Source organism: Rhizobium bangladeshense (assembly GCF_017357245.1).
In the GTDB taxonomy this organism is placed as follows: domain Bacteria; phylum Pseudomonadota; class Alphaproteobacteria; order Rhizobiales; family Rhizobiaceae; genus Rhizobium; species Rhizobium bangladeshense.
The window spans coordinates 65001-122050 of sequence record NZ_CP071612.1 but is presented as its reverse complement, the minus strand read 5'-3'; the positions used below and the strand labels follow the sequence as shown (position 1 = coordinate 122050).

At 60.7% G+C, this 57050-nt stretch carries 48 protein-coding genes, 2 tRNA genes, 2 rRNA genes and 2 pseudogenes (2 of these 54 cut by a window edge); 22 read left to right on the top strand and 32 right to left on the bottom strand.

Annotated features, from left to right (window positions below; genetic code table 11):
- The 5 genes from truB to J2J98_RS00560 form a co-directional block, all read left to right on the top strand.
- Nucleotides 1–231, top strand: partial view of a tRNA pseudouridine(55) synthase TruB gene (gene truB / locus J2J98_RS00580; protein WP_207602064.1) — the final stretch only. 702 nt of this gene lie to the left of the window's left edge; 231 of the gene's 933 nt are visible here — the last part of the coding sequence; its start codon lies beyond the left edge, outside the window; it ends in the stop codon at nucleotides 229–231.
- Nucleotides 232–321: 90 nt separating this feature from the next.
- Nucleotides 322–1170 (top strand): alpha/beta fold hydrolase, encoded by an 849-nt coding sequence (locus J2J98_RS00575; protein WP_064707540.1) that lies wholly within the window; start codon nucleotides 322–324, stop codon nucleotides 1168–1170.
- 151 nt (nucleotides 1171–1321) lie between these two features.
- On the top strand, nucleotides 1322–1591 hold the full coding sequence (gene rpsO, locus J2J98_RS00570; RefSeq protein WP_009997779.1) for a 30S ribosomal protein S15: 270 nt from the start codon (nucleotides 1322–1324) through the stop codon (nucleotides 1589–1591).
- Nucleotides 1592–1939: 348 nt separating this feature from the next.
- Nucleotides 1940–4078: a polyribonucleotide nucleotidyltransferase gene (gene pnp / locus J2J98_RS00565; protein WP_064707539.1), complete on the top strand. Its 2139-nt coding sequence runs from the start codon at nucleotides 1940–1942 to the stop codon at nucleotides 4076–4078.
- Nucleotides 4079–4158: 80 nt separating this feature from the next.
- Nucleotides 4159–5175 (top strand): class I SAM-dependent methyltransferase, encoded by a 1017-nt coding sequence (locus J2J98_RS00560; RefSeq protein WP_138394454.1) that lies wholly within the window; start codon nucleotides 4159–4161, stop codon nucleotides 5173–5175.
- 88 nt (nucleotides 5176–5263) lie between these two features.
- On the opposite strand, the gene fabI is transcribed toward J2J98_RS00560, so the two are convergent.
- The 3 genes from fabI to fabA are packed head-to-tail and all read right to left on the bottom strand — an operon-like array spanning nucleotide 5264 to nucleotide 7868.
- A complete protein-coding gene (fabI, locus tag J2J98_RS00555; RefSeq protein ID WP_064711869.1) occupies nucleotides 5264–6070 on the bottom strand; it encodes an enoyl-ACP reductase FabI in 807 nt (268 codons plus the stop codon).
- A 4-nt stretch (nucleotides 6071–6074) separates the two neighbouring features.
- Nucleotides 6075–7307 (bottom strand): beta-ketoacyl-ACP synthase I, encoded by a 1233-nt coding sequence (fabB, locus tag J2J98_RS00550; protein WP_207602063.1) that lies wholly within the window; start codon nucleotides 7305–7307, stop codon nucleotides 6075–6077.
- 45 nt (nucleotides 7308–7352) lie between these two features.
- Complete coding sequence (gene fabA, locus J2J98_RS00545) at nucleotides 7353–7868, bottom strand: 3-hydroxyacyl-[acyl-carrier-protein] dehydratase FabA (RefSeq protein WP_064711871.1); 516 nt, start codon at nucleotides 7866–7868, stop codon at nucleotides 7353–7355.
- A gap of 302 nt (nucleotides 7869–8170) precedes the next feature.
- On the opposite strand from fabA, the gene irrA reads away from it, so the two are divergent.
- Nucleotides 8171–8590, top strand: coding sequence for an iron response transcriptional regulator IrrA (gene irrA, locus J2J98_RS00540; RefSeq protein ID WP_064707862.1), 420 nt, complete (start codon nucleotides 8171–8173; stop codon nucleotides 8588–8590).
- 12 nt (nucleotides 8591–8602) lie between these two features.
- On the opposite strand, the gene J2J98_RS00535 is transcribed toward irrA, so the two are convergent.
- On the bottom strand, nucleotides 8603–9238 hold the full coding sequence (locus J2J98_RS00535) for a trimeric intracellular cation channel family protein (protein ID WP_064707861.1): 636 nt from the start codon (nucleotides 9236–9238) through the stop codon (nucleotides 8603–8605).
- Nucleotides 9239–9531: 293 nt separating this feature from the next.
- Between J2J98_RS00535 and J2J98_RS00530 the strand changes: the two genes are divergently transcribed.
- Nucleotides 9532–10005: a hypothetical protein gene (locus J2J98_RS00530; protein ID WP_207602062.1), complete on the top strand. Its 474-nt coding sequence runs from the start codon at nucleotides 9532–9534 to the stop codon at nucleotides 10003–10005.
- A 1-nt stretch (nucleotide 10006) separates the two neighbouring features.
- On the opposite strand, the gene J2J98_RS00525 is transcribed toward J2J98_RS00530, so the two are convergent.
- Together J2J98_RS00525 and J2J98_RS00520 are read right to left on the bottom strand one after the other, a co-directional pair.
- Entirely contained in the window at nucleotides 10007–10795 is a 789-nt protein-coding gene (locus J2J98_RS00525; protein ID WP_207602061.1) for a YdcF family protein, read from the bottom strand.
- A gap of 168 nt (nucleotides 10796–10963) precedes the next feature.
- Nucleotides 10964–11686: a YoaK family protein gene (locus J2J98_RS00520; protein ID WP_207602060.1), complete on the bottom strand. Its 723-nt coding sequence runs from the start codon at nucleotides 11684–11686 to the stop codon at nucleotides 10964–10966.
- 232 nt (nucleotides 11687–11918) lie between these two features.
- Here J2J98_RS00520 and J2J98_RS00515 point away from each other — a divergent pair, with 232 nt between their 5' ends.
- Nucleotides 11919–12155 carry a DUF2798 domain-containing protein gene (locus J2J98_RS00515; RefSeq protein ID WP_207602059.1) on the top strand — a complete coding sequence of 79 codons (237 nt, stop codon included), beginning with the start codon at nucleotides 11919–11921 and terminating at the stop codon, nucleotides 12153–12155.
- A gap of 125 nt (nucleotides 12156–12280) precedes the next feature.
- On the opposite strand, the pseudogene J2J98_RS00510 reads toward J2J98_RS00515, so the two are convergent.
- The 3 genes and pseudogenes from J2J98_RS00510 to J2J98_RS00500 all read right to left on the bottom strand — a co-directional run.
- Nucleotides 12281–12532, bottom strand: a pseudogene (locus tag J2J98_RS00510) (GIY-YIG nuclease family protein); the annotation flags it as partial.
- Between the two features lie 127 nt (nucleotides 12533–12659).
- Nucleotides 12660–12735: transfer RNA gene (locus J2J98_RS00505), tRNA-Ala, on the bottom strand.
- A gap of 148 nt (nucleotides 12736–12883) precedes the next feature.
- Entirely contained in the window at nucleotides 12884–13267 is a 384-nt protein-coding gene (locus tag J2J98_RS00500; protein WP_064707529.1) for a TIGR02300 family protein, read from the bottom strand.
- Between the two features lie 385 nt (nucleotides 13268–13652).
- Between J2J98_RS00500 and cmk the strand changes: the two genes are divergently transcribed.
- A complete protein-coding gene (gene cmk / locus J2J98_RS00495) occupies nucleotides 13653–14300 on the top strand; it encodes a (d)CMP kinase (RefSeq protein WP_138394474.1) in 648 nt (215 codons plus the stop codon).
- Nucleotides 14301–14474: 174 nt separating this feature from the next.
- A complete protein-coding gene (rpsA, locus tag J2J98_RS00490) occupies nucleotides 14475–16178 on the top strand; it encodes a 30S ribosomal protein S1 (protein ID WP_064707527.1) in 1704 nt (567 codons plus the stop codon).
- Nucleotides 16179–16254: 76 nt separating this feature from the next.
- Here the strand turns inward: rpsA and J2J98_RS00485 are convergent, their stop codons facing one another.
- The 3 genes from J2J98_RS00485 to J2J98_RS00475 all read right to left on the bottom strand — a co-directional run bounded on the left by J2J98_RS00485 (nucleotide 16255) and on the right by J2J98_RS00475 (nucleotide 19528).
- On the bottom strand, nucleotides 16255–17787 hold the full coding sequence (locus J2J98_RS00485; RefSeq protein ID WP_207602058.1) for a hypothetical protein: 1533 nt from the start codon (nucleotides 17785–17787) through the stop codon (nucleotides 16255–16257).
- Nucleotides 17788–18013: 226 nt separating this feature from the next.
- Nucleotides 18014–18640, bottom strand: a complete 627-nt coding sequence (locus J2J98_RS00480) for a ribonuclease D (RefSeq protein WP_064707525.1) — start codon at nucleotides 18638–18640, stop codon at nucleotides 18014–18016.
- 81 nt (nucleotides 18641–18721) lie between these two features.
- Nucleotides 18722–19528 carry a MerR family transcriptional regulator gene (locus J2J98_RS00475; RefSeq protein ID WP_064707524.1) on the bottom strand — a complete coding sequence of 269 codons (807 nt, stop codon included), beginning with the start codon at nucleotides 19526–19528 and terminating at the stop codon, nucleotides 18722–18724.
- 165 nt (nucleotides 19529–19693) lie between these two features.
- On the opposite strand from J2J98_RS00475, the gene J2J98_RS00470 reads away from it, so the two are divergent.
- Together J2J98_RS00470 and J2J98_RS00465 are read left to right on the top strand one after the other, a co-directional pair.
- Nucleotides 19694–20974, top strand: coding sequence for a 4-aminobutyrate--2-oxoglutarate transaminase (locus tag J2J98_RS00470; RefSeq protein WP_207602057.1), 1281 nt, complete (start codon nucleotides 19694–19696; stop codon nucleotides 20972–20974).
- A 49-nt stretch (nucleotides 20975–21023) separates the two neighbouring features.
- On the top strand, nucleotides 21024–22505 hold the full coding sequence (locus J2J98_RS00465; protein ID WP_064711879.1) for an NAD-dependent succinate-semialdehyde dehydrogenase: 1482 nt from the start codon (nucleotides 21024–21026) through the stop codon (nucleotides 22503–22505).
- A gap of 37 nt (nucleotides 22506–22542) precedes the next feature.
- Here J2J98_RS00465 and J2J98_RS00460 read toward each other — a convergent pair whose 3' ends face one another.
- The gene (locus J2J98_RS00460) at nucleotides 22543–22752 is read right to left on the bottom strand and encodes a SlyX family protein (protein WP_064707860.1); all 210 of its coding nucleotides are present in this window, start codon (nucleotides 22750–22752) and stop codon (nucleotides 22543–22545) included.
- A gap of 179 nt (nucleotides 22753–22931) precedes the next feature.
- On the opposite strand from J2J98_RS00460, the gene uxaC reads away from it, so the two are divergent.
- Together uxaC and J2J98_RS00450 are read left to right on the top strand one after the other, a co-directional pair.
- Nucleotides 22932–24347, top strand: coding sequence for a glucuronate isomerase (uxaC, locus tag J2J98_RS00455; protein ID WP_207602056.1), 1416 nt, complete (start codon nucleotides 22932–22934; stop codon nucleotides 24345–24347).
- Nucleotides 24344–25801, top strand: a complete 1458-nt coding sequence (locus tag J2J98_RS00450; protein ID WP_207602055.1) for a mannitol dehydrogenase family protein — start codon at nucleotides 24344–24346, stop codon at nucleotides 25799–25801. The genes uxaC and J2J98_RS00450 overlap by 4 nt, the downstream gene beginning before the upstream one ends.
- A gap of 618 nt (nucleotides 25802–26419) precedes the next feature.
- Here the strand turns inward: J2J98_RS00450 and J2J98_RS00445 are convergent.
- The 7 genes from J2J98_RS00445 to J2J98_RS00415 all read right to left on the bottom strand — a co-directional run bounded on the left by J2J98_RS00445 (nucleotide 26420) and on the right by J2J98_RS00415 (nucleotide 35203).
- A complete protein-coding gene (locus J2J98_RS00445) occupies nucleotides 26420–28870 on the bottom strand; it encodes a GcvT family protein (RefSeq protein ID WP_207602054.1) in 2451 nt (816 codons plus the stop codon).
- Nucleotides 28871–29746, bottom strand: coding sequence for a phosphotransferase (locus tag J2J98_RS00440; protein ID WP_138394482.1), 876 nt, complete (start codon nucleotides 29744–29746; stop codon nucleotides 28871–28873).
- Nucleotides 29747–29860: 114 nt separating this feature from the next.
- Nucleotides 29861–30937: an ABC transporter ATP-binding protein gene (locus tag J2J98_RS00435; RefSeq protein ID WP_207602053.1), complete on the bottom strand. Its 1077-nt coding sequence runs from the start codon at nucleotides 30935–30937 to the stop codon at nucleotides 29861–29863.
- 36 nt (nucleotides 30938–30973) lie between these two features.
- Nucleotides 30974–32071, bottom strand: a complete 1098-nt coding sequence (locus J2J98_RS00430; protein ID WP_375337096.1) for a Gfo/Idh/MocA family protein — start codon at nucleotides 32069–32071, stop codon at nucleotides 30974–30976.
- Complete coding sequence (locus J2J98_RS00425) at nucleotides 32071–32958, bottom strand: carbohydrate ABC transporter permease (protein WP_064707515.1); 888 nt, start codon at nucleotides 32956–32958, stop codon at nucleotides 32071–32073. The genes J2J98_RS00430 and J2J98_RS00425 overlap by 1 nt, the downstream gene beginning before the upstream one ends.
- Nucleotides 32951–33910, bottom strand: coding sequence for a carbohydrate ABC transporter permease (locus J2J98_RS00420; RefSeq protein ID WP_171049220.1), 960 nt, complete (start codon nucleotides 33908–33910; stop codon nucleotides 32951–32953). The genes J2J98_RS00425 and J2J98_RS00420 overlap by 8 nt, the downstream gene beginning before the upstream one ends.
- A gap of 6 nt (nucleotides 33911–33916) precedes the next feature.
- The gene (locus J2J98_RS00415) at nucleotides 33917–35203 is read right to left on the bottom strand and encodes an ABC transporter substrate-binding protein (RefSeq protein WP_207602052.1); all 1287 of its coding nucleotides are present in this window, start codon (nucleotides 35201–35203) and stop codon (nucleotides 33917–33919) included.
- A 262-nt stretch (nucleotides 35204–35465) separates the two neighbouring features.
- On the opposite strand from J2J98_RS00415, the gene J2J98_RS00410 reads away from it, so the two are divergent.
- The 5 genes from J2J98_RS00410 (at nucleotide 35466) to J2J98_RS00390 (ending at nucleotide 40771) form a co-directional block, all read left to right on the top strand.
- Nucleotides 35466–36143, top strand: a complete 678-nt coding sequence (locus J2J98_RS00410; protein ID WP_207603058.1) for a TetR/AcrR family transcriptional regulator — start codon at nucleotides 35466–35468, stop codon at nucleotides 36141–36143.
- Nucleotides 36144–36273: 130 nt separating this feature from the next.
- Entirely contained in the window at nucleotides 36274–37422 is a 1149-nt protein-coding gene (locus J2J98_RS00405; protein ID WP_207602051.1) for a Gfo/Idh/MocA family protein, read from the top strand.
- Between the two features lie 3 nt (nucleotides 37423–37425).
- Nucleotides 37426–38589 (top strand): dihydrodipicolinate synthase family protein, encoded by a 1164-nt coding sequence (locus J2J98_RS00400; protein ID WP_207602050.1) that lies wholly within the window; start codon nucleotides 37426–37428, stop codon nucleotides 38587–38589.
- 27 nt (nucleotides 38590–38616) lie between these two features.
- The gene (locus tag J2J98_RS00395) at nucleotides 38617–39447 is read left to right on the top strand and encodes a sugar phosphate isomerase/epimerase family protein (RefSeq protein WP_207602049.1); all 831 of its coding nucleotides are present in this window, start codon (nucleotides 38617–38619) and stop codon (nucleotides 39445–39447) included.
- 46 nt (nucleotides 39448–39493) lie between these two features.
- Nucleotides 39494–40771, top strand: coding sequence for a Gfo/Idh/MocA family protein (locus J2J98_RS00390; protein WP_207602048.1), 1278 nt, complete (start codon nucleotides 39494–39496; stop codon nucleotides 40769–40771).
- A gap of 24 nt (nucleotides 40772–40795) precedes the next feature.
- On the opposite strand, the gene J2J98_RS00385 is transcribed toward J2J98_RS00390, so the two are convergent.
- From J2J98_RS00385 to J2J98_RS00375, 3 genes are read right to left on the bottom strand one after another with little or no spacing between them, the layout of a single operon-like run.
- Nucleotides 40796–41809 (bottom strand): hydroxyacid dehydrogenase, encoded by a 1014-nt coding sequence (locus tag J2J98_RS00385; protein ID WP_207602047.1) that lies wholly within the window; start codon nucleotides 41807–41809, stop codon nucleotides 40796–40798.
- Nucleotides 41806–43662, bottom strand: coding sequence for a DUF2264 domain-containing protein (locus J2J98_RS00380; protein ID WP_207602046.1), 1857 nt, complete (start codon nucleotides 43660–43662; stop codon nucleotides 41806–41808). Before J2J98_RS00380 ends, J2J98_RS00385 begins: the two co-directional genes overlap by 4 nt.
- Nucleotides 43663–43671: 9 nt before the next feature.
- Complete coding sequence (locus tag J2J98_RS00375) at nucleotides 43672–44700, bottom strand: LacI family DNA-binding transcriptional regulator (protein WP_138394492.1); 1029 nt, start codon at nucleotides 44698–44700, stop codon at nucleotides 43672–43674.
- A gap of 142 nt (nucleotides 44701–44842) precedes the next feature.
- Between J2J98_RS00375 and J2J98_RS00370 the strand changes: the two genes are divergently transcribed.
- Entirely contained in the window at nucleotides 44843–46129 is a 1287-nt protein-coding gene (locus J2J98_RS00370) for an ABC transporter substrate-binding protein (protein WP_138394493.1), read from the top strand.
- A gap of 65 nt (nucleotides 46130–46194) precedes the next feature.
- Here the strand turns inward: J2J98_RS00370 and J2J98_RS00365 are convergent, their stop codons facing one another.
- From J2J98_RS00365 to J2J98_RS00345, 5 genes are read right to left on the bottom strand one after another with little or no spacing between them, the layout of a single operon-like run.
- Entirely contained in the window at nucleotides 46195–47166 is a 972-nt protein-coding gene (locus J2J98_RS00365) for a glycoside hydrolase family 26 protein (RefSeq protein ID WP_207602045.1), read from the bottom strand.
- Between the two features lie 3 nt (nucleotides 47167–47169).
- A complete protein-coding gene (locus J2J98_RS00360) occupies nucleotides 47170–47691 on the bottom strand; it encodes a DUF995 domain-containing protein (RefSeq protein WP_207602044.1) in 522 nt (173 codons plus the stop codon).
- 35 nt (nucleotides 47692–47726) lie between these two features.
- Nucleotides 47727–49595 (bottom strand): glycosyltransferase family 2 protein, encoded by a 1869-nt coding sequence (locus tag J2J98_RS00355; protein WP_207602043.1) that lies wholly within the window; start codon nucleotides 49593–49595, stop codon nucleotides 47727–47729.
- Nucleotides 49592–50575: a UDP-glucose 4-epimerase GalE gene (gene galE / locus J2J98_RS00350; protein ID WP_207602042.1), complete on the bottom strand. Its 984-nt coding sequence runs from the start codon at nucleotides 50573–50575 to the stop codon at nucleotides 49592–49594. The genes J2J98_RS00355 and galE overlap by 4 nt, the downstream gene beginning before the upstream one ends.
- 1 nt (nucleotide 50576) lies before the next feature.
- A complete protein-coding gene (locus J2J98_RS00345) occupies nucleotides 50577–51599 on the bottom strand; it encodes a UDP-glucuronic acid decarboxylase family protein (protein WP_207602041.1) in 1023 nt (340 codons plus the stop codon).
- A 384-nt stretch (nucleotides 51600–51983) separates the two neighbouring features.
- On the opposite strand from J2J98_RS00345, the gene J2J98_RS00340 reads away from it, so the two are divergent.
- The gene (locus J2J98_RS00340) at nucleotides 51984–52307 is read left to right on the top strand and encodes a hypothetical protein (protein WP_064707499.1); all 324 of its coding nucleotides are present in this window, start codon (nucleotides 51984–51986) and stop codon (nucleotides 52305–52307) included.
- Between the two features lie 71 nt (nucleotides 52308–52378).
- Here J2J98_RS00340 and J2J98_RS00335 read toward each other — a convergent pair whose 3' ends face one another.
- Nucleotides 52379–53161, bottom strand: coding sequence for a helix-turn-helix transcriptional regulator (locus J2J98_RS00335; RefSeq protein WP_207602040.1), 783 nt, complete (start codon nucleotides 53159–53161; stop codon nucleotides 52379–52381).
- 699 nt (nucleotides 53162–53860) lie between these two features.
- On the opposite strand from J2J98_RS00335, the pseudogene J2J98_RS30210 reads away from it, so the two are divergent.
- Nucleotides 53861–54189: pseudogene (locus J2J98_RS30210) on the top strand (AAA domain-containing protein); the annotation flags it as partial.
- A 47-nt stretch (nucleotides 54190–54236) separates the two neighbouring features.
- Here the strand turns inward: J2J98_RS30210 and J2J98_RS00330 are convergent.
- The 3 genes from J2J98_RS00330 to J2J98_RS00320 all read right to left on the bottom strand — a co-directional run.
- Nucleotides 54237–54313 (bottom strand) — tRNA-Met (locus tag J2J98_RS00330).
- Nucleotides 54314–54528: 215 nt separating this feature from the next.
- A 5S ribosomal RNA gene (gene rrf / locus J2J98_RS00325) occupies nucleotides 54529–54643 on the bottom strand.
- Between the two features lie 232 nt (nucleotides 54644–54875).
- A 23S ribosomal RNA gene (locus tag J2J98_RS00320) occupies nucleotides 54876–57050 on the bottom strand; it runs 626 nt beyond the window's last position.

The following is a 57050-nucleotide window of genomic DNA, read 5'->3' as shown; positions in this document are numbered from 1 at the left end:
GCCGCCCTCGACGCGCTGCTGATCGACACCTGCGAGGCGCTTTCGGCGCTGCCCCATCTCGTCATCAACGACGACCAGGCGCACAGGCTGAAGATGGGTAATCCGATCCTGGTACGCGGCCGGGATGCGCCGATTGCCGAGAGCGAAGCCTATGCGACGGCGCGCGGCAAGCTGATCGCGATCGGCGAGATCGGCCAGGGCGAATTTCGTCCCAAGCGCGTTTTTGCCTGAGCCCGTCCGATTTGTGACTGCTCTGGCAATTGCCAGCCGTTGACGATGCAATATGTTTCCCCCGGGGCCATGGCGGCCCGAGGGGAAATCATGCGCAGAATTACCGGAATACTGACGTTCTTTTCGTTGTTCCTGATCCTTGCCGGCGCCCAAGCCGCCGAACGCTGGGCCGAGCTTCCGGCCTTTCCTTCGATGCCCGCGCCGAAGATCAGTGGCATGGCCGATGTCAACGACATCAAGATGTATTACGCCGAATATGGTGAGGGCGACCCGATCCTCTTCATCCATGGCGGCCTTGGAAATGCCGATGTCTGGGGTCGCCAGGTCGCCGAATTCGCGAGGGATCATCTGGTCATCGTTGCCGACAGCCGCGGTCACGGCCGCTCGACGCGCAGCCAGCAGCCCTTTGGCTATGATCTGATGACATCTGATTATGCAGCCCTTCTCGATTATCTGAAGATCGACAAGGTGACGCTGGTGGGATGGTCGGACGGCGGCATCATCGGCATCGACATGGCGATGAAACATCCGGAAAAGCTCACGCGGGTCATTGCCCAGGCAGCGAATGTCACGACAGATGGCGTCAAGGACGATGTCATGAACAACAAGACCTTCAACGAATACATCAATGTCGCCGGGGAGCAGTATAGGAAGCTGTCGCCGACGCCGAACGAATATGACGCCTTCGTCGCGCAGATCTCCCGGATGTGGGAGACGCAGCCGAACTGGACGGCGGCTGACCTTGGGAAGATCACCGTACCCGTCACGCTTGCCATCGGCGACCATGACGAGGCCGTCAAGCTCGACCATACGGAGATGATGGCAAAGGAGATCCCAGGCGCAAAACTTGTCATCCTCAAGGATGCCAGCCATTTCGCCATGCTGCAGGATCCCGGCGGTTATGATGCAATGATCCGGGACGCCATGGCCGGCCGTTGAAAGCCGCTGCGGGAGTCCCCTCTTTCCATCGCTGCATATTTGGTTTATAGGCAGCGCCAGCGTCAGGTCCGCCTGCTCGCATTCACGGCCAAAGCTGGACGGCATCCCGGCTTTTGGCGACTTCTTCTCCTCTCATAGAAAGGAACATCCGATGTCGATCACTGCTGAGCGCAAGGCTGCGCTGATCAAGGAATATGCGACTGCCGAAGGCGATACCGGTTCCCCGGAAGTCCAGGTCGCGATCCTGACCGAACGCATCAACAACCTGACCGAACACTTCAAGGACCACAAGAAGGATAACCATTCCCGCCGTGGTCTGCTGACGATGGTTTCGAGCCGCCGCTCGCTTCTTGACTATCTCAAGAAGAAGGATGAAGGCCGCTATTCCAAGCTGATCAACAGCCTGGGTATCCGCCGCTAAAACTGTCCGGCGGGCGCTTTTGAGCGTCCGCCGGATCCGTTTCGGGACAATGGTCCTGATGAAATGTTCCGCCCGCGCCCTATCTCAAGCGGTGGAACGACCGGCAGACCCGGATGGGCCGGTTCTGCCAAACCAACCGTTGACCTGTCATGGGGCAGGATTGCCGGATGCTTTCGGCCAAAGCTCTCCAAGGCTTTGGCCTAAGTTTCTCAGGAACTCTCCGTTCGGGAAACTGCTGATGAAAAGCCTCCCGTTGTCTTGCCCGTGATACGTCACACTGATTGCGGTCGACTGTGCGCTGCGCCCGATATCGGCGATGGCGCGTGCTCCCGCATTGAAGGACAAGATATGTTTGATACACACAGCGTGGAAATTGAGTGGGCCGGCCGCCCGCTGAAGCTCGAAACCGGCAAGATCGCCCGTCAGGCGGACGGCGCAGTTCTCGCCACCTACGGTGAGACCGTCGTTCTCGCCACCGTCGTCTCGGCGAAGGCGCCGAAGCCCGGCCAGGACTTCTTTCCGCTGACCGTCAACTACCAGGAAAAGACCTACGCAGCCGGCAAGATTCCCGGCGGCTATTTCAAGCGCGAAGGACGTCCGAGCGAAAACGAAACGCTCGTTTCCCGCCTGATCGACCGCCCGATCCGCCCGCTCTTCCCGGAAGGCTACAAGAACGACACGCAGGTCGTCGTCACCGTCATCCAGCACGACCTTGAAAACGATCCGGACGTGCTGTCGATGGTCGCCACTTCGGCGGCGCTGACGCTCTCCGGCGTGCCCTTCATGGGTCCGGTCGGCGGCGCGCGTGTCGGCTACATCAATGGCGAATACGTTCTCAACCCCCATCTCGACGAGATGGACGAATCGAGCCTCGACCTGATCGTCGCCGGCACCTATGACGCCGTGCTGATGGTTGAATCCGAAGCCAAGGAACTGCCTGAAGACGTCATGCTCGGCGCCGTCATGTTCGGCCACAAGGGCTTCCAACCGGTTCTCGACGCGATCATCAAGCTCGCCGAAGTTGCCGCCAAGGAACCGCGCGACTTCCAGCCGGAAGATTATGCCGCGCTCGAAAGCGAAATGCTTGGGCTTGCCGAAACCGAACTGCGAGAAGCCTACAAGATCACCCAGAAGGCCGACCGCTACGCCGCCGTCGACGCCGTCAAGGCCAAGGTAAAGGCGCATTTCCTTCCCGAGGAAGGCGAAGCCCGGTACACCGCCGAGGAAATCGGCGCGATCTTCAAGCACCTGCAGGCCAAGATCGTGCGCTGGAACATCCTCGACACCAAGAGCCGCATCGACGGCCGCGACCTCGAGACCGTTCGTCCGATCGTTGCCGAAGTCGGTCTACTGCCGCGCACGCACGGCTCGGCCCTCTTCACCCGCGGTGAAACCCAGGCCATCGTCGTCGCCACGCTCGGCACCGGCGAAGACGAGCAGTATGTCGATTCCTTGACGGGCATGTACAAGGAAAACTTCATGCTGCACTACAACTTCCCGCCCTACTCGGTCGGCGAGACCGGCCGCATGGGTTCTCCGGGCCGCCGCGAAATCGGCCATGGCAAGCTCGCATGGCGCGCCATCCATCCCATGCTGCCGTCGGCGGAGCAGTTCCCCTACACGCTGCGCGTCGTTTCCGAAATCACCGAATCCAACGGCTCGTCGTCGATGGCAACCGTCTGCGGCACGTCGCTGGCGCTGATGGATGCCGGCGTTCCGCTGGCAAAGCCGGTTGCCGGCATCGCCATGGGCCTGATCCTGGAAGGCGACCGCTTCGCCGTCCTCTCGGACATCCTCGGTGACGAGGATCATCTCGGCGACATGGACTTTAAGGTCGCAGGCACGGCCGACGGCATTACCTCGCTGCAGATGGACATCAAGATCGCCGGTATCACCGAAGAGATCATGAAGGTCGCTCTCGCCCAGGCCAAGGGCGGTCGCGCCCACATTCTCGGCGAAATGTCCAAGGCCATCACCGAGAGCCGCGGCCAGCTCGGCGAATTCGCTCCGCGCATCGAAGTCATGAACATCCCGGTCGACAAGATCCGCGAAGTCATCGGCTCCGGCGGCAAGGTCATCCGCGAAATCGTCGAAAAGACCGGCGCGAAGATCAATATCGAGGACGACGGCACCGTCAAGATCGCCTCCTCTTCCGGCAAGGAAATCGAAGCGGCCCGCAAGTGGATCCACTCGATCGTCGCCGAACCTGAAATCGGCCAGATCTATGAAGGCACTGTCGTCAAGACCGCCGACTTCGGCGCCTTCGTCAACTTCTTCGGCGCCCGCGATGGCCTCGTCCACATCTCGCAGTTGGCTTCCGAGCGCGTCGCCAAGACGCAGGATGTCGTCAAGGAAGGCGACAAGGTCTGGGTCAAGCTGCTCGGCTTCGATGAACGCGGCAAGGTTCGCCTGTCGATGAAGGTCGTCGATCAGGCCACCGGTCAGGAAATCCCGAACGAGAAGAAGAAGGAAGAAGCGGCCGAATAAGCCGCGTCTGCCAGCTTTAGAGCTTTTCCGGGCGCGGGATTCTTCCGCGCCCTTCTTCTATTCTAAATGAGACGAGATCCATGAGCCGCGATACGCTGAAGACCCTGTTCCATCCCTTTGCCAGCGGCACGATCCAGGCGCCTGGCGAAGGCGAGCGTGTGCTTTTTCTCGGCGCCGAGGCAGGCTTTGCGCTGCCGGAAGGTTTTGCCGCCTCGCTCAGCGCCGTCCAGGGCTTCCGGCCGCTCTATCGCCAGCTCCTCGCTCAGCGGATCGAAGCGACGCCTGAGATCGAGGGCGAGGATTATGACGCGGCGCTTGTGCTTTGCACCAAGCACAAGGGCGAGAACGAGACCAATCTCGCCGCCGCGATCGCCCGCACGCGGGCCGGTGGGCTCATCGTCGTCGCCGGCGCCAAGGAAGACGGCGTCCAGCCCTTGCGCAAGCGTATGGAAGCTTTCGGCCTCGCCATCGACCATATGCCGAAATATCACGGCGTCGCCTTCTGGTTCGGCCGCCCGGCCGAGGCCGGCGACGTCATTTCCAGACTGGCAAAGGCGCCGGTGCGCGTCGACGATCGCTTCCATGCGGCAGCCGGCATGTTCTCGCATGACCGGATCGACGCCGGATCGGAACTTCTCGCCTCGCGCCTGCCGCAGGATTTTACCGGCGACGTGGCCGATTTCGGCGCCGGATGGGGCTATCTCTCGGTCGAGATGGCGCAGAGATCGCGCGGAATGGCCCGCCTTGACCTCTATGAGGCCAATCACGCAGCTTTGGAGGCAGCGCGGGGTAACCTGGCGGAGAACTGTCCAGACGCGCCGGTGCGCTTCTTCTGGCACGATCTGGCGGGCGAGCCGGTCAAGGACAAATACGATCTCGTCATCATGAACCCGCCCTTCCATGAAGCACATGCCGCCGAGCCATCGCTTGGCCAAGCGATGATCAAGACTGCCGCCTCCGCCCTTCGCGGCGGCGGCCGGCTGATGCTCGTCGCCAATCGCGGCCTGCCTTACGAGCCGGTTTTGGCAGCGAACTTCAAGGAAAGCGGCGAAACCTGCCGCAATGCACGTTTTAAGGTGTTGTGGGCGAAGAAATAAGGCGGGACGGCCCGGCACCGGCGCATGTTGACGAAAACAAAAAGGCCGTGCGCATCACCTGCGCACGGCCTTTTTGTTTAGGATGAGTTTATTCCACGTCGGCCTTGCGCAGCGTGTCCAGCGTCGGCATGGAGGTGATGTTGAAGCCGGCATCGACGAAGTGGATCTCGCCGGTGACGCCGGCGGAGAGGTCGGAGAGCAGGTAGAGCGCCGAGTTGCCGACCTGATCGATGGTCACGGTCTTGCGCAGCGGCGCGTTGCGCTGGTTCCACGAGAGGATCGCGCGTGCGTCAGAGATGCCGGCGCCGGCGAGCGTGCGGATCGGGCCGGCGGAAATCGCGTTGACGCGGATGCCGCGCGGGCCGTAATCGGCGGCGAGATAGCGCACCGAAGCCTCGAGCGCTGCCTTGGCGACGCCCATGACGTTGTAATTGGGAATGACGCGCGTCGAGCCGTTATAGGTCAAAGTCAGCATCGCGCCACTGCCCTCCATCAGCGGAGCGCAACGCCTGGCGATCTCGGTGAAGGAGAAGCAGGAAATGACCATGGTGCGGCTGAAATTCTCACGCGTGGTATCGGCGTAGAGGCCCTTCAGCTCGTTCTTATCGGAGAAACCGATGGCGTGGACGATAAAATCGAGCTTGCCCCAGCGCTCGCCGAGCGAGTCGACCACGGCGTCGACGGATTCAATATCCTCGACATCGCAAGGCAGCACGAAATCCGAGCCGACTTCGGCGGCAAGCGGCCTGACGCGCTTGCCGAGCGCATCGCCCTGATAGGTGAAGGCGAGGTCCGCACCTTGTGCGGCGAGAGCTTTTGAAATCCCCCAGGCAATCGAATGGTTGTTTGCGACGCCCATGATGAGGCCGCGCTTACCCTGCATGATTCCAGTCATGTTATTATCCGTTATAGCGCTGGAAGACGAGCGTGGCGTTCGTCCCGCCGAAGCCGAAGGAGTTGGAGAGAGCGGTGTCGATCTTCGCATTGTCGATACGCTTGCGCACGATCGGCACGCCTTCGAATTCGGGATCGAGTTCGGTGATATGGGCACTTTCGCCGATGAAGCCTTGCTGCATCATCAGCAGGGAATAGATCGATTCCTGCACGCCGGCCGCACCCAGCGAATGGCCCGTCAGCGATTTGGTCGATTGGATGTGCGGGATCTTGGCGCCGAACACTTCGCGGATGGCGCCGATTTCCTTGCTGTCGCCGACCGGCGTCGACGTGCCATGGGTGTTGATATAGTCGACCTCACCTTTGACGGTGGAAAGCGCCTGGCGCATGCAGCGGACAGCGCCCTCGCCCGAGGGAGCGACCATGTCGTAGCCATCGGAGGTGGCGCCGTAGCCGACGATTTCGGCATAGATTTTGGCGCCGCGCGCCTTGGCGCGCTCCAGCTCTTCCAACACCAGCACGCCGGCGCCGCCGGCAATGACGAAACCGTCGCGGTTGACGTCATAGGCGCGCGAGGCGGTATCCGGCGTATCGTTATATTTGGAAGACATGGCGCCCATTGCATCGAAGAGATTGGACATCGTCCAGTCGAGATCCTCGTGGCCGCCGGCAAACATCACGTCCTGCTTGCCCCACTGGATCATTTCGGCTGCGTTGCCGATGCAATGCGCAGAGGTCGAGCAGGCCGACGAGATAGAATAGTTAACGCCGTGAATCTTGAACCAGGTCGCAAGCGTGGCGGAGGCGGTCGAAGACATCGCCTTCGGCACGGCGAAGGGGCCAATGCGCTTCGGGCTCTTGTTCTTGACGGTAATATCGGCCGCCTCGATGAGGGTGCGGGTCGACGGGCCGCCGGATCCCATGATGATGCCGGCGCGCTCGTTCTGAGCGTAGTCCTTCTCTTCCAGCCCGGAATCGGCGATCGCCTGCTTCATGGCGACATGGTTCCAGGCGCCGCCCTGCGACAGGAAGCGCATGGCGCGGCGATCGACCAGATCCGCAAGTTCCGCCGGGCCGAGCTTCGGACTGCCCCAGACCTGGCACTTGAAGCCGTGTTCGGCAAAATCGTTGGAAAAGGAAATACCCGACTTTGCCTCGCGCAAGGATTCGGTGACTTCGGCCGCGTCGCTCCCGATCGAGGAAACGATACCCAGACCCGTGACAACTACCCGTCTCATCTGATCAAACCTTTGTTGTTTTCGTCAGCCGCTCGAAATGCGGTTTCAGGCGGACTTGTCTTTCGATAGACCGACGCGAAGGTCGGCCGCCTGGTATATGGTCTCACCGTCCGCCTTCAGCCAGCCGTCAGCCGTGCCGAGCACGAGGCGACCGCGCATGACGCGCTTGAAGTCGATACCGTATTCAATCAGCTTCGTATGCGGCCGGACCATGCCCTTGAATTTCACTTCGCCTGTTGAAAGCGCCATGCCGCGACCTTCCTCGCCGAGCCAGCCCAGAAAGAAGCCGGTCAGCTGCCACATGCCATCGAGGCCAAGGCAGCCCGGCATGATCGGATTGCCTTCGAAATGGCAGGGGAAATACCAGTCGTCGGGGCGTACGTCGTATTCAGCCCTGAGATAGCCCTTGTCGAAGGCGCCGCCCGTTTCGGAAATTTCCGTGATGCGGTGAACCATCAGCATGGGTGGCAGCGGCAGCTGCGCATTGCCGGGTCCGAACAGCTCGCCATGGGCGCAAGCGATGAGTTCTTCATACGAGAAGCTGGACTGTCTGGTTGTCATAAAATTCTTTTTCCCCCCCGCGTGAAGCCGATGGATGTGAACGTGTAGTCCAAGTTCTTCAGAAAATGAAGCGCAAGCAAGGCAGCTTCACTCATCGTACCGGACCAGGCCTACGCCATTATTTGGTGGTCGCATACAGGAAGGCCAGGGCCGCGACCAGACCTATTTGCGTCTAAAGCCCGTTTTTTGCGGCGTTTAGCAGGCTCTTGTCCCCATTGAACTATTGAAAGGCTCCGGCGCAAAAGTTATACCGCTTGGAGAAACATGATTGCTTTATGCAGGAATATCCGGAGTTGGTCTTGATGACGGGTGCATCCCCGATCGCAATAGAGGTAAGGCTGCGCGGCGCGGGCTTGCGCCCTACGCGCCAGCGCGTCGCGCTCGGCGATCTCCTGTTTGCCAAGGGCGATCGGCATTTGACCGTCGAGGAACTGCACGAGGAGGCGGTTGCCGCCGGCGTGCCGGTTTCGCTGGCGACCGTCTACAACACGCTGCACCAGTTCACCGAAGCCGGTCTCATCCGCGTTCTCGCCGTCGAGAGCGCCAAGACCTATTTCGACACCAATGTTTCCGACCACCATCATTTCTTCATCGAAGGCGAAAACGAGGTGCTCGACATTCCCGTCAGCAACCTGACGATCGGCAATCTGCCGGAGCCGCCTGAAGGCATGGAAATCGCTCATGTCGACGTGGTGATCCGCCTGCGGGCCAAACAAGGCTGATACACAGCCGCCTCACATGACATCGTCCGGATGCCGGCCGGGCTGGTGTTTGTAGATCGGAAAGGTCCAGCCGAACCACAGAGCACCACCGCGAACGGCAAAGGCCGCTACGACGCCGCAGCCCGAGGCCAGATAGAGCGGCATTCCCAGCGCATTGGCGAGCGTGAACACTCCGGCGCCGATAAGAGCCGCGGTCACGTAGATTTCCGGCCGCAACAGCACCGAAGGTTCGTTTGCCATCAAATCGCGCAGGATGCCGCCGAAGGTCGCCGTCAATGTGCCGGTGACGATTGCGATTGTCGGCGAGCCGGTGGCGGCAAGTCCCTTGGCGGCGCCGAGCACGCAATAGGCGGCAAGGCCGATCGCATCCAGCCAGATCAGCAGGCGGTAGCGCGATTCTAGCAGGTGGGCAGTGAAGAAGACGATGACGCCCATGATGCAGCAGACGAGGATATAGGCGGGGTTCAGCACCCAGAACACCGGCACGCGGCCGAGCACGATGTCGCGCACGGTGCCGCCGCCGGTTCCCGTCACAATGGCGAAAAACAGAAAGCCGATCAGATCGAGCTGCTTGCGCGAGGCGGCGAGCGCGCCTGTTGCGGCAAAAAGCGCAATGCCGGCATAATCGAGATAGACGAGCAAGGACATGCGGACCCCGGGACCGGCGAACAGTTTCCGAAAAGAACCATGGCGGCAAGGGCGGCGCAAGGCGGCGCGGCCATAAAGCATCAGTCTTTATTCAATGCATGTCGTTATCCAGAAACCGCTGCAGGAGTTTTGGGCGGCATGCAACAGAACAGGACGGTTTTGGGCCGGGTCGGCCCAAAATCTGAATCCCATTCTGAATTAAATAGTTGGAGCATGATGTCGTCCGAAAACCGCTCACACTTTTCGGCATCATGATCTAGGCTGCAGAGCCTTTATCCATAAGAGGAAAGCCCGTGAAAGCGCTGGTGCTCGCCGTTCTCAACATCGTCCTGCTGCTCGCCATGCCGGCTGCCGCCTTCGGTCAGCAATCGCTGATCTCCGACCCCGAGATCTACGAGAAGACGCATTTCCAGGAACAGTGCAAGGCGGCCGAATTCGCCGACGGCTTCGTCACCCGGCAGGACATCAACAATGACGGGCTGGTCGACGCCGTTGTCAATGAGGGTCAACTGACCTGCGACGGGCAGAAGGGGCCGCAATGCAACGACGACGGCTGCACCTATAATTTCTATCTCCAGGTTGCCGAAGGCGGTTATTTCATGATCGCGACGGCGCAGATCTACGGCTACGATTTCGTCCAGCGCTTCGGCAATATGGTGCTGGCGATGAAGATGCATCCGCGTTTCTGCGACCGCACCCAAGGCGATCCCTGCATCGTGACGGCGCGCGTGCGCGGCACGAAATTCGTCACCATCTCCAAGAAGTAGCTCAGCCCGGATAGAGCTCCGACGTCCGGCCGGCGAGATAATAGCCGACTAGGCCGTACCATTCGCGGATCGCCGTCGCCATATTCTGGGCATTGAGGTTCGGCTGGGTAAAATCCAGGCCCGGCCTCACCTGACCGTCGGTGCGGTAATCGGTCGGCCAGGGAACGATATCGATTCCGAGCTTGCGGAAAATGCCGACCGAGCGCGGCATGTGGAAGCCCGAGGTGATCAGCAGGCAATTGGAAAGCCCCTGGCTCGCCAGGAATTCCCTCGTATTGACGGCGTTTTCGAAGGTCGTGCGCGATTGCCGCTCCTCGATCAGGCGGTCCTTGCCGATACCGAAAAGCGGGAAAAAGCGCTCGGAGGCCGCCGCGTCGCCCTCGTAGACGCCTGAGAGTGAGCCGTCGCCGCCCGACACGAGAATGCGCGACTGCGGAAACTTCTGCGCGAGCCGCAGGGCTTCGACGAAGCGGTCGGCCCCGCCATTGAATTCGATCCCGTGGCGCGTCGTATTCACCTCGTTTTCAAACGCGCCGCCCAGCACGATCATGCATTGCAGGCTATCGGGATCGCCAGCGGGTTTCGCGAAGCGCTGCTCAAGACCCTGCATCAGAAGGTTGCCGGAGGTGGTGTAGAGGGTGACGAAGAGAATGAAAGCGGCGCCGCTTGCGCCAAGGATAGTCAAGGCACGCCAGCGCAGAAGACCGGCAACGAGGGTGAAGAAGACGAGAAGGAATGCCAGCGACAGCGGCTGGGCAAAAATCCAGACAAGTTTCGAAATGACGAACAAGACCTACTCCTTGAGGATGGGCGGCGGCCCCTTCCTATCCGATTCGACGGTAACAGGAACGCGACGGTTCTAAAGCGCCTCGCGGTCTTTCAGATTCGCGCCTTGCGCCTTAGTCGTTCTTTTACGCAGATCGTTGCCGCACCGCTGGACATTCTTGCGCGACATGCCTTATTTCCCGCGGAGAGCGGCCGGGCGCCGCGGCGCGAGCTTCTGGTTGAAGCGCCGCTGAAGCGGCCGGGGGATGAACATGGCGGCAATCGCCAGCGCCATGGCAAAGATGGCGACCAGCCACAAGGCATGGGCGCCGGTCAGCCGCGTCAGGACAGCACCGGCGATCGCCCCGAGCACCATGCCGCCCCAAGGGACGATCTGGATCGTCCATTCGATACGGCGATCACCGATGATCCAGCGGCCGATGCCGCGCCCAAAACGCGACAGCGCGCCGGTGACATAAGTCAGGCCGATCGGCAGGCCTTCGATATGTTCGACGGCGGCATTCACCATGCCCATGGAGAAAACAATCATGGAGAACCGCGCCAGCATCAGACTCTCAGCCGTCGTCACCGAAGCGAGCGCCAGAACGAGGCCGACGCAGCCGAGCACGACGAAGATGCGGCGCTCGGAGACATGGGCGATGACGATTCCGGCTGCATTACCGAGCACGAAAACGAGAATGGCCGAGATCAGCACCGCCGCGTGATAAAGATTACCCTCGCTCAACGCGAGTGCGGCCCGGGTCGTATTGCCGGTCATGAACGAGACGAAATCGCCGGTCAGCAGCAGCCCGGTCGCATCGGTCATGCCGGCCAGAAACGAAATTGAGCCGACGAGGGCGAGCCCGGTCATGGTTCGTCGTGTACGGATGATACGGCGGCGTCTTGCTCTGGTCATTGGCGGAGGGTCCTGAAACCGGATCGGTGAGTTTCCTGCAGGAAGGATAACTCCTCTTCCTTGAGGAATTGGCAAGGAGGGTTGGTGGGGCGGGACTTGATTGGCAGGCTGTTTTCAATCATAAAACGGCGTCGCTTCAGACTGAAGCTCCGTAAGCGTTTACGTCAATCAACGCGCAATCCGCCGGTCGGGCGCTGCGCGATTATTCGATCGGCATCTTACGGAGCCAAATATGCCCAAAGCCAAACTTCCCAAACGTTACCACATGATCGTCATGCCGCTGATCCTCTCGCTGCTGATGACATCGGTCGTCTCGGCGATCAGCATCGTCCGAGCGCAAGGCCTGACCACGGCTGCACTTGCCATGTGGCCATCCGCCTGGGCGCTCTCCTGGGTCATCGCTTTCCCCGTACTGTTATTGGTGCTGCCCCTGGTGAAGCGGGTGACGGAGGCGATCGTGGAGATGTGAGGCGGAAGGCGCCGGCGGGCTGGGGGGCCTGCCGGTGTTGGCGCAGGCGCGGTTAGAGTCTTTTCTTTGCGAATGCTCCAAGAGCATCGCATGATCCAGCCTCTGACGTACTCACGCGCCAGCGCTCATTCAGAATCAGTCTTCCGATTGGCGAGACGATTTAGATCCGGGTTCCGCTGGACCAATCTCTTGCGGGCGAAAGCTCTGCCGGAATGCGATTTGAGATAAGTTTCGAATTGAAGCGCGTTGTGCTTGTCGGGAAAGGCGCAATACCAAAGCAACTTCCATGGTGCGAACTTGGCGGTATGGGCTGATTTACCGGCATTGTGAGCAGAAAGGCGCTGTTTCAGATCTGCGGTAGACCCGGTATATTCCTGCTACGGAGGATATAGACGTATCACATCAGCGTTTCAGCCCGTCGTCGCCCTTCGGGCTTTGCCGGGCACTGCTTCGGCCTAACGGTTTCCCGCGGCTGCGCCACGCGAAGCCCGTAAGGGCGAAGCGTGGTGGAGCTAAGCGGGATCGAACCGCTGACCTCTTGCATGCCATGCAAGCGCTCTCCCAGCTGAGCTATAGCCCCATCAAGGCGGTCCGGCGTGGCCGGTCCTGGGATGCTCCGGAGGGCGTTTCCTCTGGAGTGGCGGCTTCTTACTTGCGGTTTTCGCAGATAGCAAGCCTAAAAAATCCGACCCGGAATTTTTTTGTCATCCGGGCCGGCATTTGTCTGATCAGACTTCGTCTTCATCGCCGGTCACGCCGATGATGTCGCTCATGTCGTCATCGTCGTCGTCTTCGTCGGGTGTGAGGAAGGTGTCGTCATCGTCGTCGCCTTCGATTTCGACATCGTCATCGCCCATATCCGGAATGTCGTCGCCAGAGGCAGCGTCATCGGCATCCTCGAGCGAGACCAGTTCCACTTCGGTGTTTTCGGTATCGACTTCCGCAACCTCGTCTTCCTCGGCAACGTCGGCGGCTGCCGAAGTTTCCTCGAAGAAGGATAGGGGATAGGACTTGCCGGTATAAGGAGAAACAATTGGATCCCGGTTCAGATCATAAAACTTCTTGCCGGTTTCCGGATCGGTGCGCTTGGTTCCAAGTTCCGCTTTCGCCACTATAAGCCTCGTGAGAATGGCCGAATCCGCGATTCGGCAAAATGCCGTGCAAGCCGGCGTTCCATCGGAATTTATAAGCCGGTCCCCTTAATCGCTGTGGCTTCCCATGTCAAAGCCAAACTTTATCATCTGAGTGCGGGCGTTTTCGCCTGCCGACGGATGACCGCTCATGGCGTTTGTGATAACGAGCCGCGGCAGTAGCGGAAGCGGGTTAAGACTGCCGCCCGCCAGGCGGAAGCTTTGGAAGAATGCCCTGCAGTTACAGAGGATTACGCGATGCAAGGTTCTGCGCCGCCGCCGGCCGCCAATTTCCAGCTCTTCCGGCCGCTTCTGCGCAAGGCAATCCCTTTCGCGCGTGACGGCGCATCATCGCAGGATTGATCCCATGGAAACAAAGAGTTTCACCATCGCCATCGACGGCCCGGCGGCAGCAGGCAAGGGCACGCTTTCGCGCCGCATCGCCGAGCGATATGGCTTCCACCATCTCGACACCGGCCTCACCTATCGCGCCACGGCCAAGGCGCTGCTCGACGCCGGCCTGCCGCTCGACGACGAGGCGGTAGCGGAAAAGATCGCGCGTGAGGTTGAACTTGCGGGACTGGATCGCGATATACTTTCCCAACACGAGATCGGCGAGGCCGCCTCCAAGATCGCCGTCATGCCGGCGGTGCGCCGGGCCCTGGTCGAGGCGCAGCGCCGGTTTTCGGCAAGAGCGCCGGGCACAGTGCTCGACGGACGCGATATCGGCACGGTCGTCTGTCCGGATGCGCCGGTGAAACTTTATGTGACGGCGTCGCCCGAGGTGCGCGCCAGACGCCGCTACGACGAGATTGTCGGCAAGGGCGCGACGGCGGATTTCGAGGCGATATTCGAGGACGTCAAAAGGCGTGATGCGCGCGACATGGAACGGGCCGACAGCCCTTTGAAACCAGCTGATGATGCGCACTTGCTTGATACGTCGGAAATGAGTATAGAGGCCGCGTTTCAAGCTGCTCAATCGATCATCGATGCGGTCTTGAGCCGAAATGCCTAAACTCAAGCGATTTTGCATGCTCAGAAGCATGGATCGCTTTAATGCAGCCTGAAGTTCCGTCCAAGCGCCGGATTGCCTTCGTGAGAGAAGGCGGACTGGGTTCAGGCCCGTTCAACGCAAACCAACCGGCGCGCACGTGTCCGATTCCAAAGTTCAGGACACGCAGGAGATTTTATGTCAGTAGCTACCCCCTCCCGCGAGGATTTCGCGGCTCTTCTCGAAGAGTCCTTTGCCAAGAACGACCTGGCCGAAGGCTATGTCACCAAGGGCATCGTCACGGGCATCGAGAAGGACGTCGCGGTTGTCGACGTCGGCCTCAAGGTTGAAGGCCGCATCGCGCTCAAGGAATTCGGCGCCCGCGCCAAAGACGGTTCGCTGAAGGTCGGCGACGAAGTCGAAGTCTATGTCGAGCGCATCGAAAACGCGCTTGGCGAAGCGGTCCTGTCGCGCGAGAAGGCTCGCCGCGAAGAAAGCTGGATCAAGCTCGAAGCCAAGTTCGAAGCCGGCGAGCGCGTCGAAGGCGTGATCTTCAACCAGGTCAAGGGCGGCTTCACTGTCGACCTCGACGGTGCGATCGCCTTCCTGCCGCGTTCTCAGGTCGATATCCGTCCGATCCGCGACGTGACCCCGCTGATGCACAACCCGCAGCCCTTCGAAATCCTCAAGATGGACAAGCGCCGCGGCAACATCGTCGTTTCGCGCCGTACGGTTCTGGAAGAATCCCGTGCCGAGCAGCGTTCTGAAATCGTTCAGAACCTCGAAGAAGGCCAGGTTGTCGACGGCGTCGTCAAGAACATCACCGATTACGGTGCGTTCGTCGACCTCGGCGGCATCGACGGCCTGCTGCACGTCACCGACATGGCGTGGCGCCGCGTGAACCATCCGTCGGAAATTCTGAACATCGGCCAGCAGGTCAAGGTTCAGATCATCCGTATCAACCAGGAAACCCACCGCATCTCGCTCGGGATGAAGCAGCTCGAGAGCGATCCGTGGGATGGCATCCAGGCCAAGTATCCGGAAGGCAAGAAGATCTCCGGTACCGTTACGAACATCACCGACTACGGTGCATTCGTCGAGCTGGAGCCGGGCATCGAAGGCCTGATCCACATCTCGGAAATGTCCTGGACCAAGAAGAACGTTCACCCCGGCAAGATCCTGTCCACGAGCCAGGAAGTCGAAGTCGTCGTTCTCGAAGTCGATCCGTCCAAGCGCCGTATTTCGCTCGGCCTCAAGCAGACGCTGGAAAACCCGTGGGCAGCATTCGCCCGCAGCCATCCGGCCGGCACTGAAGTCGAAGGCGAAGTCAAGAACAAGACCGAATTCGGCCTGTTCATCGGCCTCGACGGCGATGTCGACGGCATGGTGCACCTCTCCGACCTCGACTGGAACCGTCCGGGCGAACAGGTCATCGAGGAGTTCAACAAGGGTGATCTCGTCAAGGCCGTCGTTCTCGACGTCGACGTCGAGAAGGAGCGCATCTCGCTCGGCATCAAGCAGCTCGGCAAGGACTCGGTTGGTGAAGCAGCCGCATCCGGCGACCTGCGCAAGAATGCCGTGGTTTCCTGCGAAGTCATCGCGATCAACGATGGCGGCATCGAAGTGAAGCTCGTCAGCCACGAGGACATCACTTCCTTCATCCGTCGCGCCGATCTCGCCCGCGACCGCGACGAGCAGCGTCCTGAGCGCTTCTCGGTCGGCCAGGTCGTCGACGCCCGCGTCACCAATTTCTCCAAGAAGGACCGCAAGATCATGCTGTCCATCAAGGCTCTGGAGATTGCGGAAGAGAAGGAAGCCGTCGCCCAGTTTGGTTCGTCCGACAGCGGCGCTTCGCTCGGCGACATCCTGGGTGCCGCGCTCAAGAATCGCGGCGGCGAATAAGCCTCGCAGTCATTTCTGAAATAGGGAACCCGCCGGAGCAATCCGGCGGGTTCTTCTTTTCAGGCATCGAAATTTGTTATTCCCAGCCGACCATGCGCTGATAAAGCGCGTAGACCGGATCTGCTGCCGTGTCCGGCTGATGCGCCGACGGCTCGGCGTCGATCATCCTCGGCACCCTGCGCTCGGGTGCCGCCTCGGCTGCTTCGGCGTCGGGCTCGGGATCCTCGCCGCCGGATTTGGCCTGCTGCTCGTCCTGCGGCGCTCCCTCGTGGTGATGGTGATGCTGGTGGCTCGTTTCGCCGGCCTTTTCGTTCGACACCGTATCCTTGGCGAACTGATAGGGCAGCTGGGCATAAGCCAAGCCCTCCGGCATCTTGGCCGCGAGCGGCACATAAGAAGCCTCGGCCATTTCGGGAGGCGGTATCAGCTGCGGTTGTGCGGCAATTTCTTTGGGCTGCCGGGCAGTCGCAGCAGTGGCCCCTGTGTCCATCTGCGGGGAATGTAGCGTTGCGGACTGTCGCGCATCGGCAGCGGCGAGATCCGCCGGCTGTCTCGTCAAGGTCTCCGTCGCTTCGCTGATGACGACGTCGTCGAGAATGGCATCGATCTCCACCGCCGCCTCGACAGGACCATCCTCCAGGATGGTTTCGACGTCCTGCTCACGGATGATGGAGACGATCATCTCGGAGACCTCGTCGGTCATGGAGGCGGCGATTCCCGCCCAGTTCCGGGGAATCACAGGATCGGATTTTTCCGACATTGCATGCTGAATGACGGTCGGCTCCGTCACCTCAACCGTGTCGTCACCCGCACCCTGCTCCGCTGGCACCGATTGCCGGGCTTCAATTTCCGACTTTTCCTGGGCACCCTCAGCTTTTGTCACCAAAGCTGAGCGAATTCGATTTTCGGGCTGCGGGACTTCAGGATCAGCCGCTTCAACGGCTTCGGCCATAACCGCTTCATCAGCTGTCGCAAGCAGCGCGGTCTCGGTTCCGTTGCCGGCGGGCGCAGCTTGCTTTTCCGCCGGCTGGCGGATCGTCGCCGGCAGACTGTTTTCATGCAGCTGGATCTCGGGCCGGGTCTCGGCGCGCATTGGCGAAGCGTCGTTCTGACCATAGGATCGGACGACGGCGCGAGCGGCAAGATCGCGGTCCCTGTAACGCACGATTTCCAGATAGGCGACGATACGTGCCGCCTCGGGCCCCGTCGGGTTCTTCAAGGCTGCGGCGATCATGCGAAGCGGCAGACTGTGCCCTTGCGCGCTCAACTGGCGTTCGGCCTCATCGATCCTCGCAGACGGCAGCCCGCGGATGGCGTCTGCGAGCCGGGCGGCGAAGGCGAGATTGCTCTCGTCCTCGCCGCGATCGAGCGAGATCGAGCGGCCGGCCGCATCGATGACATCGAAAAGGGCTTCGACCATGCGCTCACGCGCTGCAAGGAGCAGGATATTGAGCTTGCCGGCAATGGCGGGATTCAAGTCGGCGGCTTCCACCGCGTTGACGGGTGCGGGGGCGATCACTGATGGACCGAGCCCCCCGGCAACGATTGCGGCGGTCTGACCTTGAGACGAAAAGCTCGCATTGGACGCTGCACGAACGGGGGTCAACATGGCATGCCCTTTCGTAAAGTGACGATGAAAGCAGGCTCTATGAAAGGACCGCGCTCATCCGGCCCCTTGCATCCCGAGCAGATCCTCCTGTCCGCATGACGCAATTGCGGCGCCATCGAATGCATAAAAATTAAATCGAATATTAAGAAACAGACATTAATGAATCGCTAACGCCTGCGGATCGTTCATCCGCACCTGCAAGAAACAGAGAAGGACAGCAATTCGCTCAGCTGTGAGCGAAGATATCGGCCTCTTCCCAACCGAGCAGGTCGAGCTTGGCGCGGGTCGGCAGGAATTCGAAGCAGGCCGTGGCATGGTCGAACCGGCCGTCGCGGATCAGGCGTGCCGTCAGCTTGTCGCGCAACGCATGCAGATAAAGCACGTCGGAAGCGGCATATTCGAGCTGGGCCGGCGACAGCGTCTCGGCCGCCCAGTCGGAAGATTGCTGCGCCTTGGAGACATCGATGTCGAGCATCTCCTTGAGATTGTCCTTCAGGCCGTGGCGATCGGTGTAGGTCCGGCAGAGGCGCGAAGCGATCTTGGTGCAGAAAACCGGGCTCGTCGTGACGCCGAAAGTATGGAAGAGCACGGCGATATCGAAGCGGCCGTAGTGAAAGATCTTTTGATGCGTGGGATCTTCGAGCAGAGCGACGAGATTGGGAGCTTCTCTCTGGCCGGCAGCGATGCGGATAATGTCGGCGGTGCCGTCACCCGGAGAAAGCTGGACGACGCAGAGACGATCGCGCCGCGGCACCAGCCCCAGTGTCTCGGTATCGATGGCGATCGCGCCGGTATAGCGGGCCGCATCGGCCGCGGAAATATCGCCTTCGTGGTAACGTATGGTGGCGGCCATGAGACTGTCTTTCGTTCGGATATTCTCTCGCGCTATAGCGCAAAGGCGCAAAATGCGAAACCGCTTCCTGTTGCGAGGCCGTCAAAATGTCGGCGGCGTGTTGATCCAGAGAAGCACGGTTTCGCCGTCATGGCGGTTGCGCCAGGAATGGTAGCGGCGGCTTTCGAAATAAAGTGAATCGCCCGGGCCGAGGTCGAAGAACTGATCGCTGTCGAGCACCAGTTCCAGCCGGCCCGACAGGACATGCATGAATTCCTCGCCCTCGTGACGATAGGCCCCCTCACTCGCGGCGCCCGGCGCCAGCACGAAACGATGGCAATCCATCATCCTGCGGCCTTCGGCAAGCAGTTGCACCGCGACGCCGGGGGTCGTTTCAGGCCAAGTGCGCCATTCACCTGCGCGCACCAGCGCCGGCACCTCGCCGGTTTCTTCGCCTGAGAGGCGCGAGACGGTGGTGCCGTAATAATCGGCGAGGTCGTGCAGCGTCTTGAAACCGACGCCCTGCGACGTGCGCTCCAGCGTCGAGAGCGTCGAAGCGGTAATGCCGATATCGCCGGCCACTTGGTCGAGCGTCTTGCCGGCTGCATGGCGCAGGCTCCGCAGCCTGCGCCCGACACCGGAATCCTGACTTGCCTCGCCTTCGGCGGAAGGCTCTTCACCCTCCAGCGCCGAGCGGATCGCCACGGGATTGAGGCCGCGCTCGACACGATACCAGGCGATGCGCTTCAGACGCGCCACATCGTCGGCGCTATATTGCCGATGGCCTGTTTCGGAGCGGCCGGGGACCACCAGACCCTGGCTTTCCCAGAGGCGCAGCGTCGAGGCGGAGACGCCCGCCAGCCGAGCGGCCTCCGCCACCTTGTAACGCACCGGCCCGTTATCACTCATCCGTCAATACCCCGATTCTCGTCGCGCGAGCATTCATCAAAACCCGTGATGTTTGAAGCAAAAAATGCCGCTTGTTTTCTTGCAGAAAAAATGTAGGAATTCCAGAAAATCTTACAGCAATTTTGTAGGATTCTCGAGAACCCTCTTAGCACAGGAGCAGATCCGATGACCGCGCCAAACCTTACTGACCGGAAGAACGTGGCGATTTCGCGCGGCGTCGGCATGACCACTCAGATCTATGCGGAGCGCGCGGAGAATGCGGAAATCTGGGACAAGGAAGGCCGCCGCTATATCGATTTCGCCGCCGGAATCGCCGTGCTCAACACCGGCCACCGTCATCCCAAGGTCATTGCGGCGGTCAAGGATCAGCTCGAGCGCTTCACCCATACCTGCCATCAGGTGGTTCCTTATGAGAGCTACGTGCGCCTCGCCGAGCGGCTGAACGTGCTGGTGCCCGGAGATTTCCAGAAGAAGACGATCTTCGTCACCACGGGCGCCGAGGCGGTCGAAAACGCCGTCAAGATCGCGCGCGCCGCCACCGGCCGCTCTGCCGTCATCGCCTTTGGCGGCGGCTTCCACGGCCGCACCTTCATGGGCATGGCACTGACCGGCAAGGTCGTGCCCTACAAGGTCGGCTTCGGCGCGATGCCGGGCGATGTCTTCCACATCCCCTTCCCGGTCGAGCTGCATGGCGTTACCGCGGAGCAATCGCTGGCGGGGCTGAGGAAGCTTTTCGCCGCCGATGTCGATCCGCAACGCGTCGCCGCCATCATCATCGAGCCTGTGCAGGGCGAGGGCGGCTTTTACCCGGCACCCACAGCCTTCATGAAGGCTCTGCGCGAGGTTTGCGACCAGCATGGCATCCTGCTGATCGCCGATGAGGTGCAGACCGGTTTTGCCCGCACCGGCAGAATGTTCGCTATGGATCACCACGAGGTGGCCGCCGACCTGACGACGATGGCGAAAAGCCTTGCCGGCGGCTTTCCTCTCGCCGCCGTCACCGGCCGCGCCGAGATCATGGACGCACCGGGGCCGGGCGGGCTCGGCGGCACCTATGGCGGCAACCCGCTGGGCATCGCCGCCGCCCATGCCGTCCTCGATGTCATCGACGAGGAGGAACTCTGCAGTCGCGCGAGCCAGCTCGGCCACCGGCTGAAGCAACGCCTGGAATCGCTGCGCGAGAGCGTGCCAGAGATCGCCGATATCCGCGGGCCGGGCTTCATGAACGCCGTCGAACTCAACGACCGGACGACGGGATTGCCGAGCGCCGAATTCGCCAACCGCGTGCGGCAGATCGCGCTCGACAAGGGCCTGATCCTGCTGACATGCGGCGTCTACGGCAATGTCATCCGCTTCCTGGCGCCAATCACGATCCAGGACGAAATCCTCGGCGAGGCGCTCGACATTCTCGAGGCCTCGATGCTGGAAGCAGGCGCCGGCAGGTAGCCGCGTCGGACCCGGATTTCAATGGCAGCCGCTCCTAAGGAGATATGACATGGCCTTCACCACCGCCCTGACGAGACACGTTCCTTTCTCTTCGCCGTTTCTGCGCGATGCCGGTTACATCAACGGCGTCTGGACATCAGGCGATGCCACAAAAACCTTCGACGTGCTCAACCCGGCAACCGGCGAGCTGCTTGGCTCCCTGCCCGATATGGGGGCAGCCGAGACGCGTGCGGCGATCGACGCGGCCCATGCCGCCCAGCCGGCCTGGGCCGCCCGTCCGGCCAAGGAGCGCAGCCGGATCCTGCGCAAATGGTTCGACCTGATGGTCGCCAATGCCGACGCGCTGGCGGCGATCCTGACCGCCGAGATGGGCAAGCCCTTCCCGGAAGCGCGCGGCGAGATCCTTTATGCCGCGGCCTATATCGAATGGTATGCGGAAGAGGCCAAGCGCATCTACGGCGAGACGATTCCGGCACCCTCCGAGGACAAGAGGATGATCGTCATCAAGCAGCCGGTCGGCGTCGTCGGTACGATCACGCCCTGGAATTTCCCGGCCGCGATGATTGCCCGCAAGATCGCGCCGGCGCTTGCAGTCGGCTGCACTGTCGTATCGAAGCCGGCCGAGCAGACCCCGCTGACGGCGATTGCCCTTGCCGTGCTCGCCGAACAGGCCGGCATTCCCGCCGGCGTCTTCAATCTGATCGTCGGTCTCGACGGCCCGGCAATCGGCCGCGAGCTCTGCGGCAATGGAAAAGTGCGCAAGATCAGCTTTACCGGCTCGACCGAGGTCGGCCGTATCCTGATGCGGCAATGCGCCGACCAGATCAAGAAGGTGAGCCTGGAGCTCGGCGGCAACGCACCGTTCATCGTCTTTGATGATGCTGATCTCGACGCCGCCGTCGAGGGCGCGATCGCCTCCAAATACCGCAATGCCGGTCAGACCTGCGTTTGTGCCAACCGCCTCTATGTCCAGTCCACCGTCTATGACGCCTTCGCGGCGAAGCTTGCCGCCAAGGTGAAGGAGATGCCGGTCGGCGACGGCTTCAAGCCTGATGTCGTCATCGGTCCGCTGATCGACGAGCAGGGCCTTGCCAAGGTGGAAGACCATGTCAGCGACGCGCTCGCCAAAGGTGCCAAGGTGCTGACCGGCGGCAAGCGCATCGAGGGCACCGGCACCTTCTTCGCGCCGACGGTGCTGACCGGCGTGACCCGCGGCATGAAGGTGGCGCGCGAGGAAACCTTCGGGCCGGTGGCGCCGCTCTTCCGCTTCGAGACGGTCGAGGATGTCATCGCCCAGGCCAACGACACGGAATTCGGGCTCGCCGCCTATTTCTATGCCGGCGACCTGAAGAAGGTCTGGCGTGTGGCGGAAGCGCTGGAATACGGCATGATCGGCATCAATACCGGTCTGATGTCGTCCGAGACGGCGCCCTTCGGCGGCATCAAGCAATCCGGCCTCGGCCGCGAGGGCTCGCGCCACGGCGCTGACGACTATCTGGAGATGAAATATCTCTGCATCGGCGGCGTCTGATCCGTCTTTCCACGCGCGCGGCCTGCGCCGCGTGCGGTCAGTAATGCGGCGGTCGGGTGATTGCCGGAGCTTCCAGCGTCTGCTCCTCGAGCGACAGGAAACGTTCCGTCAACCGGTCGAGCTTGGTGCGCATCTGTTCGACGATCTTCCATTGCTCGGCGAGCTGATCGGAAAGCTCTTCGATCGTCTTTGCCTGATAGGCCAGCATTTCCTCCAGCCTGGTGATGCGGTTGGTCTCGTCGGACATCGAGCCTCCTTTGCCGACAGCGGCAGAACAGATGTTTTTTCCAAAGCGGAAATAGGCCGGCCCGTCAATGCTTTCGACTGCCCGCGGGCCATGCGGAAATCTGAACCGTTTGGTTACTAAAAGACCTTGCCGTGCCTAATGTTGTGGGGTAGGCCCTTATCCATCAGGGAGGATTACTGATGGATGCAGGAAACGGCTTTCTTCATCCGGACCGGCTCTTTCCGGCCGATCCGGCGACACGGACCATTGCGCGCGACCTCTACGAGACGGTGCGCAATCTTCCCATCGTCAGCCCGCACGGGCACACCGAACCGTCCTGGTTCGCCGATGACAGGGCCTTCGAAGACGCGGCATCGCTGCTGGTCATTCCCGATCACTACCTCTTCCGCATGCTGCACAGCGTCGGCGTCGCCTTGGACGAGCTCGGCGTACCGCGCCTCGACGGCAAGCCGGTGGCTCAGGGGCGGGCAATCTGGCGGACCTTTGCCAAACATTACCATCTCTTTCGCGGAACGCCTTCGAGCCTCTGGGTGGACCACGCGATGTCGGCCGTGCTCGGCTGCACCGAACCGCTGACGGCGGATAATGCCGATAAGCTCTACGATCACATCAATGCCCAGCTCGCCCGTCCCGAATTTCGCCCGCGGGCGCTGCATCAGCGATTCGGCATCGAAACGATCGCGACGACCGAAGGCGCGCTCGATCCACTTGTCCATCATCAGAAGATGGCCGCGGACGGCTGGATCGGCAAGGTGCGCACTACCTACCGGCCGGACAGCGTCACCGATCCCGATGCCGTCGGCTTCCGCGATAACCTTATCAAATTCGGAGAGATCACCGGCGCCGACGTGACGCGTTGGGACGGCCTGATCGAAGCGCACCGGCGCCGGCGCGCCTATTTCCGTCAGTTCGGCGCCACTGCGACCGATCATGGCGTGCCCACGGCCTTTACGTCAGATCTGCCGCCTGCTGAAAAGCAGACGCTGCTCGACAAGGCATTGAAGGGCGCGCTTTCGGCTGCCGATGCCGAGCTTTTCCGCGGGCAGATGATGACCGAGATGGCCGGTCTTTCGGCCGAGGACGGCATGGTGATGCAGATCCATGCCGGCTCGAGACGCAATACCGACAGCGGGCTCTTTGCCACCCGCGGCCCCAATATGGGCGCCGATATCCCGACCCGCACCGACTGGGTCGGCGGGCTCAATGCTCTGCTTTCCAAATATGGCCACGCGCCGGGCCTGCGCATCCTGCTGTTCACGCTCGACGAAACGACCTATGCCCGGGAGCTGGCGCCGATGGCCGGCCATTGGCCCTGCCTGATGATCGGCCCGCCCTGGTGGTTCCATGACAGCCCGCTCGGCATTCGCCGCTATCTCGACCAGGTGGTTGAAACGGCCGGTTTCGCCAATATGGCGGGCTTCAACGACGACACGCGCGCGTTGCTGTCGATCCCCGCCCGCCATGACGTCTGGCGCCGCGAAGTCTGCCGTTTCCTCGCCGGGCTCGTCGCCGAGCACCGGATCTCCGGGAAGGAAGCCCAGATCGCGGCGCGCGAACTCTCCTATGACAATGCAAAGAAGGCCTATAAGCTGTGAGCGACAGACTGCAGAACGTGACCGGCCTTGCGCCGACGGCGAAGCTTCCCGCCTATGACAGGAATGCGCTGAAGGCCGGCATCCTGCATCTTGGCCCGGGCGCTTTTTTCCGCGCCCATTTCGCACCCTTCACGGATGCTGCGCTGGCGGCCGACGGCGGTGACTGGGGGATCGAAGTCGCGAGCCTGCGCACGCCTGATGTCGCGGATAATCTCTCCGCCCAGAACGGGCTCTATACGGTGCTGATCCGCGATACATCGGGGACGACGGCTGAGGTGATCGGCTCGATCATGAAAGCGCATGTCGCGCCGCGCGATCCGGCCGGGCTGCTGGCTCGGCTCGAGGACCCTGCCATCCGCATCGTCAGCATGACGGTGACGGAAAAGGCCTACGGCTTCGATCCCGCAACGGGCGGCCTCGACCTCAAACATCCCGACATCGTCGCCGACCTCGTCAACCGCCATGCGCCGCGCGGCGTCATCGGCTATCTCGTCGAAGGTCTTGCGCGCCGCCGGCAGAAGGGCATAGCGCCCTTCACGCCGCTCAGCTGCGACAATCTGCCGAGCAATGGCGCGGTGCTGAGGCGCCTCGTACTGGAATTCACCTCACGCATCGATTCCGACCTGCATCGCTGGATCGAAGCGAATGTGCCCTTCCCCTCGACGATGGTCGACCGCATCACCCCGGCGAGCACTGAAGCGACCTATGCCGACGCCGAGCGGCTGACGGGCCGCACCGACATGGCGGCGATCGAGACGGAGCCTTTTACGCAATGGGTCATCGAAGATCATTTCGCCAATGGCCGCCCGGCCTGGGAAAAGATTCGCGGCGCACTGATGGTCGAGGAAGTCTCGGCCTACGAAAAAATGAAGCTCAGGATGCTGAACGGCGCCCATTCGCTGCTTGCCTATCTCGGCTATATCGGCGGCTATGAATTCATTCGCGACGTCATGGATGATGCCGGCCTGGCCGCACTTGCCTACCGCCACATGCACGCGGCGGCGCGCACCCTTGATGCGGTGCCGGGCATCGATCTCGATGATTATGCCAATGAGTTGATAGCACGCTTTGCAAACAAGGCGATCGCACACCGCACCTATCAGATCGCCATGGACGGCACGCAGAAACTGCCACAGCGACTGCTGGAGCCGGCATGCGAGGCGCTTGCCCTTGGCGACCGGGCGGAGACCTATGCGATCGCGGTTGCGGCGTGGATGCGCTATGCGATCGGCAAGCATGGCAATGGCGAGCGCTATGAGCTGCGCGATCCCCGTGCTGCTGAGATCGCCGCGTTGATTGCTGATGTCCCCCGCACCGGACCGGCGATTTCGGCTGCTCTGTTCACCCTCCCCGGCCTTTTCCCGTCGGCTTTGACCGGGCATCGGGCCTGGACGCAGGATGTGTCGGACAAACTCGATATCCTGATCCAGGACGACCGGCTGCCGTTGTTTTGAGCAGTTGGAAGCATTTCAGGTGGTTTCTATCGCCTCCCTGATCGCTTTTCTCGGGCCTCAGGGAGGCGTGCACGCCAGCGGCGCCTTTGGCAAGAACATCAACCCCACTCTCCGTCATCCCAGGCCTTGAGCCTGGGGTCCATACCTCTGCTGCTGATGGATGGGGCATGGATGCTCGGCTCAAGGCCGAGCATGACGGAGAGTGGGGTAAGCACGAAAACCATTCGCCCCGCAGATGCCCGTGTCAGTGACGCCATTCGCTGGCGATACCAGACAATCCATCAGGGGCCGAACTGAAACGGTGAAGCTAGAGCCTTTCCTGATCAGATTGAATCATTCTGTTGGCTCAAACGGAGTCGGATGGTCGACCGGCCGGCGCGCGTCGTAGCCCAGCTCTACGGCCAAGCCGGCCGGTCGATCAGCCGGCCCGTTTCAGCCAACCCGAAGGGCTGGGCATCTTTTCGCCAGGATCAAAGGCGATCGGCTCGGACGTACCTCGGGGTATGCCCGTCGCCAATCGCCTTTGCCCTAACGAAAACCTGCTCCGGCAGAATGCTTCAATCTGACCAGGAAAGGCTCTAAGTGCACCCGCCCCGCTCTCTCAACCGAGCCGTCCTATCAGCCCTTCACGCGCGCCATCTCGGGATCATAGAGCGGCGCCAGCGACACCTTGCAGGGAATGCGTTTCCTTGCGACATCGAGTTCATAGGCGCCGGAGAGGACGAAATCCTCCGTCACGCCTTTCGGGTTGCGGACATAGCCGTAGCCGATCGGCTTGCCCAGCGTATAACCGAAGCCGCCGCTCGAGAGCCAGCCGACACGTTCGCCGCTGCGATAGATGGTTTCGCGGCCGAGCAGCACCGTATCGGGATCGTCAGGAATGAAGCAGGCAAGGCGCTTTTTCACGCCATCCTTCAGCTGCCGTTCGATCGCTTCCCGGCCTCGGAAGGGAATGTTCTTGCGCATCTTGACCGCCCAGCCGAGGCCGGCTTCGACAGGCGTGTGATCAGGACCGATATCGGAGCCCCAGGCGCGATAGCCCTTTTCCAGGCGGCAGCTCTCGATGGCGCGATAACCGGCATTGACGAGGCCGAACTCGCCGCCTGATGCCATCAGCGCGTCATAAACCGTGGTCGCATATTCCACGGGAACATGCAGCTCGTAACCGAGCTCACCGACATAGGTGATGCGCAATGCCCGCACCGGGCAGCCTGAGATGCCGATGGTTCTGACCTGGCCGAAGGGGAAGGCCGCATTGGAGACATCGCTGCCTGTCACTTCTTCCAGGACGGCACGTGAATTGGGCCCCATCAGCGACAGAACGGAATAGGCTGAGGTGACATCGACCAGCTCGGCATGCATCGCGGCCGGAATATTGCGCGCTATCCAATCGAAGTCGTGGGTGGCGAAACCCGTACCGGTGACGATGTAAAATTCGTTCTCGGCGACACGGGCGACCGTCACGTCGCATTCAATGCCGCCCTTGTCGTTCAGCATCTGCGTGTAAATCAGCGATCCCACTGGCTTGGCGACATCGTTCGCACAGATCCAGGACAGCGCCGCCTCGGCATCCCTGCCCCTCAGCACAAATTTGGCAAAGGACGTCTGGTCGAAGATGACGGCCGCTTCGCGCACCGCCTTATGCTCGCGGCCGACTGCGTCAAACCAATTCTGTCGGCCATAACTATAGATATCCCGCGGCTCCTCGTTGGCGAAGAGATCGGCAAACCAGTTCGGCCGTTCCCAGCCGAGCTTCTCGCCGAAGCAGGCGCCCTGCGCCTTCAGTCGGTCGTAGAGCGGCGATTTGCGGCAAGGGCGGCCCCTCGAATGCTCCTCGAACGGCCAGGCCATCGTGTAGTGCTTGCCATAGGCTTCGAGTGTGCGGGTCCGCACCCAATCCGTGTCGAAATGCGGGCGTCCGAAACGGCGGATATCCACCGGCCAGAGATCATAAGGCGGCTCGCCCTTCGTCACCCACTCGGCAAGCGCCATGCCGGCGCCGCCGGCCGAAGCGATGCCGAAGGCGTTGAAGCCTGCGCCAACGAAGAAGTTCTTCAGCTCCGGCGCCTCGCCGAGAATGAAATTGCCATCAGGCGTGAAACTCTCCGGACCGTTCAGCAACTGCTTGACTCCGACATTCTCCAGCGCTGGGACGCGGCCGAGCGCCTGTTCCATGATTTGCTCGAAATGCTCGAAATTGCTGTCCAGCAGCATGTAGTGGAAGCCTTCCGGAATCCCTTGCTCCGCCCAGGCAATGGGGTTCGGCTCATAGCCGCCCATGACGATGCCGCCGACCTCTTCCTTGTAATAGGTCAGCCGGTCGGGATCGCGCAATGTCGGGAGGTTGGACGGCACGCCAAAGGATTCGGTGATGACGTATTGATGTTCCACAGAGACCAGCGGCACGTTGACGCCGAAGCGGCCGGCAAAGGCACGCGTCCATTGGCCGGCGCAGACGACAACGCGCTCGCATTCGATACGCCCTTGAGCCGTGACGACGGCGCGGATCCTTCCTTTGTCGATCTCGAGATCGATGACCTCCGTGTCCTCGAAGATCGAAACGCCTGACATGCGGGCGCCTTTGGCGAGCGCCTGAGTAATGTCGGAAGGGTTGGCCTGACCGTCTGTGGGAAGGAAGGCGGCGCCAACCAGATCATCTATTGTCATCAGCGGCCAGAGATCGAAGGCTTCCTGCGGCGTCAGCAATTGCATTTCGAGGCCGAAGGATTGGGCCGTGGTCGCTTGGCGCTTCACTTCCGTCCAGCGCTCTTCATTGCAGGCAAGGCGCAGGCCGCCATTCATCTTCCAGCCGGTGCCGAGGCCGGTTTCCTCTTCCAGCCGCTTGTAGAGATCGACGGAATAGCCGAGCAGCTGGGTGATGTTGGCGCTGCTGCGCAGCTGGCCGACGAGACCGGCGGCATGGAAGGTGGTGCCCGAGGTCAGCTTCTTGCGTTCCAGGAGGACGGTGTCGGTCCAGCCGAGCTTGCCGAGATGATAGGCTGTCGAGCAGCCGATGATGCCACCGCCGATGACCACGGCCTTTGCCGTCTTCGGTAATTGTCTCGTCATTTATTGATCCTGTTCAAAGACTTGGTAGGCGCGCTCGAAGCGTCTGAGATTCTCGGCCGTATAGGCGGCATAGTCGAAATCGATGCTGGAATGGATTTCCGAAATCATGCTCCAGAGCGTCTCGCGCAGGAGCGAGGCGCATTTCATCGCGGCATATCGCCTGATGAGGTCGTCGGTGGGCGGCCGGCCGAAATAGATCTCCAGCATCATTCGCTCGGCCACTACCGGAAGTTCGTTGTTGGAGGCCAATCCACCGAGATCGAACAGCGGTGTGTTGAAGCCGGCATAATCCCAGTCGATCAGCCAGAGCCGGCTACCGTCGTCGAGAAAATTGGCTGCCAACAGGTCGTTATGGCCGAAGGCGATTTCGAAAGGTCCTGCCGCTTCTTCCAGCGTATCGGCCTTGTCGATGAGTTTTGCAAGCAAGGGAAGATAGGCGCTGCCTGCCTCCTTCAGACTGGCGGCATAATCGCGGATGACATGAAAGACCCAAAAGATCATCGCCGGACCGCGAAAATGCCGGGCGATGTCGTGGTGGCAGGAGCGCACCAGCGCGACCACCCGGGCAAGCATGTCAGGCGCCCTGATATCCGCCGACAAAAGCGCCCTCGCCTCGATATATTCGAGCACCAACACGCCGGGCGAATGGTGGATGACGGCGGGCGACAGGCCGGCGGCATGGGCGGCCCGGCTGGCGGCAAGCTCGTTCTGACGGCTGATGTGATGGATCGGAATATCGGTGCCGAGCCTCACCACGCAACGTGCGACAGCGTCGCTGACCAGATAATTCCTGTTGGTGATGCCGCCTTTTATCGGCGATATTTCGATCGAGCCCCGCCAGATGCCAAGCGCATGAATCCTATCCTCAGGCGTCATGCCAACCCCTCCCTGCGGCCCCTTCCGAAATGATGGGACAGAGCAGGATCGGCTGTCAAGCAGCGGCGGCAGCGCCACGCACCCTTCCGGGTCCGCGGAAAAGCTCCCGGAGTGTCAGATCGTTTTGCCGGCGGCGTCGAAAACGTGGCAGCGGGCGGGATCGAAGTAAGTCTTCACATTGGTGCCGTGCTCGACCTTCTGCTGGCCGTCGAGAGCAATCGTCAGGAGCTGTCCATCCGGTGTCGTAGTATAGAGCATGGTGGCGCCCCCGAGATTTTCGACGAGATCGACATTGACCGTCGAGAGCGTGATCGCACCCTGCGCAAGCGAAAGATGCTCGGGGCGGATGCCGAAGGTGACGGCCTCACCGGCCTCGCCTTTCAGCCGGCGCGGCAGGCGAACCGAGTCGCCGCAGACTTGAACGCTGGTTTCGGCGTCGCCGACCTCTTCGATGCGGGCCTTGAGGAAATTCATCTTGGGGCTGCCGATGAAACCGGCGACGAAGCGGTTGGCGGGGTTGTTGTAGAGATCGAGCGGCGCTCCGACCTGCTCGATGCGGCCCGAATTCAGCACGACGATCTTGTCGGCCATCGTCATGGCTTCAACCTGATCATGCGTGACATAGATCATGGTGTTGCCGAGTTGCCTATGCAGGCGGGAGATTTCGACGCGCATCTGCACGCGCAGTTCGGCATCGAGGTTCGACAGCGGTTCGTCGAACAGGAAGATGCGCGGCTCGCGCACGATGGCCCGACCGATCGCGACACGCTGGCGCTGGCCGCCGGAGAGCGCCTTCGGCTTGCGCTCCAGGAGCTTTTCGATCTGCAGGATTTCGGCGGCGCGCTTCACCTTCGGCTGGATCTCGGCCTTCTTGTAACCCGCGGTCTCGAGGCCGAAGGCGAGGTTCTTGTAGACGGACATGTGCGGATAGAGCGCATAGGACTGGAAGACCATGGCGATGCCTCGCTTGGCGGGCGCCACTTCGTTCATGCGCTCGCTGTCGAGCAGGAGCGCGCCGGCCGAGATCTCCTCGAGGCCGGCAATCATGCGCAAAAGGGTCGACTTTCCGCAGCCCGAGGGACCGACGAAAACGACGAATTCGCCGGGATCGATCGTCAGGTCGATGCCATGGATCACATCGAAGGCGCCGTAGCGCTTCTCGACCTTCTGAAGAACGACACTGGTTGCCATCGTCTCAAAACCCTCTCTTGGCGGTTGCTTGGCCGGTTACTTGGTTCTTGCGCGCCAGTCGGCGTATTTGGGACTGTCGGGACCGACCGGCAGCGGCACTTCGGCACCGCTGTCGGAAGACTGATAGATGGCGGTGACGAGCTCGAGCGCGCGGCGCGCATCGCTCGTGTTCACCGGCAGCGGTCCAGTGCCGCTGAGGAAGGCATGGAACTGGCCCATCTGGGTGGTGAAGCGCGGCGCGACCGGCTGCCAGTCGCCGACCACGCGGTCGATCTTTTCCTGAACGTCGTCATTGGCGGCGATGATTTTCCAGGGATCCTTGCCCGGCGTGTAGGGCTCATGCGTGCTTTCGAAGGTGACATTCTCGAAGTGCAGTCTAAGCCGGCTGATCTGTTCCTGCGAACCGAGCGTGCAGGACAGCGAGACGAAGGCGCCGTTTTCCATCAGCAGGCTGGCGGAGGCGCAGTCCTCGACCTCGATATCGTTGACGCGGGTGGCGACGCGGCCGAAGACCCTTGCAGCCGGCCCCATCAGATGCATCAGCATGTCGTGCAGGTGCAGGGCGTGGGTGACGAGCACGCCACCGAGTTCGGTCGCCCATTTGCCACGCCAGGGCACCGCGTAATACTCGGGCTTGCGCAGCCAGAAGGTTTCGACGGAAGCCGTATAGGGCTTGCCGGCAATGCCGGCATCGATAATCCGTTTGGCCTTCTGGATGCCGTCGCCATAGCGGTACTGGAAGATCGGCATCAGCACGCCCTTTGCCGCCTTTTCCGCCTCCATGATCGTATCGACGCCGGCGAGCGAACCCGTCAGCGGCTTTTCGCAGACGACATGTTTGCCGGCACCGAGAGCGGCGACCACCTGTTCCAGATGAATGCCGGGAGGGGTGCAGATATCGATGATGTCGATCGTGTCGTCGGCCAGCAGCTCCTCGAAGGAGGTCGTGCGGCGCTCGATGCCGAACTCGTCGCCGACGGCAGCCAGACGTTCTTCGTTCAGATCGCAGATCGCCGCTACCTTGAACTTGTCGGAATGTGGCAGATATCCTTCGACGATATGCGAACGGCCGATGCCGCAGCCGACGATCGCGACGGTCTTGATGCTCATGTCTCTCTTTTCCATTGCCGCCATCAGCGTTTCATGCCCGTCGTGGCGATGCCCTCGATCAGCAGGCGCTGGAAGAACAGGAAGAAGAAGAACACCGGCACGAGCGTCAAGGTCGACATGGCGAACAAGCCGCCCCAATCCGATGCGCTGGTGGAATCGACGAAGGTACGCAGGCCGAGCTGAATCGTGTAGGTGTTCATGTCGTTCAGGTAGATCAGCGGGCCGAAGAAATCGTCCCATGTCCAGATGAAGGAGAAGATGGCGGCCGTTGCCAGCACCGGTAGCGACAGCGGCAGCATGATCTTCCAATAGATGCGCCAGGCGCTGCAGCCGTCCATCATCGCCGCCTCGTCGAGTTCACGCGGAATACCTCGGAAGAACTGCACCATCAGGAAAATGAAGAAGGCGTCACTCGCCAGGAACTTCGGCACGACGAGCGGCAGGATGGTGTTCACCCAGCCGAGATCGAGGAAGAGCACATATTGCGGGATCAGCGTCACGTGATAGGGGATCATCAGCGTGCCGAGCATGATCGCAAACCAAAAGTTCCGGCCGGCAAACCGCAGCCGCGCGAAGGCGTAGGCCGTCAGCGAGCAGGCGATGACATTGCCTGTCACGACAAGCACCGAGATGACGAGCGAATTCCAGAAGAACCGGCCGAAGCTGACATCCAGCCCGGTCCAGCCGCGCACGTAAGAGGAGAGATCGATCGACGACGGGATGAGCGAAGTCGATGAGAAGATCTCGTTTTCCGGCCTGACCGATGCCGAAACCATCCACAGCAGCGGATAGAGCATGAGAAGCGAGGCGGCGATCAGCAGCGCGTGGATGACGAGCGAGGCCGGCAGGCTGCGTTTGGTAATGTCCGATGGCGGCCGGGCCGCGGTGACGGAAGCGGTCGTCTCAGTCATCGTAGTGCACCCAGTAACGCGAGGTCAGGAAGGAGAAGGCGGTGAAGATCGCGATGATCACCACCAGGATCCAGGCAAGCGCCGAGGCGTAGCCCATGCGGAAATTGCCGAAGGCCTCCTGATAGAGATAGAGCGTGTAGAAGAGCGTCGAATTGATCGGGCCGCCGGTGCCGCCGGATATGATGAAGGCCGGCGTGAAGGCCTTGAAGGCTTCGATCGTCTGCACGACGGCGTTAAAGAAGATCACCGGCGTCAGAAGCGGCAGGGTGATCTTGTAGAACTGCCGGAATTTCGAGGCGCCGTCGAGGCTCGCGGCCTCATACATATCCTGCGGGATCTGGCGCAGACCTGCCAAAAAGATGATCATCGGCGAGCCGAACTGCCAGACCGACAGCGCCACCAGCGTGTAGATCGAATAGTTCGGGTGCGAGATCCAGCTTGGACCTTCGATGCCGAACTGCGAGAGCGCGGCGTTGACGAGACCGTCGCTCGCGAAAAGCTGACGCCATAGCACGGCGATCGCGACGCTGCCGCCGAGGAGCGACGGCAGATAGAAAATGGCGCGATAGACGGTCAAGCCGCGCAGGCCGCGGTTGAGGGCCATGGCGACCAGCAGGGCGAAGGTCAGCTTGAACGGTACGGAGAAGACGACGTAAGTCAGGGTGACGTCCATGGCGGCCGAGAATTTCGGATCCGCCGTGGCGATGCGCACGTAATTTGCCATTCCCACCCACCGCGGCGACTGGAGCATGTCGTAGTCGGTGAAGGAGAGGTAGAGCGAAATCAGGGCCGGCCCGAGCGTCAGGCCGAAAAAGCCGACGAGCCAGGGAAGGAGGAAGAGATAGCCGGGAGCATTGGCATTCCAGAGACGCCTGAAGCGTCCTTCGGCCACGGCCCCCTGATATCTTTCCACTGATATGGCCCCTGCGGGCGTGCGCATCGCATTGCTCATACGGGATCAGCCTCGTGCGAGAATCTGCGTGATTTCGGTGACAAGCTGCTTGCCGCCGTCGGAAGTAGACAGTTGTCCGAAGCCGACCTGTTCGGCGATATTGCGCAGCATCAGATCGGCTTCACCGGCACCGGCCGGCGGCGGCGGGGGCAGTTTACCGGCGAGGTCGCCAAGGCCGCTGACATAGGCCAGCGCGACCTTGCCGTTCTCATCGAGCTTCGTCGCGACGACCTCGCGCATGGCGGCCGATTCGGGAATGCCGCGCTCGACATCGAGAAGCAGCGCTGCTTCAGGGTTCTTGACGAAGAAATTGACGTAATCCACCGCCTTGTCCACCGCCTTCGACTGTGCCGAAACCGAGAAGAACATCGAAGGCTTGCGATAGTGGCCGCCCTTCGAATCCGGCTTGATGCGCATGTAGTTGGTGAGCGCCAACTTGTCCTTGTTCATGGCCTGATAGGCGACGAACTGGTTGGAATGGGCAAAACCGGCCGCCGACTTGCCGAGCGATACGGTGTTGGTTTCGATATCGTTCTTGTCGAGAGCCTGGATATCAGCGGGAACGCAGGCGCCAGCCTCGCGGAACTTGGCCCACATGTCGTACCATTCCGAGGCGTCCTCCACACCGAAACCGATTTTGCCGTCGGCGGTATAGAGCGCCTTGCCGCGCTGGCGCAGCCAGTTTTCGAACAAGGGTTCCGAGCCGCTGCCGTCGGCGATACCGAACATGCCCTTGCGCTTGCCTGCTTTGGTGATCTCCGCACCAATGCGGGCGAATTCTTCCCAGGTGGTTGCCTGCGTCGGCAGATCGACGCCGGCCTCCTTGAAGGCCGTGGTGTTCAACACCGTTGCAGCCGAATTCGCGCCCAGGCTGACGCCGTAGAGATGGCCGTCGACGCTGCCGCCTTCGATCTGAGCCTTGTCGAAATCGTCGAGATTGAGCTTGGCCGGCATGTAGGATTCGAGCGGTGCGAGCGCGCCGCGCCGGGCGTATTGAACGATGTAGCGATAGTCCATCTGAATGACATCGGGCGCGTTGCGGCCGGCGACCTGGGTCGCAAGACGCGGCCAGTAATCGCCCCAGCCCAGGAATTCCCCGGTGATCGAGGTGCCCGGGTTCTTCGTCTGGTAGAGCTGCGACACCTTGTTGGTACGGTCGGCGCGCGGCTGCGAGCCCCACCACAGGAGACGCAGGCGCGTTTCCTGTGCCAAGGCACTGGTTCCGAGCGCCGACAGCGACAGAAGCGCCGCCCCTCCCGCAACGAAATTACGTCTGCTTACACGTAGAGTCATGTTTTCCTCCTCCAAAGGGAAGCGCCTCCACACGCTTCCAAACTAGTTTTGCTTGCGCAAATAACTAATTGGTTACAAGCTAAGAGCAAAGCGGCAAGCCTGTCAAGCGGTGTCGGTCAGAGCATGAGGTCGAAAGCGTCAGCGGTTTTTGGCGGCATATGCTCCCGGCATTCTGTTGCAGCGAGCCGCCCTTCCAAATTCGGTTTTTACAATTTCGCACCGAAGGCTTATGAGCGCAACACGTGAAGACAGGGGTGGAGCGATGAACGACAGCGGGGGAAACAGGGAAAGGAAACAGGCGCGGCGACCGTCTGCGGAACGGACGACCCAACGCGATCCGGAGCGGACACGCGCCGCTATCCTTGAGGCGGCAACCCGGGAATTCGCCGAAAACGGCATGGGCGGCGCCCGTGTCGACGCCATCGCCGAGCGCGCCGGCACCAACAAACGCATGCTCTACCATTATTTCGGCGACAAGGAGCAGCTCTACCTCAAGGTGCTCGAAGAGGCCTATGTCGGCATCCGCACGGCCGAGCGCGCGCTGCATATCGGCGACCGCAGCCCCGAGGAAGGCATCGGCGAACTCGCACTCTTCACCTGGCGTTATTTCCTCCAGCATCCGGAATTCCTGAGCCTGCTCGGCACCGAAAACCTGCACCGCGCCCGATGGCTGCGCCAGTCCGTCCGGCTCAAGGAGCTGCATTCGCATCTGATCGGCGAGCTTTCCCAAGTCTTGGATCGGGGAAAGAAACAAGGCGTCTTCATCGAGACCGCCGATCCGCTGCACGTCTATCTGACGATCGCCTCGCTCGGCTATTTCTACCTCTCCAATCAGTACACGCTTTCGACAATCTTCGGCCGCGACCTGATCGAGCCGGCCAATCTCAGTGCCTGGGAGAGGCATATCGTCCACGTCACCCTCGCCTCGATCAGGCGCTGAATTCCGAAAGCAGGATTTGTCTATTGACAGGCTCGCTGCTCTTCTGCCATCAAGTAACCGTTTAGTTACCGGCTTGGGAGGGCCGGGCAAGGACGCCCGCTCCCGCCGCAATAAATTGCAGGGAGGAAAAATGGCACGCTTGGGGATCATCTTGCATGGCGTCACCGGCCGCATGGGTTACAATCAGCACCTGGTGCGCTCAATCCTGGCCTTCCGCGACCAGGGCGGCATCAAGCTCAAGTCGGGCGAGAAACTGGAGATCGACCCGATCATCGTCGGCCGTAACGGCGCGAAGATGGAAGAGCTGGCGAAGAAGCACAATATCAAGCGCTGGTCGACCGATCTCGACGCCGCTCTCGCCAATCCCGACGATACCATCTTCTTCGATGCCGGCACGACGCTGATGCGCGCCGAGCTTCTGTCCAGGGCGCTCGACGCCGGCAAGCACGTCTATTGCGAAAAACCGATTTCCGACGATCTGCAGGTGGCGATCGATCTCGCCCGCAAGGCACGGCGCTCCGGGCTGAAGCACGGCGTCGTGCAGGACAAGCTTTTCCTGCCCGGCCTACGCAAGCTGGCGTTGCTCAAGGATTCCGGCTTCTTCGGCAAGATCCTCTCGGTGCGCGGCGAATTCGGCTACTGGGTGTTCGAAGGCGATTGGGGCGTACCCGCCCAGCGTCCGTCCTGGAACTACCGCAAGGCCGACGGCGGCGGCATCATCCTCGATATGCTGTGCCATTGGCGCTATGTGCTCGACAATCTGTTCGGCGAGGTCAGGGCCGTGTCCTGCCTCGGCGCCACCCATATCGGCCGACGCGTCGACGAGCAGGGCAAGCCCTATAATTGCGATACCGATGATGCGGCCTATGCAACCTTCGAACTCGAAGGCGGGGCGATCGCCCAGATCAACTCCTCCTGGGCCGTCCGCGTGCGCCGCGACGACCTCGTCACCTTCCAGGTCGACGGCACGCATGGCTCGGCCGTCGCCGGCCTGACGAAATGCTGGAGCCAGCACCGCGTCAACACGCCGAAGCCGGTCTGGAACCCGGACCAGCCGCAGACGATCGACTTCTACAAGACCTGGGACGAGGTTCCGGACACCCAGGCCTTCGACAATGGCTTCAAGGCGCAGTGGGAAATGTTCATCCGCCATGTCGTCGAAGATGCGCCCTGGCCCTACGGCCTGGAAGCCGGCGCCAAGGGCGTGCAGCTTGCCGAACTCGGGCTCAAATCCTGGGCCGAGCGCCGCTGGCTCGACGTTCCCGCATTGGAGTTCTGAGCCGTGACGACGATCAATCTCCCCCTGGACGGCAAGATCGTTCCCTACTCGCTGACCGGCACGCCGATCGAACTCAAAATACGCTATGCCAAGAGCTTTCCGCGCATCGCCTTTGCCGCTGCGCATGTGGTGGCCGATCCGCTCGCCGACAACGATCCGTGGCTGATGCCGGCGATCGACTGGGAGCGGACGCTCGCCTTTCGTCACCGGCTCTGGGACCTCGGGCTCGGCGTTGCCGAAGCGATGGATACGGCGCAGCGGGGCATGGGTCTCGGCTGGCCGGAGGCGCGCGACCTCATCCGCCGGGCGCTTGCCGAGGCGGCGGGCCGCGAAGATGCATTGATCGCCTGTGGCGCCGGCACGGATCATCTATCACCCGGTCCCGACGTGACCATCGACACGATCATCAGGGCCTATGAAGAGCAGATCGAAACGGTCGAGGCGGCCGGCGGCCGCATCATCCTCATGGCAAGCCGGGCGCTTGCCGTCGTTGCTAGGAGCCCGGACGATTATGTCAGGGTCTATGACCGTATCCTTCGCCAGGTCAAGGAGCCGGTCATCATCCATTGGCTCGGTGAAATGTTCGATCCGGCGCTCCAGGGTTATTGGGGCAATGACGATCATCTGAAAGCAATGGAAACCTGCCTGCAGGTGATCGAAGCCAATGCTGCCAAGGTCGACGGCATCAAGATCTCCCTGCTGTCGAAGGAGAAGGAAGTGGCGATGCGCCGTCGGCTGCCGAAAGGCGTGCGCATGTATACCGGTGACGATTTCAACTATGCCGAACTGATCGCCGGCGACGAAGAGGGCCATTCTGACGCATTGCTCGGCATTTTCGACGCGATCGCGCCGGCAGCTTCCGCCGCGCTCGACGCGCTCGGCCGCAAGAGCAACCATGAATTTTTCGACCTGCTCGAGCCGACCGTGCCGCTGTCGCGCCACATCTTCAAGGCGCCGACCCGCTTCTACAAGACCGGTGTCGTCTTCCTCGCCTATCTCAACGGCCTGCAGGATCATTTCGTCATGATCGGTGGACAGCAGAGCACGCGCTCGCTGGCGCATTTGGCCGAACTCTTCCGGCTGGCCGACAAGGCGCGGGTGCTCGCCGATCCGGAACTTGCCGCTAGCCGCATGCGCCAGGTGCTCGCCGTCCACGGCGTCAACTGAAGCCAGGACCGGACGGGAGAGACTGACATGCAAGTCGAAGGACTTTCGATCAACCTCGCGACGATCCGCGAGCAATGCGGCTTTGCCGAGGCCGTCGACATCTGCCTGAAACACGGCATCACCTCGATCGCGCCCTGGCGTGATCAGGTCGCCAAGGCCGGCCTCGACGAGGCCGTGCGGATCGTCAAATCGAACGGCATCAAGCTGACCGGCCTTTGCCGCGGCGGTTTCTTTCCGGCGGCAAACGATGCCGACTGGCAGAAGAACCTCGATGACAACAGGCGTGCCATCGACGAGGCGGCGGCCTTTGCCGCCGATTGCCTCGTGCTCGTGGTCGGCGGCCTGCCGGGCGCTTCGAAGGATATCGCTGCTGCCCGGCAGATGGTGTGCGACGGCATTGCCGCCGTGCTGCCGCATGCACAAGCCGCGGGTGTGAAGCTCGCGATCGAACCGCTGCATCCGATGTATGCCGCCGACCGCGCCTGCGTGAACACGCTCGGCCAGGCCCTCGACATGTGCGATGAGCTCGGCACCGATGTCGGTGTGGCGATCGACGTCTACCACGTCTGGTGGGATCCCGATCTCGCCAACCAGATTGCTCGCGCCGGGCGGATGAAACGCATCTTCGCCCATCACATCTGCGACTGGCTGGCCCCGACCAAGGACATGCTGCTCGACCGCGGCATGATGGGCGATGGCGTTATCGATCTCATAGGCATAAGACGGATGATCGAGGCCGCCGGTTTCTTCGGCGCGCAGGAAGTCGAGATCTTCTCGTCTGAAAATTGGTGGAAGCGTCCGGCCGACGAGGTGATTGCCACCTGCGTCGAGCGTTTCCGGAACTGCTGCCAGATCTGATTTCAATATCCAATCGTTTCATCCCTTATGAAGGAGGAATCATCCGATGGAGAAACGCCGTTTCGCCCTGATCGGCACCGGAAACCGCGGCACCACGATGTGGGGCAAGGATCTGCTAGCCGGCTGGCGCGAACATGTCGACCTCGCAGCCATCGTCGAAAAGAATTCGCTGCGCGGCGAGCGCGCCCGCACCATGATCGGCAGCAATGCGCCGCTCTATGCAAACATCGATTCCATGCTGGCCGAGCAGAAGCCGGATCTCGCAATCGTCTGCACGCCCGATCATACGCATGACGATATCATCGTACGGGCGCTGGAATCCGGTATCGACGTCATTACCGAAAAGCCGATGACCACCTCGATCGAGAAAATTCGTCGGATTCTCGACGCCGAACAGCGCACCGGCCGCCGGGTCGACGTCTCCTTCAACTATCGCTACGCGCCGACGGCGGCGAAGATCAAGGAATTGCTGAATGCCGGGGAGATCGGCCGGGTGACCTCGGTCGACTTCCACTGGTATCTCAACACAAAACACGGCGCCGACTATTTCCGTCGCTGGCATGCCTATACGGAAAATTCCGGCAGCCTGTTCGTCCACAAGGCCACCCACCATTTCGACCTTCTCAACTGGTATCTCGACAGCGATCCGGAGGCCGTCACCTCTTTCGCCGATCTGCAGAACTACGGCCGCAAAGGTCCTTTCCGCGGACCCCGCTGCAAGCTCTGTCCGCATGCGCAGGAGTGCGACTACTATCTCGATCTCGAAGCCGATCCCTTCCTCGATCAGCTCTACGAAGATCCGTCCAAGATAGACGGTTATTTCCGTGACGGCTGCGTCTTCCGCGAGGATATCGACATCCCCGATACGATGGTCGTGTCCATCCGCTACCGCAACAATGTCCACGTCTCCTATTCGCTGAACACCTTCCAGCCGATCGAAGGCCATCATCTGGCGTTCAACGGCACCAAGGGGCGCATCGAGATCCGGCAGTATGAAGCCCAACCATGGGAAGAGCCGAAGCAGGATACGATCCTGCTCATCCGCAATTTCCCGAACGGCAGGCAAGCGGTGGAGCGCATTGTCGTGCCTCATTTCACCGGCGGCCACTACGGCGGCGACGACCGGATGCGCAACATGATCTTCAAGCCTGATATGGAAGACAGGCTTGGCCAGCGCGCCGGCACCCGGGCGGGCGCCATGTCGGTGCTCTGTGGCATTGCCGCGCTAACGAGCTCGCGCACCGGCAAGGTGGTCGATATCGCAGATCTCATGCCCGAGCTTGCCAATGACGGTTCGCCCAATTCGCTGAGGACGCCGCGCTGACACGTGTCCCTGAACGGGGATGCGTCAGGCGATCTTTTCGAGATCCTGCCGGTCGATCTGGTAGAGCAGCGGCCGGCCGGTCACAAAACGCTCGATCTCATCCGCCGCCATCGCGCCAAGACGCGCCCGTTCAAGGCCGATGGCGCCGGCGATGTGCGGCGTCAGGAAAACGTTCGGCAGATCGTAGAAGGCCGAAGCCGCCTCCGGAATTTCCGGATCTGTCACATCGATGAACGCGTCGATGCGGCCGGTCTTCAGTTCCGAAAGCAGGGCGGCCTCATCGATCAGGATGCCGCGCGCGGTGTTGATCAGCGTTGCTCCATCCTTCATCAGCGACAGTCTTCGCGCATCGATCATATGATGCGTCGAGGGCAGCGACGGAGCGTGCAGGGAAAGGATATCCGCCCGCCGCATCAACTCGTCGAGATCGACCTTTTCGGCTCCCAAACCGGCTGCCTCGGCGGCGTCGAGCATGGGATCGAACAGCAGCAGCCTATAGTCGAAGGGCTTCAAGAGTTCGATCACCCGCCGGCCGATGCGCGAGGCGCCGATGATGCCGAGGGTGCGGCCGTAGTTGCCGATCGCTTCGCGCTGCATCGGATAGGTCCGATCGCGGTTGCGGTCGGCAACGTAGAGATCGCGGAAACGGAAGGCGCGTTTGCCGGCGAAAAGGATTGCTGCAAGCGTGAATTCGGCGACAGGCACGGCATTGGCCTCCGCCGCATGGCTGACTGCGATGTTACCGGCTTCAAATATGCCTTCGTCAATAATGCCCTTCACCGTGCCAGCCGCGTGCACAATGAGGCGGAGCCGCGGCGCGGCAGCGGGAATTTCAGTCCCGACATAGGGCGCACCCCAGCCGGTGATCAGAATTTCGGCTTCAGAGAGCAGATGCCTCGCCCTCCCGTCATCGAAGCGCTGCAGCGGCTCGCGATCCAGCAGGCGGCCGATCGTGTCGAGCCGGCGCAGGATCTCATCGGGCAGGACGTGTTCCGTGCGAGACGGTTCCATGGCAAGGACGATTGCCGGGCGACTCATGGCATCTGACCCGGCGCTTCGATGGCGCTCACGGTCACCCCCTTTTCACGTACCAGAGCCTCCAGCGCCGCAATATCAGGCGCTTTCGGCGGCCGCGTCCAAGCGGAGGAAACGGCGGCGGGATCGTCGAGCGCCAGCACCGCCGTTGCCAGGATCGTCTCACCGGCCGGGATCTCACCACGCAGCTGCGGCACGATGGTCTTGGCGACGATCACATTGGTGTTGGGCTGAGCCTTTTGCGCAAGTCCGATACGTTTGACCGAAGAGCCGAGATCGAGAATGCCGGTAAAATCGGCTTGGCCGATCGCATAGGCTGCCCCCTCCGAAGCCGACAGCCTGTCCTGCTCGAAGTCGCGGCGACCGATGGCAAAGCCGCCTTCGGCAATCCGCAGCGGCCGGCCTGACCTGATCCGGTGGAGGCGGATATGCCAGGGGGCGGTTGGTACGAGCCAGGTTTCGACGTCGACATCGGGGAAGGGCGACCATTTCGAATGAAGTACCTCACCCGCAGCCCGGGCTTCCCCATTCGTTTCGCGCACGCGGTAGTGCAGGCCGTCATCGCTGAAAGCCAGCATGGAATCGAAGGCGGCAAGCGCAAAACCGCGCTCATCGGACTCGACGCTGAAGCCGTAACGCGTTGAATAAGCAAATTTCGCGTATTTCTCGGTACCGAAACGCATCTGCAGGTTTTCCTGGCCGGAGGATAGCGCCACGACGTCACCGCCTGTCCGCATGAGAACCATGCCGGGATGACGTTGGGACACGACCTCGGACACCGGTTCCGGCGCCTTTTCGCTGGCGGTCCAGAAGGGATGGTCCTGCCCGATCGCCAGCGGCAGGAAGGCCTTCAAGGCCCAATAGGGCGAGCCGGCGGAATTATAGCTCTCCGACATCAGCAGGTTCGGATAGCCGAAACCGATCGATAAAACGCCATCGCGATCAGCAATCGGTTTGTCCCTCCACCAGCGCAGATGCTGCAGGCAGAGATGCTTGACCTCGCCCCATGGCAGGGCTTCGACATCGGCAAAGGCAAGTGCCGACCAGAAGCCGGCGCAGGCAAAACGATAGGTCAGGCTGCGTCCGAAGGGAATGGTCGCCCCGTCGGCGGCAAACCAATGACGGAAGTCCCGGGCGAAAAGTGTGGCGCGCTCGCGGTAGCGCTCTGCGTAATCGTCATCGACGAGTTTCGAATATATCAAGCCATAAAAATGCATGGCGAAAGGAATGTAGTGGTCGATGCGGCGCACGTTTCCGTCGCGATACCAGCCATCGCCGATATAGAAGCCTTCGAGTTCCTGCAGATATTGCCGCGTCAGGCTGCGGTCGAAATCGGCGCCGAGGCGATCGAGCGCGATATCGACGAATATCCGAAAAAATTTCCAGTTGTTGTCGGCGTAATCGAACTGCCTGGCATGTTTGAGATAGGCGACGACATTGCCGCGGGCGCGCGCATCGAGCGGCTCCCAGATCTTTTCCGGCACCAGCGCCAGGGCAAAACCGAGGGCGGCAAGTTCGACCATGCGCTGGTCGCGGCCATTGACCGTTCCCCAATATTCGGGATGGGCGGGATCGGTGCCGTTTGCGAGACCTTCGGCAAAACGATGCCAGTGAGAAAAGTCGCCGCCGCCGGCGCCAAGCGGCGCCAATCCCCAGAGCGGCCGGGCAAAGCCCTCGAGATCGGCGGCTGCTCGGTCGAAATGGGCGGCGGCGCCACTAAGCCTCACGCGGGCATTGCCCTGCGAAAAACAAGGAAGCAGCGGATCGAAGAGAGCAAGCAGAGCGCGGCTCATATCGGCGCGGGTTTCAAGCGGATTGCCGGCGAGCGGATTGGCGCTGGCGGGATCGTAGGTCATCGGCACCTCTTACATATTCTCGGCATTGGCAACGGTCCCTCCCGGAACGGCAACGACCGCCTGGCAGATGTGCCGCGCAGCCGCTGTCCTGTTGCGGAAACGGGACAGCATCAGGGATACGGCTTCGCGCGCGAGAGCGGCGCGGTCGACGCGCATGGTGGAAAGCCGCGGATTGGTCATCAATGCGCAGGGCAGATCATCGAAGCCGATGATCGCGAAATCCTCGGGCACCCGCAGGCCGGCCTCAGTGACGGCTTCGAGGACGCCGACCGCAATGAAATCATTCATGCAGAACGCCGCGGTGAAGCCGGCATTCTCAGCCAGGACTGCCGCGGTGCGTTCATGGGCCTCGCGGCTTGCGCTGCCCTGGAGCGCCAGCGAAACGAATCGTGCCTCGGCGTCCGAGACGGCGGCGATCGCCGCCTCGAAGCCACGAATGCGCTCCCGGATCGTATGGCGGTGGGAGCCGCTCAGATGAAGAATGCGGCGATGGCCGGCCCTCGTCAGCCGGCTGGCAGCCTCGTAGGCGCCGAAGAAATTAGCCGGCGAAACACCATCGAACTGCATCCTGGGATCAGTGCCATTGACAAGCACGGTCGGCGTCGTGGTGACCTGCAGCCAGTCGCGCAAGGGTTCGTTGGGATCGATACCGACGAGAAAAAGGCCCTCGGCCCCCGCGGCCCGCATATAGTCGCGCACCGCATCCGGCGTGATCCGATCCTCGCGGACCAGCCGAATTTCGAAGGGCATACCCGCTTGGGACGCTCCAGTGCGCAAGCCGTCGACGATCGCTTCATAGAAGACGCTGAGCCCGCCCGTGACGCCGTCGCTGGCAATCAGCGCCAGCCCGCCGGCAACAGCTTCGGCGGCAGGTTTGACCGGATAACCGTGCTCGGCCGCCACCTTCAAGATCTGCCGCCGGACAGTTTCGCTGATCCCCGGTTCGTTGGCGAGTACCCGCGACACCGTCGAGACGGAGACGCCCGCCAATGTGGCTATGTCGGCCTGTCGCAGCCGTTTGACTTTTTCATCGCTCATAGGCAAATCTTATGCAAATAATGCAAATTTGCAATACAAACGTTATTTCTTGCAATAAATTCTTTTTTGCGTAACCTGTCTGGCGAAAATGCCCGCCGCCATTGAGGATGGCAGCGGACATAGTGGGACAAGGGAGGATATCATGCAGGTTAATCGCCGTTCATTTTTGATGGGTTCAGCCGGCGCAGCCGCCGGCCTTGCCTTTGGCGTGGGAAGCGCCATTCCGGCCTTTGCCGAGGGCACGCAGCTCCGAGCCATGTGGTGGGGATCCAACGACCGCGCCAAACGCACGCTCGATGTCGCCAAGCTCTATCAGTCGAAGACACCTGACGTTACGATCGTCGGCGAATCGCTTTCCGGCGAAGGCTACTGGACGAAGCTCGCGACGCAGATGGCCGGCCGGGCCATTCCGGATATTTTGCAGCTCGAGCCGGGAACAATCTCCGATTACTCCAAGCGCGGCGCCTGCCTGCCGCTCGACGAATTCGTCCCCTCGACGCTCAAGGTCGACAGCTTCGGCCCCGACATGCTGAAACTAACCACCATCGACGGCAAGCTCTATGGTGTCGGCCTCGGCCTCAACTCGTTCTCCATGTTCTTCGACACGGTCGAATTCGAAAAGGCGGGCATTCCGCTGCCGACGACCGATCTCACTTGGGATGAATATGCCAAGCTTGCCGTAGAACTCGCCAAGTCCTCGGGCAAGGGCGGCGGCCCCTATGCGGCGCGTTACAACTATGTGTTCGACGCGTGGCTGCGCCAGCGCGGCAAAAGCGTCTTTGCCAAGGAAAGCGTGGGGCTCGGCTTCACGGCCGACGATGCCAGGGAGTGGTTCGACTATTGGGAGAAACTGCGCAAGGCGGGGGGCACGGTTGCCGCCGACGTCCAGACGCTCGATCAGAACACCATCGACACCAACTGCCTCGGTCTTGGCAAATCGGTGATCGGCATGGCCTATTCCAACCAGATGATCGGCTACCAGCTGATCATCAAGAACAAACTCGGCATTACCATGCTGCCGCGCGAAAAGAAGGGCGGTCCTTCCGGACACTATTACCGCCCGGCACTGATCTGGAGTGTCGGCGCGACCACCAAGCAGGGTGAAGCGGCCGCGAAATTCATCGACTTCTTCGTCAACGATATCGAAGCCGGCAAGATTCTCGGCGTCGAGCGCGGCGTGCCAATGTCGCCGGCAGTGCGGGAGGCCATTCTGCCACAGCTGAATCCGACGGAGCAGGAGACGGTCAAATACGTCAACATGCTCAAGGATCAGGTCGGCGAATATCCGCGGCCGGTGCCGATGGGTGCAACCCAGTTCGACCAGCGCGTGCTGCGCCCGATCTGCGACGAACTCGCCTTCGAACGGATCTCGCCCGCCGATGCGGCGAACCGGCTCGTCGAAGAGGGCAAGGCAACACTCAAGGGATGATCGCTTGCCTCATATGAAAGGAGAGGCCCTCAAAACCCCGGCGGGCCTCTCCTTGCTAAGCAACATCAGTTGGCGGCCAGGCTTTCGACAACGCGCCAGTCAGGCCGGCCGAGGTCGAAGGGCCAGGCGTGCACGTCCCTGTCATTGAAATAGACAACTTCCTGAAGGTTCGGGAAAGCGCTCTGTTTCAACGTCGCGGTTTCGATCCAAGGCCTCATATAGGCGTCGCCGCCTTCGTAGCCGAGTTCAGCGACCCAGATGGGCTTTCCATAGCCGGCGACGAGATCATACCCCTGCTTCAGTGCTTCCGAGAAGGTCCGGTGCTTCTTATAGGCAAGCTCGTCGTAGCGCTGGAGACCGAAAACCGAAAGCCCGACAAGGTCGACGTAATCGTCGCCGGGATAGTAGTCCTGTAGGCCTGGCAGGCCCTTCGGAGACCACATTATCTCGGTGCCGGGAGCCTCCTCGCGGACAATGTCCATCATTCGCTTATAGGCTGTGATATAGTCTTGCGGGTTCCAGCCGGCCCACGAAAACCGCCCGGATTTGTCTTCCATCTCCTGTCCCCAGCGGACGATCACCGGGCTTTTCAGCTGCGATATCATCTGCGCGATCGCCCGCATGTTGACATCATAGTCGCCGCGCAGAACCTTTGCGCGAAGCTGGCCCGAGGGCAGCCGCCAATCGACGTCCCAGGACCAAGGCTCCACCGTTATCAGCAGGTTGCGGCCCCTGGCCTGCGCATAGGCATCGGCAACACGCAGCGTCTCCAGATCGACGTCTTCCCACGGCAGGAACAAGGCTTCGGTCGAGACATTGGCCTGGGTGCCGAAATCCCCATGCGGGTCGTAAGCGCCGAATTTGACGCCGTCGGCATGAACGACCGGCCGTTTGTCGATGATCGTCCGAGCACTCGCCGCCGGGTTCGGCGCAATGCCCGCAAACTGCACCTCGCTTCGGCCCGGCAGGTCGGCGACGCACAAAAGCAGCAGCGCCAGCGCGGCAGTCGGAAGGTGGTTTTTCATCAGCTTCTTCATGCCTCACCCTCCTCTTCGGGCTGGCTCCTGGTTCAGCAGGACCTGCTTCAGTTCATAGGCCTTGGCGCTGACGGTATCCGTGGAGACGAGTTTGCGGAATTCGTCATCCTGGTGCACTGATGAATGGCGGAAGACGTACCAGTTGCCGCTCGGCTGGCGGCGCTGGTAGATCGTGTTGCCGATCTTGCGGTGCCCGAAACAGGTGCTGGCGCGCGCCGCCCCTTCGGCATTCGTCCAGGTTGCGCGCATGCAGAGCTGGCCGAGATCGTCGACCACCCATTTGCCTTCGGCGAAGGACTGTTTGCCCTTGTCAGTAACCCAGGCGACGAATCGCCGGCCATCCTCGAAGAAGCGCCCGCCGCCTGTGTCCCAGGTCCAGGTCCTGTCAGCGTAAATCCGATAGAGCTCATAGGCGCTGAGCGGCGTAGGCGCCTTCTTCTTGGCCGCCTCGGCAGCCTGCGCTGCCAGCGGCAAAAACAGGCTGAGAGCAAGGGCTGCTCCAACTGATCTCGACCCGATACGCATTACATCCTCCTCCTTGAGCTGGCCGTTCAGCCGGCTCACACACCTTGTTCGTCCCGTCCCGCGCTTCCGAACCCATTCCATCTTAGGCGGAACTTCACGGTCCGTGTTTTGCCGCCACCGAGGCCGGCACCGGCCACGGCAAATTGCGATTGGCTGAAACTGATGAACGTCTGGCCATGGGAAAGGGCCTCGAGACTGCGCAGCCCATGGCTGCCGGCCTGCATGCCGCCGGTGATGCAGATTGCAAGCCCCGTCGCCGTCGCAAGCCACAGCCCGCCTGACTGCGGCAGCAACGGCAGGCCGTTTTCGATCGCATGACGAACGATGATCAGCACTGTCAGCGCCAGATAGATCGCGAGGTTAAACGTCGCGAAAATATAAAAGCCCTGGGCTGCATCAGCATCGTCGGCGAACACCATGGCAACGGCGCAAAGGGCGGCGAGCCCGATATAGGGGGCGACGACGCGCAGTGGCAAAGACTGCTGCTCCTGCCGGCCCTTCGGTGTGATGCGGAAATCGACGAAGGAGCCGGCGATATAGTCGCGAATGGCTGCCAGGCTGCCGGCGAGCGACCAGGGCCAGCGCAGGAAGATGAAGGCAAGGCCCTCCCAGCCGAACAGTTTTGCATCGTGCGGCCTGAAGGTCGCCGTCGCCCGCCAGAAGAAGGCAAACAGCATCAGCACGATGGAGATCGGCGTGAAATGCAGCAGGAAATCCGGATAGGTTACGTTGACGAAGATTTGGCCCGTCAGCAAAGCAGCAACCGGCAGCAGAAACATCACCGCCATGAAGGCGGAGAACAGCGGGTACCACAGCTGCGAAAAGACGAACTGGAATTTTAGCCGCCGCCAGGGCAGATAGGGGACGTAGCGGCGGGAATATTGCAGCAGGATGGTGACGAGGCTGCGCGACCACTGGAATTCCTGCACGGCCAGATCGACGAAATTCGCCGGGCCGTCGCCATGAGCGATGGCATCAACGGCATGGACGCCGCGCCAGCCGCCGGCATTCATCATCAGCGTCGTCGAATGATCTTCCGCAAGTTCAGGGCCGAGGCCACCGATCTGGCGAAGGGCCGATGTGCGGACCGCATAATGGGAGCCGATGCAGAGCGGGGCCCAGCCATTGTTGTAACCGGTCTGCAGCGAGCCATGGAGACTTGCCTCCGCATAGAGCCTGCCGCGCGCGGCCCAGCTCGCCGCAGCATTCGCATCACAGATGCTGGGAGCGGAAACATAGCCGACACCAGGATCGGCGAAGGGGCGCAGGACTTCACGGAGATATGTCGGTGTCGGCACATGATCGGCATCGAATTGGGCGACGAAATCATAGCGCGCATAGCCGAAATGGTCGTAGAAATAGGCAAGGTTGCCTTCCTTGCACCGCGTCCGGCGCGGCCAGGTCTTTCGATGATACTCTGCCACGCCTTTTCGGGTGGAGATCAGCACGCCGTGCTCGGCGCACCAGCGCATGGTTTCCTCCGAAGGATCTTCGTCGGCCAGCCAGACATCAAATTCGACGCCGGTCTGATCGAGCATCGCCTGGAGCGTAGCGCGGACGACGGCAAAGGGTTCGGACGGCGCCTTGGTGACGACCATCGCCACGCGTCCTTCCGGCAGCCGTGTATGCGAACTGATCGTTCTCGCATCGAGGAAGATCAGGATGAAATAGGCTGGAACGAGGGTGATCCAGGCAAGCACGATTGTGATGAGCACGAAAGCCGCCCAGGAAATGATATGAGCGGACTGGCACCACCAGATCCAGAAATAGCCGAGTGCCGCCAGCCAGCAGAAGATGCCGAAACCATAGGCGACACGATTCCATCCGGTGAATACTGGGTTGAATGGGTTGGCAGCAGCTTTCGCCGTTCTGACCCGGTAACCGAATTCCGAAAGCAGGCTCACGCTGGCACCTCCAGCCCGAAGGTGGGACCGGCAGTGCGGATGATCGTGTCGATATCCGAGAGTGTGGGCGTGAAGCCGAGTTCCGCCTCCGCCCTCGCCGTGTTGGCAAAAAGGATCGGCGGGTCGCCGGCACGGCGGGACCGATACCGAACGGGCACGTCACGGCCGGTCGTGCGGCGGATGGCGTCGAGAATCTCGCGCACAGAGGTGCCCCGGCCGGAGCCGAGATTGACGCTGAGCGACGCCCCGTCTGTCATCAGGTGATTGACGGCGGCCAAATGCGCCTGCGCGAGATCGCTGACATGAATATAGTCGCGAACGCAGGTTCCGTCCTCGGTCGAATAGTCGGTGCCGAATATGTCGAGCCGCTCCAGCCTGCCGGCGGCGGCGAGAAGGGCGCGGGGGATGAGATGTGTCTCCGGCTCGTGACGCTCGGCGAGCTCGCCATCCGGATCGGCGCCGGCCGCGTTGAAATAACGCAGGGCGGCGAAGCGGATGCCATAGGCGGCAGCAAAATCCTCAAGAGCCATCTCGAAGATCAGCTTCGTACGACCATAGGGGTTGACCGGCTGCTGCGGGCTTTCCTCCCGTATCGGCAAGGAGGCGGGAACGCCATAGGTGGCGCAACTGCTTGAAAAGACGATCCGGTCGATGTCTTGGTCGAGACAGGCTTCGAGCAGCGTGAGGCTACCGACGACATTGTTGCGATAATATTTCCTCGGCATGTCGACGGATTCGCCGACATAGGCGTTGGCGCCGCAATGGATGACGCAATCGGGCGAAAATTCGGCCATCGTCCGGCGCAGTGCCGCTGCATCGCCGAGTTCCCCGCGGACGAGCGGGCCCCAGCGGACGCTGTCGGCATGTCCGGTCGACAGGTTGTCGTAGGTAACCGGGATCATCCCGGCGCGCGACAGCGCCTTGCAGATATGACTGCCTATGAAACCGGCGCCGCCGGTGACGAGAATGCAGCGGGGCATCTCATACGGCCTCCGCCCGCGCTGTGCCGGCAAGCAAGCCGTCGAAATATTCGACGGTGCGAGCCAGGCCGGCTTCGAGCTCGATACGAGGCTGCCATCCCAGCTCGGTCATCGCCCGGGAAATGTCCGGCCGCCGCTGGCGGGGATCGTCGACGACAGCAGGCAGGTGAACTATGCGGGAGCGCGAATTCGTGAGATCCCTGATGATTTCCGCCAGGCGCCGAACGGTGAACTCACCGGGGTTCCCGAGATTGATCGGGCCGTGGCATGCGTTGCCGGCTGCCGAGAAACGCAGGAAACCTTCGACGAGATCATCGACATAGCAGAAAGAACGGGTTTGCTGACCATCGCCGTAGATCGTCAGGTCGGCATTGCGCAAGGCCTGCACGATGAAGTTAGAGACCACCCGGCCGTCGTCCAGACGCATGCGCGGCCCGTAGGTGTTGAAGATGCGGCCGACCTTGATGTCGATGCCGTAGGTCCTGTGGTAGTCGAAAAGCAGCGTCTCGGCGCTGCGTTTTCCCTCGTCGTAACACGCTCGCGGCCCGATCGGATTGACATTGCCGCAATAGGATTCGCGCTGCGGGCTCTGTGTTGGGTCGCCATAGACCTCCGATGTCGACGACTGAACGACGATCGCGCCAGTTTTGCGCGCGCAATCCAGCGTGTTGACGGCGCCGAGGACGTTGGTGAGCAAGGTGCCGACCGGATCCCGCTGATAGTCGGGCGGAGAGGCGGGAGAGGCGAAGTTGAAAATGAGCGAGGCTTCGATATCGAAGGGCTGACGGACATCGTGCTCGATGATCCGGAAGCGGGCGTTCGACGCGAGATGCTGGACATTCGCACGGCGGCCGGTCGAAAAATTGTCGAGACATATGACGCTGTGGCCGCGCAGCAGAAGCCGTTCACACAAATGCGAGCCAAGAAACCCGGCTCCGCCATTGACAAGAACGGTGCCCAAATCCCTGAGCACCGGTATGCCCTTTGCTTCAGAATAACCTCCGCTGGGAACGAAACTACGCATTACAAACTCCCTCCCCATTCTCTAGTCTTTTGATTTAGTTACGCGCTTCACTGCCTTTGTTACCTGATTGATACTCACCACACCAAGTACCAATAGACAAACAATCAGAGGTTATTCTTCATGCAAGCGAATTACTATTGGAATGATAAGACGAATGTTACCGCGGTCAACTTTAAAAACGTGAGATATCCGAAATAACTACGCATTTGTTCTTCGACTTAACAGATGATTAATCATTTTAACGCTTTTTCTCACGCCGGACGTGTATCGAGACATTCCGCAAGCTTTGCTCAATAAAGATGGGATAGACACAGGGAGGGTTGGCCGCGCGAACTGCACGATCGGTCTTGCATCCGGAAGCGCCATATGCGAGGGGTTTTGGCCATGTTCAGAAAACAAGCTGCAACGCAGCCGAACCGCTGGCGTCTAACTCACTTTGGAATGTTTGCTTGCCAAGCGACGCTGCTTGCGATCGGAGCAGCGGCCTGCGCCGTTGTTGACGACGACGTAGCTGCCGTCGCGAAGAAGAACGTCGTGGTCGCCGAGACGCCACGGGTCTCGAAGGCTTACGCCTACCCGGAAAATCGGGCCGCCCGGCCGGCCACGGCACGAGCCAGCGTGGTCGCCTATCACGGGTCTGCGCCTTACATCTGTTCTCCAAGCGGTTTCGGGCAGAAGTCGCGCTGCTTTGCGCGTCCCTCGATCTGAAGCAAGAGTGTCACTGCATCGTTGCCAAATCGAGAATCGATTTGCAGCGCGCCTGAAAAGAGCCGTGGGACTCAGTTGCGCCACCGGCTGGACATGTCGTCATCGCCGACCGGGTGATCGTTGAAGAAGCGGGACGCAGCTTCCGTTCGGTTTCGGACGTTCATCTTCTTATAGATGTTGCGGACGTGGACCTTCACCGTGTTTTCTGAGAGATGCAGCTTGTCGGCAATAATCTTGTTCTGCGTCCCCTTGCAGATGAGGTCCAGGATCTGAACCTCGCGGGTCGTCAGAGCCGAGATGCTGTCGCGTCTCAGCTTGAGCGCACTGTTGCGTGCGACGTCAACCGATTTCGTCTGATAGAGTGAGGGCTCCAGCTCGGCCCCCTTGTTGTTGAGGCGGTTGAGAAGCGCCGAGGGAAAATGCTCCCCGCCCTTCATCAGCAGATCCACCGCGGCCATGAAGACGTCGAGTCGGAGGTTGAGCGGCAAGACACCGTCGATGATCCTTGCCTCCACCAAACGGCTGACATAGGGTTCCATCATGTCGATGGCCTCGACGACAAGTCCGATCGAGGTTTCCGGGTGATTTTCCCTCACTGCCTGTAGCGCGTCTTGCAGCTCAGGCGCAGGTATATGGTAGAATAAAACAAGCTTTAGATCGCTGGTATCTTTTTCCAGCATCGGATGTGCATTCGTTATGCTTAGCACATCGCAGTGTGGGAATTTCTTTGCCAGCGCCTCCACCATGCATTCTGAAAAAAGATCGGCCTTGGCAACTACAAGGATAGTATCTCCGGATGGGCTAGACTTTCTTGCCTGGTCCGCATTCTCCATTCCTGAGCCTGTCATGAACATATACGCCTCCCCTAGCGGTACACTTTACTCAAACGTGAAGCGATGGCAGGTATAAGTTAGTATGAAATGCCAGTCCTCTTATGTCATCGCCTTATTCTTTAGACATTTCTTAATTATGTTAATACGGATTGAGAAGGAAGGAAATGGCCCAAAGTGATTAGTTTTCGCGAGTGAAAAACGATACAATACCACGTTTCAGTTGTATTTTGTTCAACTTGATACTTGGAGGTTATATTTGCTCTCAATATAGAGAATCGTGCGAATGTAATATTTCAGTACAAATTGTAATGTTTTTATCATGTGCCCCCGGCGGTTATGAGACAGGGGAAACGCCCCCAAATTTTTGCTCAGGCCTTGGCGGCGGCTGGCGGAAACTCGCATTACCGGTTGCTCACGCACGCCTGGATCGCTGGGACGGCAGGGACCGGAAGATCACCGCCATCCCAACGCCGAATATTTTTCAGCCTTAATTGGTATTTGTCGGATCCACATTTTTTTGGCAGTCATAGGTCGTCGTCAAAGTGGTCACATGTAACTCAACCAAAATACGGGCTGAGTTCTCCTTGTCGTTTGCAGGATTTGGAGCGGGATTGTGCGGCCCAGTACTGGGTGCGTACGTTCACAATGCCGATCTGGCCAAAAAACGCAGCGAAACTGCAGATGATTAGTATCAACAGATATGCGCACTGATCTTCAGCGAAATTGCAGAAGTGGCTTCAGGAACGGGAGGCACGGTCGATACCTTCCAGGGCAAGGAAGAATATATCGTATTCATGGTCTCGGCGCGGATGCCGAACATCGCGGAGCGGCCGGCCGGGCCGCATCTAGACCAAACCTGTTGAACGTGGCCGCTGACGCGCGCCAAGCGCCGCTTCTGCATCGTCGGCGACCGCACGCTCTGGCAGACGCTTGTTATGTCAGGTCAGGGAGGCGGCAGATGCCTTGCAGACGATCCGGAGTTCCTAGCCCGCAACGGGATTAACGTGAGGGATCGGATTCCGGCGCCGCTCGCTGAACGGATGTCTTGATGTTTCCCCGGAAACGCAAAAAGCCCGCTCGAGGCGGGCATTTTGTTTGGTTGCGGGGGCAGGATTTGAACCTGCGGCCTTCAGGTTATGAGCCTGACGAGCTACCGGGCTGCTCCACCCCGCGATATACCATTCCGGACTTTGGGCCCGGGAGCGATGTCAGGCGTAGCCTGACGATGTGAGGCCGTTAAGAGATCGATCCGGTGGATCGATCTTAGGCCGAACGGGCTGCTCCACCCCGCGAGAAGTATTATAACACGAAAGGCCGCTTTGTGAGCGGCCCTTTGCGACGGCGTTGGCCGTTTGAATGTGATGAGAAGATTTAGTTGCGATTTGCAGACCTGGCAGCGACCTACTCTCCCGCGTCTTGAGACGAAGTACCATGGGCGCAGGGGCGTTTCACGGCCGTGTTCGGAAAGGGAACGGGTGCAGCCACCCCGCCATAACCACCAGGTCGGCAAAGCGCAACTTTTGATGAGAAGCTGGCAGGCGTTAGCCTGTTTCTTTTGAACACGTCTTTAATCTTTCCGGCTGCGGGTGCTTGTGGCACCCATACAGGCCAGAGGCCGTCGCCAATCGTTTGGCGTGGCCATCCGCAGCGCCAATGGCGCGTCAGGACAAAGGTCAGGCACATCGAACCGGACGACCGCTTTGCGGTCGCCGGGAGATGAGCATGGTCAATGAGAACGATCAAGCCGATCGAGCTATTAGTACCGGTAAGCTTCATGCGTTGCCGCACTTCCACACCCGGCCTATCAACGTGGTCGTCTTCCACGGCTCTGATAGGGAACACTCGTTTTCAGGTGGGTTTCCCGCTTAGATGCCTTCAGCGGTTATCCCGTCCATATATAGCTACCCTGCTATGCCCTTGGCAGGACAACAGGTCCACCAGAGATATGTCCATCCCGGTCCTCTCGTACTAGGGACAGATCCTGTCAATATTCCTACACCCACGGCAGATAGGGACCGAACTGTCTCACGACGTTCTGAACCCAGCTCACGTACCGCTTTAATTGGCGAACAGCCAAACCCTTGGGACCTGCTCCAGCCCCAGGATGCGATGAGCCGACATCGAGGTGCCAAACAACCCCGTCGATATGGACTCTTGGGGGTCATCAGCCTGTTATCCCCGGCGTACCTTTTATCCGTTGAGCGATGGCCCTTCCACGCGGGACCACCGGATCACTATGACCGACTTTCGTCTCTGCTCGACTTGTCAGTCTCGCAGTCAGGCGGGCTTATGCCATTGCACTCGACGACCGATTTCCGACCGGTCTGAGCCCACCATCGCGCGCCTCCGTTACTCTTTCGGAGGCGACCGCCCCAGTCAAACTACCCACCATACACTGTCCCGGACCCGGATGACGGGCCGCGGTTAGACATCCATGACGATAAGGGTGGTATTTCAAGGATGGCTCCACGGAAACTGGCGTCCCCGCTTCAAAGCCTACCACCTATCCTACACATGCCGACACGAATGCCAGTGTAAAGCTATAGTAAAGGTGCACGGGGTCTTTCCGTCTGACCGCAGGAACCCCGCATCTTCACGGGGAATTCAATTTCACTGAGTCTATGTTGGAGACAGCGGGGAAGTCGTTACGCCATTCGTGCAGGTCGGAACTTACCCGACAAGGAATTTCGCTACCTTAGGACCGTTATAGTTACGGCCGCCGTTTACTGGGGCTTCGATTCAAAGCTTGCACCTCTCCTCTTAACCTTCCAGCACCGGGCAGGCGTCAGACCCTATACGTCGTCTTGCGACTTCGCAGAGCCCTGTGTTTTTGATAAACAGTCGCTACCCCCTGGTCTGTGCCACCCCAAAATACTTGCGTAAATTGGGGTCACGCTTCTTCCGAAGTTACGCGTGCAATTTGCCGAGTTCCTTCAACATAGTTCTCTCAAGCGCCTTGGTATACTCTACCTGACCACCTGTGTCGGTTTCGGGTACGGTCTATACGGTGGAGCTATTTCCTGGAACCGCGTCCCGGCCCAGACAATCCAATAAGTCTGAACCAGTTGAGCAATCCGTCACTTCCACCAGGCCCACGAATATTAACGTGGTTCCCATCGACTACGCGTGTCCGCCTCGTCTTAGGGGCCGGCTAACCCTGCTCAGATTAACTTTAAGCAGGAACCCTTGGTCTTTCGGCGAGAGGGTCTCTCACCCTCTTTATCGTTACTCATGTCAACATTCGCACTTCCGATACCTCCAGGAGCCCTCACGGGTCTCCCTTCATCAGCTTACGGAACGCTCCGCTACCACGTGTATTGCTACACATCCTCAGCTTCGGTGCATGGCTTCAGCCCCGTTACATTTTCGGCGCAAAGACCCTTATTTAGACCAGTGAGCTGTTACGCTTTCTTTAAATGATGGCTGCTTCTAAGCCAACATCCTGGTTGTTTTGGGATCCTCACATCCTTTCCCACTTAGCCATGACTTGGGGACCTTAGCTGGAGGTTAGGGTTGTTGCCCTTTTCACGACGGACGTTAGCACCCGCCGTGTGTCTGCCGAGTAGTACTCCCCGGTATTCGGAGTTTGGTTAGGATCAGTAAGACGGTGAGTCCCCATAGCCCATCCAGTGCTCTACCCCCGGGGGTATTCGCTCGACGCTCTACCTAAATAGATTTCGCGGAGAACCAGCTATTTCCGAGTTTGATTGGCCTTTCACCCCTAGCCACAAGTCATCCCAATCTATTGCAACAGATGCGGGTTCGGTCCTCCAGTTGGTGTTACCCAACCTTCAACCTGCTCATGGCTAGATCACTCGGTTTCGGGTCTAATGCAACAAACTATATCGCCCTGTTCAGACTCGCTTTCGCTGCGCCTACACCTACCGGCTTAAGCTTGCTTGTTACACTA

Excerpts from the sequence above, each read along its gene's own strand:
- J2J98_RS00575 (WP_064707540.1), top strand. The coding sequence starts at position 322 with ATGCGCAGAATTACCGGAATACTGACGTTCTTTTCGTTGTTCCTGATC.
- rpsO (WP_009997779.1), top strand. The coding sequence starts at position 1,322 with ATGTCGATCACTGCTGAGCGCAAGGCTGCGCTGATCAAGGAATATGCG.
- pnp (WP_064707539.1), top strand. The coding sequence starts at position 1,940 with ATGTTTGATACACACAGCGTGGAAATTGAGTGGGCCGGCCGCCCGCTG.
- J2J98_RS00560 (WP_138394454.1), top strand. The coding sequence starts at position 4,159 with ATGAGCCGCGATACGCTGAAGACCCTGTTCCATCCCTTTGCCAGCGGC.
- fabI (WP_064711869.1), bottom strand. The coding sequence starts at position 6,070 with ATGACTGGAATCATGCAGGGTAAGCGCGGCCTCATCATGGGCGTCGCA.
- fabB (WP_207602063.1), bottom strand. The coding sequence starts at position 7,307 with ATGAGACGGGTAGTTGTCACGGGTCTGGGTATCGTTTCCTCGATCGGG.
- fabA (WP_064711871.1), bottom strand. The coding sequence starts at position 7,868 with ATGACAACCAGACAGTCCAGCTTCTCGTATGAAGAACTCATCGCTTGC.
- irrA (WP_064707862.1), top strand. The coding sequence starts at position 8,171 with ATGACGGGTGCATCCCCGATCGCAATAGAGGTAAGGCTGCGCGGCGCG.
- J2J98_RS00535 (WP_064707861.1), bottom strand. The coding sequence starts at position 9,238 with ATGTCCTTGCTCGTCTATCTCGATTATGCCGGCATTGCGCTTTTTGCC.
- J2J98_RS00520 (WP_207602060.1), bottom strand. The coding sequence starts at position 11,686 with ATGACCAGAGCAAGACGCCGCCGTATCATCCGTACACGACGAACCATG.
- J2J98_RS00515 (WP_207602059.1), top strand. The coding sequence starts at position 11,919 with ATGCCCAAAGCCAAACTTCCCAAACGTTACCACATGATCGTCATGCCG.
- cmk (WP_138394474.1), top strand. The coding sequence starts at position 13,653 with ATGGAAACAAAGAGTTTCACCATCGCCATCGACGGCCCGGCGGCAGCA.
- rpsA (WP_064707527.1), top strand. The coding sequence starts at position 14,475 with ATGTCAGTAGCTACCCCCTCCCGCGAGGATTTCGCGGCTCTTCTCGAA.
- J2J98_RS00485 (WP_207602058.1), bottom strand. The coding sequence starts at position 17,787 with ATGTTGACCCCCGTTCGTGCAGCGTCCAATGCGAGCTTTTCGTCTCAA.
- J2J98_RS00480 (WP_064707525.1), bottom strand. The coding sequence starts at position 18,640 with ATGGCCGCCACCATACGTTACCACGAAGGCGATATTTCCGCGGCCGAT.
- J2J98_RS00475 (WP_064707524.1), bottom strand. The coding sequence starts at position 19,528 with ATGAGTGATAACGGGCCGGTGCGTTACAAGGTGGCGGAGGCCGCTCGG.
- J2J98_RS00470 (WP_207602057.1), top strand. The coding sequence starts at position 19,694 with ATGACCGCGCCAAACCTTACTGACCGGAAGAACGTGGCGATTTCGCGC.
- J2J98_RS00465 (WP_064711879.1), top strand. The coding sequence starts at position 21,024 with ATGGCCTTCACCACCGCCCTGACGAGACACGTTCCTTTCTCTTCGCCG.
- J2J98_RS00460 (WP_064707860.1), bottom strand. The coding sequence starts at position 22,752 with ATGTCCGACGAGACCAACCGCATCACCAGGCTGGAGGAAATGCTGGCC.
- uxaC (WP_207602056.1), top strand. The coding sequence starts at position 22,932 with ATGGATGCAGGAAACGGCTTTCTTCATCCGGACCGGCTCTTTCCGGCC.
- J2J98_RS00445 (WP_207602054.1), bottom strand. The coding sequence starts at position 28,870 with ATGACGAGACAATTACCGAAGACGGCAAAGGCCGTGGTCATCGGCGGT.
- J2J98_RS00440 (WP_138394482.1), bottom strand. The coding sequence starts at position 29,746 with ATGACGCCTGAGGATAGGATTCATGCGCTTGGCATCTGGCGGGGCTCG.
- J2J98_RS00435 (WP_207602053.1), bottom strand. The coding sequence starts at position 30,937 with ATGGCAACCAGTGTCGTTCTTCAGAAGGTCGAGAAGCGCTACGGCGCC.
- J2J98_RS00430 (WP_375337096.1), bottom strand. The coding sequence starts at position 32,071 with ATGGCGGCAATGGAAAAGAGAGACATGAGCATCAAGACCGTCGCGATC.
- J2J98_RS00425 (WP_064707515.1), bottom strand. The coding sequence starts at position 32,958 with ATGACTGAGACGACCGCTTCCGTCACCGCGGCCCGGCCGCCATCGGAC.
- J2J98_RS00420 (WP_171049220.1), bottom strand. The coding sequence starts at position 33,910 with ATGAGCAATGCGATGCGCACGCCCGCAGGGGCCATATCAGTGGAAAGA.
- J2J98_RS00415 (WP_207602052.1), bottom strand. The coding sequence starts at position 35,203 with ATGACTCTACGTGTAAGCAGACGTAATTTCGTTGCGGGAGGGGCGGCG.
- J2J98_RS00410 (WP_207603058.1), top strand. The coding sequence starts at position 35,466 with ATGAACGACAGCGGGGGAAACAGGGAAAGGAAACAGGCGCGGCGACCG.
- J2J98_RS00405 (WP_207602051.1), top strand. The coding sequence starts at position 36,274 with ATGGCACGCTTGGGGATCATCTTGCATGGCGTCACCGGCCGCATGGGT.
- J2J98_RS00395 (WP_207602049.1), top strand. The coding sequence starts at position 38,617 with ATGCAAGTCGAAGGACTTTCGATCAACCTCGCGACGATCCGCGAGCAA.
- J2J98_RS00390 (WP_207602048.1), top strand. The coding sequence starts at position 39,494 with ATGGAGAAACGCCGTTTCGCCCTGATCGGCACCGGAAACCGCGGCACC.
- J2J98_RS00385 (WP_207602047.1), bottom strand. The coding sequence starts at position 41,809 with ATGAGTCGCCCGGCAATCGTCCTTGCCATGGAACCGTCTCGCACGGAA.
- J2J98_RS00380 (WP_207602046.1), bottom strand. The coding sequence starts at position 43,662 with ATGACCTACGATCCCGCCAGCGCCAATCCGCTCGCCGGCAATCCGCTT.
- J2J98_RS00375 (WP_138394492.1), bottom strand. The coding sequence starts at position 44,700 with ATGAGCGATGAAAAAGTCAAACGGCTGCGACAGGCCGACATAGCCACA.
- J2J98_RS00370 (WP_138394493.1), top strand. The coding sequence starts at position 44,843 with ATGCAGGTTAATCGCCGTTCATTTTTGATGGGTTCAGCCGGCGCAGCC.
- J2J98_RS00365 (WP_207602045.1), bottom strand. The coding sequence starts at position 47,166 with ATGAAGAAGCTGATGAAAAACCACCTTCCGACTGCCGCGCTGGCGCTG.
- J2J98_RS00360 (WP_207602044.1), bottom strand. The coding sequence starts at position 47,691 with ATGCGTATCGGGTCGAGATCAGTTGGAGCAGCCCTTGCTCTCAGCCTG.
- galE (WP_207602042.1), bottom strand. The coding sequence starts at position 50,575 with ATGCCCCGCTGCATTCTCGTCACCGGCGGCGCCGGTTTCATAGGCAGT.
- J2J98_RS00345 (WP_207602041.1), bottom strand. The coding sequence starts at position 51,599 with ATGCGTAGTTTCGTTCCCAGCGGAGGTTATTCTGAAGCAAAGGGCATA.
- J2J98_RS00340 (WP_064707499.1), top strand. The coding sequence starts at position 51,984 with ATGTTCAGAAAACAAGCTGCAACGCAGCCGAACCGCTGGCGTCTAACT.
- J2J98_RS00335 (WP_207602040.1), bottom strand. The coding sequence starts at position 53,161 with ATGTTCATGACAGGCTCAGGAATGGAGAATGCGGACCAGGCAAGAAAG.